General features: G+C 41.7%; 34 protein-coding genes, 1 pseudogene and 1 other annotated feature. Of the genes and pseudogenes, 2 read left to right on the top strand and 33 right to left on the bottom strand.

The genetic code is table 11. The features are described 5' to 3' along the window. Window positions 1-340 precede the first annotated feature (340 nt). The 8 genes from LJE72_RS15460 to LJE72_RS15425 all read right to left on the bottom strand — a co-directional run bounded on the left by LJE72_RS15460 (window position 341) and on the right by LJE72_RS15425 (window position 8991). Window positions 341-1852, bottom strand: a complete 1512-nt coding sequence (locus LJE72_RS15460) for an MDR family MFS transporter (protein ID WP_229248647.1) — start codon at window positions 1850-1852, stop codon at window positions 341-343. A gap of 168 nt (window positions 1853-2020) precedes the next feature. Next, entirely contained in the window at window positions 2021-4222 is a 2202-nt protein-coding gene (gene recQ / locus LJE72_RS15455) for a DNA helicase RecQ (RefSeq protein WP_229248645.1), read from the bottom strand. A gap of 105 nt (window positions 4223-4327) precedes the next feature. Continuing rightward, window positions 4328-5026 (bottom strand): protein-L-isoaspartate(D-aspartate) O-methyltransferase, encoded by a 699-nt coding sequence (locus LJE72_RS15450; protein ID WP_229248643.1) that lies wholly within the window; start codon window positions 5024-5026, stop codon window positions 4328-4330. A gap of 304 nt (window positions 5027-5330) precedes the next feature. Further along, entirely contained in the window at window positions 5331-6464 is a 1134-nt protein-coding gene (locus LJE72_RS15445) for a M20/M25/M40 family metallo-hydrolase (RefSeq protein WP_229248641.1), read from the bottom strand. A gap of 2 nt (window positions 6465-6466) precedes the next feature. Next, window positions 6467-6808, bottom strand: coding sequence for an HIT family protein (locus LJE72_RS15440; RefSeq protein ID WP_229248639.1), 342 nt, complete (start codon window positions 6806-6808; stop codon window positions 6467-6469). A gap of 150 nt (window positions 6809-6958) precedes the next feature. Next, window positions 6959-7498: a chromate transporter gene (locus LJE72_RS15435; protein ID WP_229248637.1), complete on the bottom strand. Its 540-nt coding sequence runs from the start codon at window positions 7496-7498 to the stop codon at window positions 6959-6961. Between the two features lie 93 nt (window positions 7499-7591). Further along, on the bottom strand, window positions 7592-8119 hold the full coding sequence (locus LJE72_RS15430) for a chromate transporter (protein ID WP_229248635.1): 528 nt from the start codon (window positions 8117-8119) through the stop codon (window positions 7592-7594). 197 nt (window positions 8120-8316) lie between these two features. Then, window positions 8317-8991: a GntR family transcriptional regulator gene (locus LJE72_RS15425; RefSeq protein WP_229248633.1), complete on the bottom strand. Its 675-nt coding sequence runs from the start codon at window positions 8989-8991 to the stop codon at window positions 8317-8319. Window positions 8992-9212: 221 nt separating this feature from the next. Here LJE72_RS15425 and LJE72_RS15420 point away from each other — a divergent pair, with 221 nt between their 5' ends. Continuing rightward, window positions 9213-9764 carry a manganese catalase family protein gene (locus tag LJE72_RS15420; protein ID WP_229248631.1) on the top strand — a complete coding sequence of 184 codons (552 nt, stop codon included), beginning with the start codon at window positions 9213-9215 and terminating at the stop codon, window positions 9762-9764. 181 nt (window positions 9765-9945) lie between these two features. Here LJE72_RS15420 and LJE72_RS15415 read toward each other — a convergent pair. The 8 genes and pseudogenes from LJE72_RS15415 to LJE72_RS15380 all read right to left on the bottom strand — a co-directional run. Further along, window positions 9946-10206, bottom strand: a pseudogene (locus LJE72_RS15415) (IS110 family transposase); the annotation flags it as partial. A gap of 429 nt (window positions 10207-10635) precedes the next feature. Then, window positions 10636-10848, bottom strand: coding sequence for a hypothetical protein (locus tag LJE72_RS15410; protein ID WP_229248627.1), 213 nt, complete (start codon window positions 10846-10848; stop codon window positions 10636-10638). 151 nt (window positions 10849-10999) lie between these two features. Then, window positions 11000-11314 carry a DNA-directed RNA polymerase subunit alpha C-terminal domain-containing protein gene (locus tag LJE72_RS15405; protein ID WP_229248625.1) on the bottom strand — a complete coding sequence of 105 codons (315 nt, stop codon included), beginning with the start codon at window positions 11312-11314 and terminating at the stop codon, window positions 11000-11002. 457 nt (window positions 11315-11771) lie between these two features. After that, window positions 11772-12908, bottom strand: coding sequence for a bifunctional 3-deoxy-7-phosphoheptulonate synthase/chorismate mutase (locus tag LJE72_RS15400; protein WP_229248623.1), 1137 nt, complete (start codon window positions 12906-12908; stop codon window positions 11772-11774). A gap of 196 nt (window positions 12909-13104) precedes the next feature. Further along, window positions 13105-13360: a binding site (T-box leader), on the bottom strand. 377 nt (window positions 13361-13737) lie between these two features. Continuing rightward, window positions 13738-14994 carry a DUF1015 domain-containing protein gene (locus tag LJE72_RS15395; protein WP_229248621.1) on the bottom strand — a complete coding sequence of 419 codons (1257 nt, stop codon included), beginning with the start codon at window positions 14992-14994 and terminating at the stop codon, window positions 13738-13740. A gap of 109 nt (window positions 14995-15103) precedes the next feature. After that, on the bottom strand, window positions 15104-16267 hold the full coding sequence (locus LJE72_RS15390; protein WP_229248619.1) for a phosphoglycerate dehydrogenase: 1164 nt from the start codon (window positions 16265-16267) through the stop codon (window positions 15104-15106). A 119-nt stretch (window positions 16268-16386) separates the two neighbouring features. Then, window positions 16387-17472, bottom strand: coding sequence for a 3-phosphoserine/phosphohydroxythreonine transaminase (serC, locus tag LJE72_RS15385; RefSeq protein WP_229248617.1), 1086 nt, complete (start codon window positions 17470-17472; stop codon window positions 16387-16389). 641 nt (window positions 17473-18113) lie between these two features. Then, entirely contained in the window at window positions 18114-18671 is a 558-nt protein-coding gene (locus LJE72_RS15380) for a UbiX family flavin prenyltransferase (protein WP_229248615.1), read from the bottom strand. A gap of 468 nt (window positions 18672-19139) precedes the next feature. Between LJE72_RS15380 and LJE72_RS15375 the strand changes: the two genes are divergently transcribed. Then, window positions 19140-21731, top strand: a complete 2592-nt coding sequence (locus LJE72_RS15375; protein ID WP_229248613.1) for a PEP/pyruvate-binding domain-containing protein — start codon at window positions 19140-19142, stop codon at window positions 21729-21731. A gap of 96 nt (window positions 21732-21827) precedes the next feature. On the opposite strand, the gene LJE72_RS15370 is transcribed toward LJE72_RS15375, so the two are convergent. The 17 genes from LJE72_RS15370 to LJE72_RS15290 form a co-directional block, all read right to left on the bottom strand. Next, entirely contained in the window at window positions 21828-22400 is a 573-nt protein-coding gene (locus tag LJE72_RS15370) for an ANTAR domain-containing response regulator (protein ID WP_229248612.1), read from the bottom strand. A 32-nt stretch (window positions 22401-22432) separates the two neighbouring features. Beyond that, complete coding sequence (gene glnA, locus LJE72_RS15365) at window positions 22433-23761, bottom strand: type I glutamate--ammonia ligase (RefSeq protein WP_229248611.1); 1329 nt, start codon at window positions 23759-23761, stop codon at window positions 22433-22435. Window positions 23762-24396: 635 nt separating this feature from the next. Further along, entirely contained in the window at window positions 24397-25623 is a 1227-nt protein-coding gene (gene mutY, locus LJE72_RS15360; protein WP_229248610.1) for an A/G-specific adenine glycosylase, read from the bottom strand. A gap of 48 nt (window positions 25624-25671) precedes the next feature. Next, window positions 25672-26097, bottom strand: a complete 426-nt coding sequence (locus LJE72_RS15355; RefSeq protein ID WP_229248609.1) for an EamA family transporter — start codon at window positions 26095-26097, stop codon at window positions 25672-25674. A gap of 127 nt (window positions 26098-26224) precedes the next feature. After that, on the bottom strand, window positions 26225-28609 hold the full coding sequence (locus tag LJE72_RS15350; RefSeq protein ID WP_229248654.1) for an ATP-dependent DNA helicase: 2385 nt from the start codon (window positions 28607-28609) through the stop codon (window positions 26225-26227). A gap of 15 nt (window positions 28610-28624) precedes the next feature. Continuing rightward, window positions 28625-29557, bottom strand: coding sequence for a magnesium transporter CorA family protein (locus LJE72_RS15345; RefSeq protein WP_229248608.1), 933 nt, complete (start codon window positions 29555-29557; stop codon window positions 28625-28627). A 620-nt stretch (window positions 29558-30177) separates the two neighbouring features. Then, on the bottom strand, window positions 30178-31662 hold the full coding sequence (locus LJE72_RS15340; protein ID WP_229248607.1) for a glutamate synthase subunit beta: 1485 nt from the start codon (window positions 31660-31662) through the stop codon (window positions 30178-30180). An 18-nt stretch (window positions 31663-31680) separates the two neighbouring features. Continuing rightward, complete coding sequence (gene gltB / locus LJE72_RS15335) at window positions 31681-36255, bottom strand: glutamate synthase large subunit (RefSeq protein ID WP_229248606.1); 4575 nt, start codon at window positions 36253-36255, stop codon at window positions 31681-31683. 216 nt (window positions 36256-36471) lie between these two features. Further along, complete coding sequence (locus tag LJE72_RS15330; RefSeq protein WP_229248605.1) at window positions 36472-38133, bottom strand: long-chain-fatty-acid--CoA ligase; 1662 nt, start codon at window positions 38131-38133, stop codon at window positions 36472-36474. A 204-nt stretch (window positions 38134-38337) separates the two neighbouring features. Next, window positions 38338-39993, bottom strand: a complete 1656-nt coding sequence (locus tag LJE72_RS15325) for an AMP-binding protein (RefSeq protein ID WP_229248604.1) — start codon at window positions 39991-39993, stop codon at window positions 38338-38340. Between the two features lie 398 nt (window positions 39994-40391). Continuing rightward, window positions 40392-41549, bottom strand: coding sequence for a thiolase family protein (locus LJE72_RS15320; RefSeq protein ID WP_229248603.1), 1158 nt, complete (start codon window positions 41547-41549; stop codon window positions 40392-40394). Window positions 41550-41561: 12 nt separating this feature from the next. Continuing rightward, entirely contained in the window at window positions 41562-43949 is a 2388-nt protein-coding gene (locus LJE72_RS15315) for a 3-hydroxyacyl-CoA dehydrogenase/enoyl-CoA hydratase family protein (protein ID WP_229248602.1), read from the bottom strand. 54 nt (window positions 43950-44003) lie between these two features. Then, on the bottom strand, window positions 44004-45305 hold the full coding sequence (locus LJE72_RS15310; protein ID WP_229248601.1) for a DUF362 domain-containing protein: 1302 nt from the start codon (window positions 45303-45305) through the stop codon (window positions 44004-44006). A 41-nt stretch (window positions 45306-45346) separates the two neighbouring features. After that, window positions 45347-46213 (bottom strand): 3-hydroxyacyl-CoA dehydrogenase family protein, encoded by an 867-nt coding sequence (locus LJE72_RS15305; protein WP_229248599.1) that lies wholly within the window; start codon window positions 46211-46213, stop codon window positions 45347-45349. An 89-nt stretch (window positions 46214-46302) separates the two neighbouring features. After that, entirely contained in the window at window positions 46303-48117 is a 1815-nt protein-coding gene (locus LJE72_RS15300; protein ID WP_229248598.1) for an acyl-CoA dehydrogenase, read from the bottom strand. Window positions 48118-48255: 138 nt separating this feature from the next. Then, window positions 48256-49734 (bottom strand): 4-hydroxyphenylacetate 3-hydroxylase family protein, encoded by a 1479-nt coding sequence (locus LJE72_RS15295; protein WP_229248596.1) that lies wholly within the window; start codon window positions 49732-49734, stop codon window positions 48256-48258. An 87-nt stretch (window positions 49735-49821) separates the two neighbouring features. Next, complete coding sequence (locus tag LJE72_RS15290) at window positions 49822-50601, bottom strand: enoyl-CoA hydratase/isomerase family protein (protein ID WP_229248595.1); 780 nt, start codon at window positions 50599-50601, stop codon at window positions 49822-49824. Between the last annotated feature and the right edge of the window lie 285 nt (window positions 50602-50886).

The following is a 50886-nucleotide window of genomic DNA, read 5'->3' as shown; positions in this document are numbered from 1 at the left end:
GCTGTCCTTGTTGTTTAGTTTTCAAAGACCATCATTTTCTTTGGCTGTTTAGGCCAGAACTGTATATTAGCATTTCCAACTCTCGTTGTCAATAACTAATTAAGGTAGTTGCGATTAAAAACTTTATTATTTTTCAATAATCAGCATTTAATCGTTGTGCGTCTTTGTGGCACTCGGCTATAATACCATTTTCATCATTTCTTGTCAACAAGTATTTCTTCCTTTCAACTTTATCTTTCCTGTGGCTTTACCCCCAAGAGCGACATTTAAAATACTAACACATCCCTTGTTAAAGATCAACATATTTCGACACCAGATGTAGTATTAACCAATAATTTTTTTATAATTCAAGCGTATCTCTTGTCTTATTTGGAAAAAACAATACTAATATGAAGCTTAAGACAGATACAATACAAACACCGTAAAAGACATAGTGCAACGAAACTGTCAGGCCTGACGTCATCAGATCTATGACTCCATTGGGAAGCGTCCCCCTCTTATCTGAGTCAAGTAAGACGTTAACAACGTCTACACTAAACGTCTCTCCACTCACACTCTTTAAGTAGCTAGTCAGTTTGGTATTTAAAACTCCGCCCAAAAGAGCTGCACCCATTGTATTCCCTAAAATGTTCATAAACATATTAGAGGCCGTCGCCACTCCACGCATTTGCCACTCCACACTGTCTTGAATCCCCACAATAAAGACTGTCCTGTCAAATCCCATCCCCATCCCAATTAAAAGAGAACCTACTCCGGCCCAGAGCCACCCTCTTTCAGGAGCCATTGTTATTAAAAAGATCGAACCCGCGAGGATCCAAAACCCTCCAATAATCGCAATTCGTCTGAAACCGAATTTAAACATAATCTTACCAGCTATCGATGCACCCACCACCCAGCCCATTGTCATAAAAGCAAGAACAAAACCCGAAATAATTGGAGACTTCCCCATCACACCTTGAATATAAGTAGGCAAAAATGACGAGATACCGATTATCACAATACCTGTCGTTAAAGTTGCTAAGTTGGAAACTACCAGTAAAGAATCAGTCCAGATCTCCAATGGCATAATGGGCTCTGCAGTATGCTTTTCTTGCAATATAAACAGATAAAACCCAACGACAGATGACCCCACTAAAAGCAGTACAGGGGCAGATGACCACGCCCAAACAGTTCCCGCCTGTATAAAAACAATCATCAAGGCACTGACCGAAATAAAAATAAGTCCCGAGCCGATGTAATCAATAGTATGTTGTTGCTTATGTACTGCCTCTCCAAGAAAAAACCATATTCCTGCTACAGCGAGCATACCGATTGGCACGTTTACCCAAAATATCCAAGCCCAATGAACATATTGCACAAAGAAGGCTCCGAGGGCTGGGCCAATAATTGAAGAAACTCCCCAAACACTAGAAATATAACCTTGAATGCGCGCACGTTCTGACAGGCTGAAAATATCACCGATAATCGTCGTGGCAATAGGCTGAACGGCTCCAGCACCAATACCCTGTAGCAATCGGTAAATAATCAACATATTCATTGTTTTTGCAAAGCCACAAAGGACAGAACCAATAAGGAAAATTACAATTCCAAACGTAAATACAGGTTTCCTTCCAAACAAATCCGCAAGTTTTCCATAAATCGGGATTGTAACTGCTTGAGCCAAAAGAAAGGATGAGAAAACCCAACTAAACAGGGAAAAGCCGCCGAGATCTCCAACAATACTAGGGATTGCGGTCGCCACAATCGTCCCTTCTATAGCGGCTATGAAAATTGCTAACAGAACACTGGCTAAAACAATAGCTCGATTTGTCTTTATAGATTTACGAATATAAACTTGCTCACTCTCGTGCATTACAACTAACAAACTCCTTCTACTTATTGGATTTTTAACTTCATTACAAAAATACCGCAATTAAGTCCTTCCCCCGCACACGCTTTAGCGAAGGAAGGACTCGGAAGTATAGTTAAACTCTTACCCAGTCGCCCAGAGACACTTATTGACTGCCCACTTTTTTGTTTTTTATTCTTTATTACCGATGATTTTATGCTTTTCCAAAACTGCCCGGATTGTAAACCACTCCACCTCATCAGTGAGAAGATCTTTAATGGGACGTAATCTTTCTCCACCTACTTGCTTAATTGCCTCCAAGATGTGGGTTTCTTGTTCAAATGGAATAAAATCATCCCACGGAACAGTCTGACCATCTAGGCTGCAGCGCACAAAATGATTTTGAACAGTTATAGGAGTAACCTTCCTTATTTTTGCTATATCTTCTAAAGAGTATCCTTCTTTGTACATTAGAAAAGTCTGCAAATGACTGGAAACTTTCCCGTGAGGAGAATTCTCAAGATTACTTATATCTTGGCAACCATTTTCGCTGTCCGTTTGATCATCGCGCTTCTCTTCTGGGGGATTATTTTTTAAGTCCGGCTTCTCTACACTTTCAGAATCCTTACAAAAAATCCTGATTGCCTCCAGAAATTCATCTCCGTATTTTTCTAACTTTCTCTCCCCAACCCCGCTGACACGAATCATTGATCTGTGATCGATTGGACACGCTTGGGCCATTTCTCTTAAGGTACTGTCTGCAAAAATCATGTAGGGAGGGAGGTTTTCTCGAATAGCTATTTCTCTGCGTAATGTACGCAACCGATCAAACAAGCTAACCTCTTCCGACTCCTTACGATAATGTTTTGGTGACACTTTGCGATTAACTTTTGCTTCCCCTTTTAAGACGAAAACTGCATTAGGCTGGAGTTTAACCACTGGATATTCTCCGGTTGATAATTGCAAATAGCCCTCTGCCACTAAGTAATTTATTAGATCTTTGATTTCTTGCAACGCAACTTCATGCATAATCCCATGCGTTGAAAGTTCGTCAAACCGAAGTTCCCTAATCTTCGCTTTGCGTGAACCTTTTAAAACTTCAGCCACCATGCCAATCCCAAAACGTTCCCGCATACGATAAATACAGGAAAATACTTTTTGTGCCTCCAAGGTAATATCTACAATTTCTCTCTGATCGTTACAACTGCTACAGTTACCGCATTCTTCTTGTACGTCCTCTTCTCCAAAATACTCTAGAATCGACTTCCGCAAGCACCGAGGTGTGTGACAGTAATCAACCATCCCTTGAAGCTTTTTGAGCTCATTCATTTTTCGTTCAGGCTGAAAAATGGTTTGTTCAATCAAATATCTTTGTAGCACCACATCTTGAGGAGAAAACAACAAAAGGCACTCTCCCGGTTCTCCATCGCGCCCTGCACGCCCTGCCTCTTGATAGTAGGCTTCCATATTTCTTGGCATATTATAATGAATAACATATCGAACATTGGATTTATCAATCCCCATTCCAAACGCGTTGGTAGCGACCATGACGGTTGCTTCATCGAAGAGGAAATCTTCTTGGCTTTTTAGGCGGTCTTCGTCGGTCATACCCGCATGATATTTTCCAACCCTTAAGCCGCTTTTGGTTAAAAAGCTCTGGAGATTGTCCACTTCTTTACGCGTCCCGGCATAGATAATTCCAGGTTGATCGGCATGAGCTTTAGTATATTCAAGTAAAAAGTCCTTCTTGTTCTCCCCTCGAAACGTAGAAAACATAAGATTCGGACGATCAAATCCTGTGACAAATATACTGGGTTCTCTCAATCCCAACAGTTGGACTATATCAGCTTGAACATCCTCAGTTGCCGTTGCGGTAAAAGCTCCAATTAGCGGTTTCTGGGGGAAGGATTTAAGAAAAGGCCCCAAATGCAGGTAACTGGGCCGAAAATCATGCCCCCACTGGGAAACACAATGAGCCTCGTCAATCGCTAGAAAGGAAATTCGCAAAGAGTCTAAAAGGCTTCGGAAACTATCTGACTCAAGTCGTTCAGGTGCAATATATAAGAGCTTATATTTACCACTTGCCACCCTGTCAATCCGGCTCCTAACTTCCTTGAGAGACAGAGAACTATTGATAAAGGTTGCTGGAACTCCGTACTGTTGCAATGCATCCACCTGATCTTTCATCAAGGAAATTAGTGGAGAAATCACGAGAGTTGTTCCCTTAAACAACAGGGCAGGAATTTGGTAAGCAAGTGATTTTCCTGCTCCAGTCGGCATAATAGCTAAAGTATCCGAGCCCTGAAGTAAACTATCAATCACTTTTTGCTGGCCATCTCGAAATTGAGTATACCCGAAATACCTTTGCAATACCTCCAAGGCTTTGTTTATCATAATAAGAACATCTCCTTAAGGTTGTGTGCTTTCGAAGCTGTCCTTATTATAACAAAAAAAGAGTGAAAACGGGGTCCTTCGAAGTAAGTTTCCTATATCTGAAGGCTAGCGGATCTGACTTCCTGCTTCCGCCTCCTTCCAGCCCTTTGTACCAATCAGAGGAACAAAACGAACTGCTCCCAAATCTTCTTCTATTAATTCACTTGACAGTGTCTTCTTAACACGCACCAGATGTTGATCTTCCTTTTTCCCTACCGGTATTACCAAGCGGCCACCCGGAGCTAACTGCTCGATTAAAGAATCTGGAATTTTAGGACCTCCCGCCGTTACTAAAATTGCGTCAAACGGTGCTTTTTCTGTCCATCCAAGCGTGCCGTCTCCCACGCGCACTTCAATATTTTTATAACCTTGACTGTTAAATCGTTCTTCCGCAAGATGGGCGAGCAAGTTATGACGCTCAATTGTATAAATTATCTTGGCCATTCGGGATAATAATGCTGCCGAATAACCAGAACCCGTTCCTATCTCTAAAACTTTATCTTTCGTTTTGAGTTCCAACGCTTGAGCCATGAGAGCTACAATATAGGGCTGACTAATAGTTTGCTCTGCTTCTATTTCCAAGGCGGTGTCATAATACGCAAGCTCTTGTTTATCTTCTTTTACATACTTATGTCGAGGAATAGTTAGCATACTCTGAATTACTGCCTCATCTGTGATATCGCGACCTCTGAGCTGGGTTCGAACCATCCACTCACGTTCTGCCTCACGACCGTTTAAATCATCTTTCCAATAATCTTTGCCCAAATTCTCCTCACCTTTCAATTATTTTCTTTTATTTTATCCACATTTAATTTTTTTAAATTTTTAAGTTCAAGGAAGTTAAAAAACCCACATTATTGGATAGCCCCCCATTCAATTGATTGGACGGGGGCTAATTGTTGCGACTAAGTTTTGTGATGGCCGAATAGCACTTAAAAGGAGCTCGTTGCAGGCGTCTCCTTTTAAACTCTTGGCATTCCATTCTATAAATAACAAAAAAGGAAAAAAGGCCTATCCACGTATTTTATAGGCCTTCTTTTCTCCAGTTCACGTTATAATACACGATTTATCATTCAGCTTTTTCAAGCTTCGCAACACCTTTAATAATCTCAACCAATAAATCAGCTGTCCTGTACAAATCCTCTTCCTCAATCGCTTCCTCGGTTGTATGGGGCCTTTGCATCCCAGTACCTAAAACAGCGCACGGTATCCCGTAAACATTATAATAATTGGCATCACTGCCTCCTCCGGTTGGCCCTGTAATGACTTTTAAACCGGCGGCTCGGGCTGCCTGACTAGCAATGACTACGACTTGAGACTCCTCCGAAAGCGTAAAGGGCTCATATAACCGGATCACTTCAATTTCTGCAACTGCGCCCACTTCCTCAGCACAGTGTTTAAACGCTTCATACATCTGGGACGTTTGGCATTCGAGCTTAACCAAGTCTCTGCTTCTTGATTCGCAAGCAATATTGACTTCGTCGGCCACAATATTCGTAGCTCTGCCGCCTTGAATTGTACCGATATTGGCTGTTGTTTCTTCATCTATTCTGCCTGTTGGCATACTTGAAATCGCCTTGGCAGCTACAACAATTGAACTTATTCCATCTTCCGGAGCAAAACCAGCATGAGATGCTCTGCCTTTAATCATCACGTTAAGTCGATCTTGCCCTGGGGCAGCAAGAATTATTTCTCCCGGTCCACCCACGCAATCCATAACAAATCCCAGATCAGCTTTCAAGAACGTTTTATCTAAGTTCTTAACGCCGTTGAGACCCCCTTCTTCGGCAACACTGAAAACAACCTGAATATCACCGTGTGGGATATTTTGCTCTTCTATTATTCTTAGTGCTTCCAGGATTGGCGCTATCCCTGATTTATCATCCGCTCCTAAGATCGTTGGCCCGGCTGAAGTAATTATTCCTCCCTGAAGTTGCGGCTCGATGTTTTGGCAAGGGTCCACCGTATCCATGTGGGCCGAAAACAAGACGACTGGAACCTTTGGCAGGTTACCTTTCAAATAGGCAAAAACATTGCCGCAGTTACCTTCGAATCTTTGCCCGGCATCGTCTTCTGATACTGTCATACCAATACTCTGCAGACGTTTTTTTAGTATATCAGCTATTTGGCGCTCATCCTTGGTCGGAGAATCAATTCTAATAAGTTCCAAAAACTCGGCCAACAATCTTTCTCGATTGACCATTTTTATGTATGCCACCTCACAGTACCTGCGTCTCCATTATATCGAGGGATAACATGTATATGCCAATGAAAAACTGTTTGCCCTGCAGCAGTTCCTACATTTGCTCCCACATTATAACCATCAGGATGGAACCGCTCGTCTAACAACTCTTTAACTTTTGTGAGAAGTTCTCCGACACAAGCCATCTCCTCCGCAGTCGCATCAAAGAAACTTGAAGCATGTTTTTTAGGAACAATAAGAACATGTCCTTCACTGACTGGATACTTGTCATAAAATGCCCGGGCTAGTTCATTCTCTACAAGGTTAACTCCCTCTGGCAGTGTACAAAATACGCACTCGTTCATCCGCATCCTCCTTACAGTTTTACCCCGCCAACAAATGGACTTTTATGTTGATATTGCCTGTTTTTGACTCAAAGTCAAGTAATCTTTATAAAACAATTCCTGCATTATCAATTCCAAGACACCCACTTCTTCAAGAGGGTGTTCCTTATTCTACTTTTTAGTTCTGCCATATACTGCCCAACCAAACAGCATGGATGCTACGATAATAAAGGCCGGGTGGATGTTAAGAAAATAAAGGAGCGCAACCGTTATAACTGCTATTCCCCACGTGCTGCTGGACGGGAAGGCCTTCTTCCCCATGTCATAAGCAGTCTCAGCAACAAGTACAACTACCACTGGCCGGACTGCCTTCAACATTGCTTGAAGCTCTGGAGAATCCGAATATTTCACGATCAAACTTCCTAATAAAACTACCACAATTATAGTAGGAGCTATTGTTCCAATTATAGCGGCTAGAGCTCCCAACCAACCTGCAACCTTATATCCGATATAAGCTGCCATCTTTGTGGCAATTGGCCCTGGCAAGGCATTACCGATAGCTAAAGAATCCGCAAACTCTTCGTTATCCACCCAGTGATATCGATCCACTGCTTCTGCTTTAACGAGAGGAATTAGCGAAGGGCCTCCCCCAAATCCCAGGTTTGAAGCCCGGGTAAAGCCAATAAATAGGTCCCATATTTTTCTAAGCACGAAGAGCACCCCTTTTTAACACTGTATTAATAGGAGCATATTGTTAACTTACTCTGAAATATCTCCACCTGAAATTCAGTCAAATCTAAGGGTTTAGCGAAATACCAACAATCCAAAGCCCATAGATACTAAAATAATTAACGCAGGATGCAATTTCAACCAAAATACAGAAACCACCGTAGCCAAAGCAATCCCCCATGTTATTAGGTTTGGAAATGAGCCACTACCCATGTCAAGGGCAGTTTGCGCTATTAAGACTACGACAACAGGCCGTACTCCTTTCAGCATTCCCTTCAAGACTGGAGAATTGGAGTACTTCATTAACACCCTTGCCAATAAGATGACCGCGAGTGCGGTAGGTAAGATAACCCCAATGTTCGCCACCAAGGCTCCTAACCATCCGGCTTCTTGATAACCAACATAACCTGCTAATTTTGTAGCGATTGGGCCTGGCAAAGCATTTCCAACGGCAAGCGCATCAGTGAATTCAGAGTTGGTCATCCAGTGATACCGCTCCACAACTTCAATCTTAATGAGAGGAATGACTGCCGGTCCGCCTCCAAAGCCTAGGTTACTAGCCCTGCCAAAAGCAATTAACAGATCCCATAGTTGTGATAACATAGTGCTCTCCTTTCACTTAGATTTCCCAAATCCCTTTGAGAATGCCTACCAGCCTGGTAAGCTTGAATTTCTTAAGTAAGTATATAACCTTAAGTTCAGTAATTCAATACGTTTGGTATACCAAATTACTAGTTTCTGTATACCAAATAGGAATTCGTCTTCTTGTAAAGGGAAAAAAGGCTATCACCTTAACCTTCTTAATCACAATAAGCCATTTCTAAAAAAGCTTTGCTCGAATTTTCGGCGTGTTTTTTCGCTACGGTTTCAGCTTCAGATCTGTCATGTTTGCTTAGAGCCTCAATAATCGCCTTGTGTTCTACCCATACTTCTGCAGGGCGACCAGGTTTAGAATAGGCAACTCGAGTGAATTTTGTTATGTACTCGTGCAAAGTATTAAGAAAACTGTGGATTCGTGGACTTTCAGCTGCACTATAAATTATACCGTGAAATTTATCGTTCAACTGATTAGACTTTTTTAAATTGCCCTTTTCGTGTTCATCTGAAATCTGTTTGGCCAGCGATTCCAAACGTTTCAATTCGCGAGGTTTAATCTTAGCAGCTGCAATACTGCAAATAAGTGCTTCCAATGATGTTCTAATGACAAGAATCTCTACAATATCGGCCTTAGTAAATCCGGAAACCACTACCCCTTTACGCGGAACATGGGTTACCAGTCTTTCCAAGACAAGTTTGTGAATTGCTTCTCGAACCGGAGTTCTGCTAATCCCCAATTCTTCTGCAATACTGCGTTCAACAAGTCTCTGTCCCGGTTCTAACTTTTTATCTAAAATAGCATTTCTTAAAATAGCAAACACCGAATCTCGGATATGGCCCTTGTCATCAAGCTTAATTGGTGAAAAATGATACGCCACTTTCCTTCTCCCCTTTAGAATCTTCATTATGTCCACTTTCAAAGCAATTATAATTCCTTATACTGCATAAAGGCAAGGGATGTTGGTATACCATATTCCAAAAACCAAACCAATTTCCTCAGAAACAAAAAGACGTATAATCTTCTCGAAGCGACACCTAACCGAATGATTTCCTAATCATATAATAGATGAAGGAATCTATTATATGAAGGAGGGTTAGCATGTTTAGTTATAGCAAATCTCTGTTCTATCCGGTTCAAGTGGAGACTCGAGACCCAGTGTTTGCCCAAATACTGCTTGAGCACTATGGGGGAAAGGATAGCGAATATTCCGCGGCAACCCAGTACCTAAATCATCGCTCAAATATGAATAATCGTTATCTTCGTGATCTATTGGGAATGATTGCGTCCGAAGAAATGGGGCACATGGAAATGATTGCAGTCGCAATTAACAAGTTAGGAGGGCCACCCTTAAGTTTTGTTGATTCACAAGGAATCCCTTGGAATATATGTTATGTGGATCAAACCTTAGACCCCATTGGAATGCTTCAGGCTGATGTTGAAGCTGAAGTTCGTGCACGCATCCTATATAATCATCATTTCACAATGACAAACGACCCCTGGCTTAAAAAGATGATTCATTTCTTAGGTTGCAGAGAAGATGTGCATAAACTCCTTTTCAAAAAAGCTCAGATATTGATCCGAAAAGGAGCTCAACCGGAACAATTCAATGAACTAATTATTGATTATAAAATGAGTTTGAAGGGAATGTAAATTATTTTTTTACGAAAATAACTCTAATCGATCTTAGAAAAAATATGTTGGTTAACATATACTTTAACATATACCTAAAAATCTCGATTTAAGTAGGCAATAGGATGCCCGGGATAGGGTAAAGGTTATGAAGATCAGGAAACTAAAACAACCTGGTATCCGCGTGCTTTTAGGGAATTAATCAATCTTTGTTCTTTCTGCTTTTCTTTTGCTGGGCGTTTGCCAAAATGAGCCTAAAATCGGCAACTTCAAGAATGTTCCAAACAGGTTTCCAATAAACGCCTGTACTTTCCATAGGAACATGAGAACATTTATGTCCTTCTATCCAATCCATAAGTTTGAGTAGCTCTGTTGTCACTGTTAGGAAGGTATTTACTTCTTTCTTTGGCTTTTGATCCAATGGCCTAAATAAAATACATGCAACGATTGTTTCCTGATGTACATCTAAACCTGCACAACACTCTAAAACAGCATCCTAGAAAATGTTCACCTCCTAAATAAGACGGGGGGACCCAACAACTAAATGATAATGATTTTTTTTGCACGTGCTCATGGGCACATTACTCTGTCCTCGTAGTTGTTGGAACCAGTTTGTGTAACGGGGTATGGTGTCCACCACAGAATAAACGGTTAACAGAAACCCGTCTTATATAGAAGCATCTCATACTGGGAGCCATTGGGAAATGGTAAAATATTTTCATTCTACTCTGTGAACCGAAGGCTCATGAGTGTTTGTGTAAATGGAAATTCTACGTAAAAGAAAAATTGGTCATAAATTAAAGCAAACTGTATCTGCCATGATACAGTTTGCTGATTTCTCGACCATATTTTTTACCCAACTTTCGTTGTAACCTTTACTAGCCGTTGATTATTATCGGATAATTTCCAGATCATAGGGATCATATGCAAATTCCCCAGGCAGAATATCTAAGTGTACTATAATAAAGACTCCCATCTCATCGCATTCAATTCCTACAACTGTTCCAATACAGTGACTGCATGTCTCAACACGGTCTCCAACTTGAAACCTGTATTGGTGAAGAAGGGAAGAATCCGATTGGAATTCATGATATTTCTCAATCATAATATCATACCTCCCATTTTGTATCACGATGCCTTTACTATTGTGTTTAGCCTGCACAGAAAAATTCGTTCTCGAATAATGGATAAATATCCTCTTACCGTTAGGCAGTGGTTTTATTCAAGTGATATAACTGATTCACCGTCTGATTAAATTAATAGTTCCCCTTTTTCTGCATTTTGGCCTCATAGCGTTGCAATTGCAGACGCAACTCGTATAAAGCTCCTTGTCCAAAGCGTTTTAACTGCAATAACTGACTGTCACTTTTTTCAAGCAGTTCTTCGATAGTATCTATCCCAGCAATTTTTAGAAGGTTATAGGTCCTTGAGCTTAACCCTAAAACAGATATATCGGGAGACTCAAGTAATTTAGCACAGAGAATTTCGCATTTTTTAGCATCTTCCTTCAGTCTATACGTCCTCTGACAAAGAGAACAAACGTATATAGTAATTTGTGTTTCTAGAATCATTTTGCATCCTTCCCTCTTTAAACTTTCTATGACCTTTCCTACTTTAATTAAATGAAGGAAAAGGAGTCTATTAAACATTAATCAACTTAACATAATTTAAAGTTCAATCCCCTACAATGACTGTTTAAACAGGTTGCTTTGAATCCATTCACTCCCCTCATTTATACTTCGCCTAACTCAAGTAAAGTCTAACATTGTACTATAACAATGTCTATAGATCATACGTATTGCCATAATCAATAATATTTATTTCAACCCTTGAATTGCAAATTTCTAGGTGAACTTGAAAAGTAAGTAAGAAGGCCTTTAGAAAAGTCTAATTTTCTAAAGGCCTTCTTACTTACTTTATGATTACACAAAAACTTTCTCTATTTATCAGCTTTGAAGCAAGTTTTGCCGCCTCAATAATTTCTGATAATAACAATATTTTATCCTTTTCTGAACACAAAAATATCATTTATCTAGAAACAAGTGAACAGTCTATTTCTTTTTCTCTTACTAATTTCCGTTTGATTTGGGATTGAACCGCCACTTCAAAGATTATTGGGTAGATTTTCTTTACTAATTCTGGGGGGAGCTTTAATTCATCACCCAGGCTAGTGAGCCTTTGAATAACTTCCTTTTCTCGAGTATTATCCTTCACCCTATCCAAACGTTTCTTATCCGCAACTTTGCTTACTATCTGCATTCGAGCTGCTAACCCTTCGATGATCGTTTGATCAATGTCGTCAATTTCATTACGCAGAGATTCAAGGGTCTCCTCCTTATTTTTCTGCCTGCAAGCGAAGACTCTATTCACGGCTTCAGCCACAACACCCAATTCCCCTGCCAGCTGAACAAATTGTTCAGGATGCAATGATTGAGGTCCATCACTGACCGCCTCTGCCGGATTCGGGTGCATTTCGATCAACAAACCATCCGCACCAGATGCAATTGCTGCCTTAGACAGGGACGAAATTAAATCTCTTCTGCCTGCAGCATGGCTTGGATCGACTATAACCGGCAGATGAGAAAGCTCTTTAGCGACCCCGACGGCACTGAGATCTAATGTGTTGCGTGTACTGGGTTCATACGTGCGAATTCCCCTTTCGCAAAGGATAACATGAGGATTGCCTGAGGATAAAATATATTCTGCAGCTAAAAGCCATTCTTCTATCGTAGCTGACAAACCCCTTTTAAGGATAATCGGTTTATTGATTTTACCAGCCATTTTCAGAAGCTCAAAGTTTTGCATATTCCGAGCGCCGATTTGGATAATGTCAATCTGCTCTGCTACTAACTTAAGACTTGCAACATCAATTGCTTCAGTAACGCAAAGCAAATCTTGTTCTCGAGCGGCTTGCACTAAATAATTAAGTCCCTCTCGACCCAAGCCTTGAAAACTATAGGGAGAAGTACGCGGTTTAAAAACCCCGCCTCGCAGGATTTTTCCTCCCGCCTTTTTTACTGTTTCAGCTGATTGTCTCATCTGAATACTAGACTCAACTGCACAGGGTCCGCCTATAAGGATGATTTCTTTGCCTCCTATCGTTACCCCATTAACCTCAATAGCACTGCGTTCAGCCTTTAGCCCTGCTAATTTCAAATCTTTCATAATAAATAGCCTCCTTCAAATTTTAATTAAAAAAGTCCACGGCACATCCCATCTACAGGGACGAAAGCCGTGGACTTCCGCGTTACCACCCATTTTGACCAAAATCGGTCCTCTCAACTAAAGGTACAGGTATATCAAAAACTCGTATTTGTCGAATTCCGTAAGGTCCACTTAAAATAAAAAACTTCTCATCCCTTGCAGGGACGAGAAGTTATATCTCGCGTTACCACCCAACTTAAGCCAGAAAGGCCACTCGACAAAGGTACGGGAATTAATAATCCGATACCCCCTTCCTGTTAACGGTGAAGAACCGTCCTAGCCTACTTGATTTCGTTCAGCCGGCAGCTCGGGAGGGAACTTCATCTATCACTACTCATAGAAGAGCTTACAGTCGAGACTCTTCCTCCCTGAAAGGTAATAAACAGACTACTTTTCTCCGTCTTAGCCTTTAAAGATTTAATTAAACATTATTATAACACTGCTGTCAAATTTGTCAACTATATTATAGAGTATGTGTTTTATCATATCTCCCATATCTCACCTATCTCACAAAAGAATAAAAAAGCAAACAATTACCTGGATTATGAGACAGCCTCTTTCAAGAAGAGTTTTAAACATAAAAACAGAGTCCGATAACCCGAACTCTGTTGGATGACTTATTCACGTTCTACTTAGGATTTGGACCAAGCCAATAAGGCTGTAGCGATTGTAATCAATGCCAAGTCGGTAATATAACTTGTCAATCAGTTTGAATTTGCCATGAAGTTCATCTCAAAACATAGCATAACCTGTTTTATTTAGTTTTATACATGAGTTCCTAAAGTTTTTTCTATAGTCTTTGAATGCCCAAGCCTAACTCATGAATAAACAGTCCGCTTCTTAGTTTCGGTTCAAACCAAGTCGACTTTGGCGGCATCAATTGACCGGCATCAGATACAGCAAATAATTCATTGATTGAAGTCGGAAACATCGAGAATGCAAGCTTCATATCACTGTCAACTCGTTTTTCAAGTTCTTTAAGTCCCCTTATTCCACCAACAAAATCTATTCTTTTATCAGTTCTTATGTCTTTGATATCGAGCACAGAAGTCAGTAAATGATTTTGAAGCAATGCCACATCCAGTCCATTTACGAGGTCCGTTGAACGGATCTCGTTTTTTGCCGTTAACTTATACCAAACTCCCTCTAAATACATTCCAAATGTAGCTTTTTCTATCGGTTTATAGGGTTCACGTCCTATCTCTTCAATCAGAAAAGCTTTAGATATTTTAGTCAAAAACTCTTCTTTGCCATAACCATTTAAATCTTTCACTACACGATTGTAGTCTAAAATCATTAATTGGTCGTGTGGAAAAAGTACAGAGAGGAAGAAATTAAACTCCTCTTCTCCTGTATATCCCGGATGTTCCGCTCTCCTCTTTAGTCCGACCTTTACAGCAGAAGCTGTTCTGTGATGTCCATCTGCAATATAAATGCTATTGATCTTCTTGAATTCATTATATATTGCTTCAACATCACTTGGATTATCTATCTTCCACACATGATGCCTGACTCCATCTGGAGCAACAAAACCGTACAATGGTGTATTATTTTTCACCTTATTTACCAGTTCATTGATAATCTTCTGAGACCGATAGGCTAAAAATATGGGTCCTGTTTGAGCATCACAAACATCAACATGGTTTATTCTGTCAACCTCTTTGTCCTCTCTCGTTTTCTCATGCTTTTTTATTACATTATCCAAGTAGTCATCAATGGCTGCACATCCCACAATACCGGTCTGGGAACGGCCATCTATCGTTAGTTCATAGGCATAATAGCAGTTTTGACCTTCCTTAATGAATATACCTTCCTCCATCATGTCCCGAAGAGTATCTCTCGCTTTCTCGTAGACCATAACATCATAAGGATTAAAGTCCATATCAAACTGAGTTTCTGCTCTATCAATTTTTAAAAAAGATAAAGGCTCTTTTAATACTTCTTCTAAAGCTTCTCGCCGATTATAAACATCATAAGGAAGTGCTGCTACTTTGCTTGCAACATCTGCCCTGGGTCTTAGCGAATCAAAGGGTCTTATAGTAGCCATTGCTCTTCCTCCACTGCTATAAAGTTCTTTCCAACAGCAAGTTTCCTGTCCATCGTTCCTGTATATTCAAGGGGACAAATATATCTTGGTCCCCTTGACCCATTCTAGCCTACTTAATGATTCTAACTTTTAATACCCCGTCAATTTCTCTGATTTTTTTTGCTAATTCAGGGGTCGAAGGGGATTCAATATCGAGCACAGTATAAGCATACTTTCCTTTGCTTTTATTAATCATGTCGGGAATATTAATATTTTCTTTAGCAAACGTTGATGTGAATTGGCTGAGCATGTTCGGAATATTTCTATGATTAATGGCAATACGTCCGGCTTGATTACATACGCCCATGTCGCAAGTGGGATAATTAACAGAGTTTTTGATATTCCCATTTTCAAGATAGTCCATTAATTGCTTTACTGCCATAATTGCACAATTATCTTCTGATTCACTGGTTGAAGCGCCTAAATGAGGAACGGTAATGACCCCTTCAACTCCGCATACCTTGGGATTAGGAAAATCCGTCACATATCTGCCGACTTTTCCAGACTTTAAAGCTTCAACAATATCCTCATCAATGACTAAAGAATCCCTTGAAAAATTTAATATTTTAACCCCGTCCCTCATCATCTCAAAAGTTTCTTTGTTAAACATTCCTTTGGTTGAATCCGTTAAAGGTACATGAACCGTAATAAAATCACATTCTCTATAGATTTCTTCTAAAGACTTGGCCTGCTTGATAAATTTCGAAAGCTTCCAGGCCGCATCGACAGAAATAAACGGGTCAAATCCATAGACCTCCATATCCAGCTTATTCAAGGCATTAGCAACTAAAACCCCAATCGCTCCAAGTCCTATAACCCCTAGTTTTTTACCTTTTATTTCGGTCCCTGCAAACTTTGATTTATTTTTCTCAACGAGTTTAGCAACCTCTGGATCTTCTTTACAGGAATTGACCCAGTTAACTCCTCCAAAAATGTCACGTGAAGCGATAATCAGTGTGGCAATGACAATTTCTTTAACTCCATTGGCATTAGCACCCGGAGTATTGAAGACTACAACTCCATTTTCTGCACATTTTTCCAGGGGAATATTGTTGACACCGGCACCAGCTCTTGCAATAGCGTCTAACGAATGGGGTAACTCTAACTCATGGACACTTGTACTCCTTACCAGTACTGCATTGGCATCATTAAATTGATCAACCATTTCATAATGCTTAGTAAATAGGTTTAAGCCCACATTAGCAACAGGATTCAAACAATTAATTTTAAACATAATTAGACCACCTCTAATATTTATTTACCCGATGTCCCGAAATCTTTTGGCATTTTAAAACGTGATATTGTCCAGTGGAGTTCCCCCATGCGTCAGGCGTCAGGCGTCATCAGATGTAATCATATTTTGTTCTCAGCTTCAAATTTCTTCATGAATTCGACCAACAACTCAACGCCTATAGTTGGCATCGCATTGTATATACTTGCTCTCATACCGCCAACAGTTCTATGTCCCTTTAAACTTTCAAATCCAGATGCTTTAGCTTCCTTAATAAAGTTAGCATCCATTTCATCAGAGCCTGTGACAAAAGGTACATTCATTAAAGAGCGATCCTTCTTAACAACCGTACCTCGAAAAAGCTTACTGGAATCAAGGTAATCATATAGAATTGAAGCCTTTTCCAAATTAATTTTCTTCATCGCCTCAAGTCCGCCAAGATTCTGAACCCACTTAAATACCTTACCGCAAATATAGATTCCATAGGCCGGAGGGGTATTATAAAGGGATTTGTTATCTGCATGCACCTTATACCGCAGCATTGTGGGGGTTCCTGGCAAAACATCCTCCGTGATTAAATCTTCGCGAATGATGAGGACCACTACTCCTGCAGGTCCAATATTTTTCTGAACACCAGCAAAAATAAGACCATAGTTTGTTACATCAACCGGTTCAGATAATATATCAGAGGACATGTCAGCGACTATGATTTTATCTCCTGTTTCAGGTAATTGACTATATTTCGTTCCATAGATCGTATTGTTATGACAGATATACACATAATCCGCATCGTCAGATATCTTTAAGTCTTTTAAATCCGGTATATATGAAAACATCTTATCTTCAGATGAGGCAATAACATTGATCTTCCCAAATAGTTTTCCTTCAGCGATCGCTTTTTTTGCCCATTGTCCCGTATTAATGTGATCAGCCACTCTATTTTTCATTAAATTCATGGGAATCATGGCAAACTGTTGGGATGCTCCTCCTTGAAGAAATAAAACCTTGTAATTATCCGGAATGTTCATTAAATCCCTTAATGTTTTTTCCGCATCAGTAATAATTTCTTCGAAAGCTTTTGAACGATGACTCATCTCCATTACCGACATTCCTGTGCCATTATAATCTAACATCTCCCCTGCTGCCTCTTTAAGCACTTCTTCCGGTAATACAGCCGGACCTGCAGCAAAGTTATAAACTCTTGACATTCAAATTCCTCCCTTTTTTCTATGTATTTAAATCCATCACAAAGAATCTGGTAACTCCTAATTCCCTGGAATCAGGACTAGGTCCATTAATAGTAATTACTTATAGAATATTCCTCCTTTTAAAAATTATAAATAAAATGGTTTATATTGGTTATTGAGGAAAAAACAAAACCCACCCCAACATTGGGGCGGGAATTCCGCGGTGCCACCCAAGTTTTAACCGATTATAGATACATGAAAACAAACGCTTAAAAATATAAAAACCCCTTGTCCCAAATAGGGACGAGAGGTTATTCCCGCGTTGCCACCCATGTTGCCGAATCGGCCAACTTATGTCCGCTTTATCGGGCGGAACCCGTCACAATTCTTCATTGGCCACTCCGGGATGGAATCCTTCAACTCAGCAGACTGACTTACACCAACCGTCAGTTCTCTAAACTCTATGAGTCGGGGAGTTCCCTTCATCGTGTTAAGTGTGTTTTTGATTATTTAGATTCTAATCGATTCCTCCTATCTTGTCAAGTCCTTCTTTTTTATTTTTCTTTTTTATTTGCTATTTTTGCTCTTCCTCTTTTCGTGTCCTGTCATATTTCATAAGAGCTTTTTAAAAAATTATCCATGGCTTTCTTAATCTCTTCTAGTTACCCCTGCCATCGCTTAGCTCTATCAAAGTCAATTCCAAGTTGGTCCAGTATCTTCATGACATGATGATTGATCATGTCTTCGATACTCTGCGGATGATTATAAAAAGCTGGCATAGGCGGAACCATTCTAACTCCAATCCTTGATAACTTCAGCATATTTTCAATATGGATAGCGCTTAGAGGAGTCTCTCTAGGACTCAGTATTAGCTTTCTTCCTTCCTTGATCATGACACCTGCTGTTCGAGAAATCAGATTATCATCATATCCATTGGCAATCGAACTTAATGTTTTCATACTGCAAGGCACAATAACCATTCCATCTGTAATGAAGGAACCACTCGAGATTTTTGCCCCTAAGTTCTTATTATCGTAGACAACTGTGGCTAAACTTTCTACCTCTTCCAAGGAATACTTGGTTTCTATTTTTAAATTTTCTTTGGCCCAGTCACTCATAATAAGATGAGTATTCACCTTATCTCTGTCTTTCAAGGCCCTTAATAAATTAATTGCGTAAATTATTCCCGTTGCCCCTGAAACCCCAACTATTATTTCCATCCCGTCACCTCCAAGAATGATTCTTTAATTTCATCTTACCAATTTTCATGAGAATGACTTATTCCTGATCCGATTGTAATAACAAAATTGCTGTAGTTCCATAAAGGCTACGTATAGTTTGTCAATCTTAATAAGTGCTATACTTCTCTATACCTGTAATAATCCCCTGCATTAAGCTGAGATGAAGTTCTCGAAGTGTTTCTGATTGTCTTAAATTTCCCATTATTGTGATGCATATTTATTTTTTGTTTTACTAGCATTTAACTCTTGCATTAAAGTTCATTCTTGAGATACTATTATAAATACAGCAACAATATAGCAACGACTATGGTTCTCGCCTTAGGGCGATCATAAGTAAAGCAATGGCGCTTTGAAATCACTCGAACAAACGAGTATTTCTAATGCGCCATTTTTTATTTGCACCTGTTAAAATGTCCCAGCTCATTAATTACAAGGGAGGTATTTGACATGGAAAGACCTCAAACTGTAACTACTGGCTTTACTTCTTTGGATAACGTCATTCAACATCTGAGAATGGGGGATAATGTTGTTTTTCAAGTTAGAAACCTTGAAATATATAAGAGGTTCGTCACTGCATTTATCCAAGCGAATATTTCATCAAAAAAGATAATCTATGTTCGCTTTACACAACATGATCCGCTCATAACCAATGACAGTATTGAGGTTTTCCCAGTCAATGCCGATAACGGATTTGAAGAGTTTTGTTCCCAAATCCATGAGAAGATTACTCTTGAAGGACGAGATGTATTTTATATTTTCGACTGCTTATCTGAGCTTCTAGATCGTTGGGCTACTGATTCAATGATTGGGAATTTCTTTAAGGTTACTTGTCCCTATCTTTATGAGCTAAATACTATTGCATATTTTGCAACTTTTAAAAATCATAACTCTTTCCATACCACAGCCGTCATTCGTGATACCACTCAGGTCTTATTTGATATTTTTCAAGTTGACGCTAAAACCTATGTGTATCCTCTGAAAGTCTGGAATCGTTACACGCCGACATTATTCCTGCCACATCTTGTTCATGGAGACCGATTTATACCTGTAACCAGCAGTGGGGATGTTGCTGCGCTCTATTCACAACTCGGCGAAAATGATGAAAACCCTGAAAGAGATCTTGATTATTGGGACCGTCTATTTATAAGGGCCGGAGAACTCTGCTCCTCCCCATTAACTAAAAATCAAACAACAGAGCACATTAATCAATTATCTAAAATATTCTTGACCCGCGATAAGAGGTTTCTCGAATTGATTTCGGTGCATTTTTCCCTTCAAGATATATTGTCCATAAAATCACGTTTAATTGGTTCTGGATCTATCGGTGGTAAAGCCGTCGGGATGCTTCTGGCAAGAAAAATTCTAATTCAAGCATCTGAAACATGGAGCAGCAAACTAGAACCCCATGATTCATTTTATATTGGCTCAGATGTTTACTACTCTTATCTGGTTGATAACGATTTATGGAAACTTAAAATGGAACAACGACGAGCCCCCCAAGAAGGTCTGGGAACAGCCTTAAACCTCAGAGAGAAAATCCTCCAAGGACAGTTTAATGAGGCAATAAAGCACAAATTTCTAAGGATGCTGGAATATTTCGGTCAATCCCCAATTATTGTGCGCTCCAGCAGTCTTTTGGAAGATAGTTTTGGAAATGCCTTTCCGGGGAAATACGAAAGTATCTTTTGTATCAATCAAGGCACTCTGGATGAACGCTATCAACGCTTCACTGAGGCTGTTCGGGAAGTCTTTGCCAGTACACTAAGTGAAGAGGCCTTAGCTTATAGGGATAAGCACAATCTTAGCAATTCAGATGAGCAAATGGCCCTCCTCGTCCAAAGGGTGTCCGGATCAAATAAGCAGGACTACTTTTTCCCGGATATCGCAGGGGTAGGATTTTCTTACAACACGTACGTTTGGGACTCTCAGATAAATCCAAACGCTGGTATGATACGACTTGTGGCCGGGCTGGGAACTAGGGCTGTGAATCGCCTTGAAGGAGATTATGCCAGAATTGCCGCTTTAGATCGGCCCCAATGTTTCCCTTATGACGGACTGCGGAGTTTTAAGGCCTATTCACAGCAGAAAATTGATGTACTAAACATCCGTCGTAATCGGCAAGAATGTCTTTCAATTCAAGAACTGATGGATCAACCGATCGACTTGCATCAAACAATGATCGCCGAACGAGATCATGAAACTGAACAAAAAATCCAACAACTCGGGCTGAAACGCAAAGAATCCTGGGTTTTTAGTTTTAATCCCTTTTTTTTAAACACCGATTTCCCATTATCCTTTTCTAAACTTCTCAAAACCCTCGAATCCGCCTATCGTCATCCGGTGGATATTGAGTTCACAGTGAACTTCAATAGCAATGGCAACTATCAGATTAATCTCTTACAATGCAGACCCTTACAGGTTCAGGAGGGGTTTAAAAAACGTATAGAATTCCCTAAAGCACTTCCTTTAAACCAAGTTCTTTTCAAAAGCAAAGGTTGCTTTATGGGTGGCAACATATATACAAATATCCATAAAGTAATCATTGTCGATCCACATGCTTATAACCTGCTAAGCCAATCTGACAAATACGAGGTTGCCAGAATCGTTGGCAGGCTTAATCAGCAAATCAATAAAGAGATAACGACTGTTCTGCTCCTAGGTCCCGGAAGGTGGGGATCGCGTATCCCTTCATTGGGAGTTCCCGTTGCTTTTGCAGAATTCAATCATGTTTCTATTTTAGGCGAGATCGGCTACCATAACACTGGATTCCTCCCAGACGTATCGTTTGGAACTCATTTTTTTCAAGATATGATTGAAAGTGAGATTTTTTATCTAGCCCTCTTTCCGGAAAAAAACGAAACAATTTATCAGTTAAATCTGCTAAAAACCTTCGCTGAAACTACAGTGGATATGATTCCAGAAAAATCAAATTTGAGAAATGTGATAAAGGTCTATAATATTGCCCCCGGGAAACCCGGATTACAATTAATTTCTGATATTTCAACACAAGAGATTCAATGTTTTTTCACTGACACTTAATAATCAGCAGAGTACGGGGTCCCACTTACAAGAAGTGGGAGTCTTACACTTGGATAAAGAGGGATACCTGGCTCAAAAAAACCAGGTATCCCTCTTTTATTCGTACTTCTTTATAATCTCTTCCGCTACCAGAACCTGAGGAAGACGCAAGTCCATGGCTTTTTTCTGGATAAGGCGAAAGGCTTGCGGCTCGCTCAAATTTAGTTTTTCCACAAGCATCCACTTCGCCTGTTCAACAATTTTTCGCTCATCCATCCGCTTCTTTAAACTATCCCGCTCAGTTATTAACTCGGCCATCGAATTTCGTACTGACAGGGCGAATCGAACAGTTTGCAACAATGTTAAGCGATTAATGGGCTTAGGCAGAATCAGTGCATTAATTTTCTCAAGACTGCATTGCATATCCAGCAGATGCTCCGGCCTTGCAATTACTACTATTCCTGCAGATGTTTTCTCGTGAACATCAAAGACCAAATCTGTACCATGTTCATCGGGCAGCGGAGTACTTATAATTACTATATCTAATACGGTGTTAAAGAAATTCCTACGCGCTTCATTGGCTGAATGAGCGCAGCTAACCGGATAAAAACCTTCTTTTATGAGCATCGTTTGCATGCTGCTCGCCATTTCAGCTTTTCCACAAACGATTAAAACACTCCCTGCGCTCACTACAATCACCCCTTTGAGCAGGGATACGATAGTTAATAAGATTTTAGATACTTATCAATCTCCCATGCATGAATGGAGTCATCATAGGATTTCCATTCCAAAGCCTTTGCAACTAAGTATTTATTAAACGTATGCACACCAAGTGTAGATTGAATTAAAGGGTCTTTCTTCATCTCTTCAAGAGCGAACAAGAGATTTGAGGGTAACCGCTCAAGCTTAAGTTCTTTCTCCTGTTCAGGCGTCAAATTGTAAATATTAACGTTAACTGGATCAACCAGCGGCATACGATTGTTTAAACCGTCAAGCCCTGCCTCCAGTACTAACGCTAAGGTTAAATAAGGATTGCAGGTAGGATCAGGACTTCTGAGTTCGAGTCTTGTCCCCTCCCCCCTTGGCGCAGGAACCCTTAGTAAAGGACTTCTGTTCATATGAGACCAGGCGATATGCACCGGAGCTTCAAAGCCCGCTTTTAACCGTTTATAGGAGTTCACAAGAGGATTGGCGATAGCTGTAATTCCTTTGATATGACTCAACAGCCCTGCAGCAAAATACTTTGCCGTTTCAGATATATCGGTGGTGCCTGGGCCCCCGCTAAAGAGGTTGGAACCATTTTGGGTCAATGACATATTGATGTGCATACCCGAACCATTGACGCCGGGAAGCGGTTTAGGCATAAAAGTAGCATGCAGACCATTTCGTTGAGCAATGATCTTGACTACCATTTTAAAAGTCATAATATTATCTGCCGCAGTTAGAGCATCCGTGTATCTGAAATCAATTTCATGTTGCCCCGCCGCTGTCTCATGATGCGATGCTTCGATTTCAAACCCCATTTCCTCTAAGACCATGCAAATCTCCCGACGAGTGTTTTCCCCCTGGTCAATGGGTGCCAGATCACAATAACTAGCCGAGTCATGGGTAATCGTGGTTGGCTGACCTTCATCATTGTTGTAAAACATAAAGAACTCACATTCCGGACCAATTTGGAAGGTATAACCTAAGTCTTGCACTTTCTTTAAGGTTCGTTTGAGAATATAGCGGGGATCTCCTTCAAACTGAGAACCGTCATGATTTTTAATATCACATATGATTCTTGCAACCTTGCCCTGTTGCGGCCTCCAAGGAATGACTGAGAAGGTACCCGGATCTGGGAAAAGAAACATATCAGACGATTCAATACCGGAGAATCCCGCCACGGCTGAGCCGTCAAACATGACTCCGTTTTCGAAAGCTGAGGCAAGCTGTTTATCTGTGATCGCAATGTTCTTCATGTTACCGGCAATATCCGTAAACTGCAGACGAATAAATCGAACATCATTTTCCTTTACAAATTTTAGACAGTCTTCTTTTGAAAAATGCAATTGAGGTGCTCTCCTTTCTCAAAGTGAAAAATATGAACTAAATCGCCATTATTGACTTATTATATCCCATATAAATCTTGTTTGCAGTCATCGTTCATAATCCCTTACCAACCACAATAAAGATTGCCGGCAGGTCTTTTATTATATGGAAATTAACTTAGAAAATGGTCCATCTAAAATTTGCTCATAATCCCGCCAAAATATCCTGCATAATCTTTACATAGCGATTAAGCTATTACTGTGAGAAGGGACCTTAACCAGAAAGTATATAACGTAAAGTCATACTTTCAGACTAGTATAAAAAAGACGCTCCTAAGAACTGCACTCAAATTAAGTACAAAATTTCTTGTGAGCGCCTTTGCTCTATTCATTAACTAGGTTATACACTTAAAGTAACATAGAGACTACCTCACATTCAACTGTTTTAGTCCATGTATACAATATATATTTTTTACTTGGTAATTTGACAAATTAATCTTATAAAAACGAAATTAGTGTTTATTCCATCATCTTTTTATATTAGATTTCTTGCAATCTCATATTGATTTACACCAAGGATCGAGACATTAGTCGGCAATCTGGAGGATCATCATCGTCCAAAGTTTCAGGTGTACCGTTTAAAGATAATCCTAACTTCAATCGTCAAACAACTTTTCAACGATGGCAGTAAAAGCCACCGGAAGAGGGAGTAATCCCAGCTCATTGGTGGAAACCCACCGTTGCTTATCAAGCTCGTTTACTTCCTTAGGTTCTGCCCAATACTTCTCATCTATTTCTCTCAGGGAGGAGGCGTTCGTCGGTTCTGCCCGTAAGGTTGGAGACAGATCAATAATTGACCAGATTATTTTCCAACGCCGATGGCTAAAGGTATACCAAACTGGACCATTAAACTTTATCCCTTTATCGAATTGGTCTTTCACTTGAGCATCAAATGCTCTATCAGGCACCGCTTGTTTGAAAAATTCAAAGCAATCATCCATATTAATCACAGGCAAACTGTCTTTCAAGCTATGAATATCCCCTAGACTCAATTCCACACCAGGAAACTCCCATAGATCAGCCAATAACCCCTTGGAAGGGCGTTTTTGAATATATAAACAGTTGCCTTTACGCAGAACAAAAGTCAAGCGAGTAACCTCTTGGCGCTGAGCCTTAAGCTTTTTTACAGGGTAGCGCAGGAAGTCGCCTTGCAAATACCCCTTGCAAACTTCGGCTAAAGGGCATCCTTTACAGTCCGGCTTCGTGGGGGAACAAACCATCGCGCCTAGTTCCATCAAAGCCTGATTGAAATCCCCAGGCTTTTGAGCTGATTGCCATGCCATAAGATGATCTTTAAAGTGGCGATAACTTCGAACTGTCTCTACCGGCTCCGACCAAGCTAAGAGACGTGATACTACCCGCTTTACATTTCCATCTATAGCCGCTACTCTTTGCCCAAAGGCAATACTGGCTATAGCTCCTGCAGTATAGTCGCCGATCCCCGGAATTTTCAGAAGTTCATCATAATCTCTCGGCATTTTCCCACCCAGTTTTTGAATCAGATAGTTAGCCCCTTCCCACATACGACGGGCTCTTGAATAGTAGCCAAGTCCGCTCCACATCGTTAATACATCCTCAAGGCTTGCCGTTCCAAGTCTTTCAACGCTGGGAAAGCGTTTTAAAAATCGTTCATAATATGGAATAACCGTCTTCACCTGAGTTTGTTGGAGCATGACTTCAGACACCCAAATTGCATATGGGTCTCCGGTCTTCCGCCATGGCAAGTCCCTTTGCTCCTCTATGTACCAAGTTAATAATCGTGCAGATAAACTCAAACCCTGATCCTCCGCTATACCATTTGAGATATCATCTAATAAATCCATCTTATGTCGTCTCCTATAGTTGCTTAAAATTGTTCAATTTAATAACTATTACTTGTTGATTAATACCAACCCTACCATGCAAAATACCACCCCAATAATTTGGTTAACTGCAAAACCCTCTTTGTAAAACAGTATTCCTATGGGAATAAGCATAATAGCAAGAATAATATTTGCTACCAAAGACCCGACGCTTAAATTCCACCCAGCCCTGTACGCAAGCAAATAACCTAGTTCAAGTCCTATTATCGCTACACCCAAGGCAAAGCTAGTCCAATTTAGCTCATGAAAGGATTGAAAAAAACCCTTATCCGTTTTATAAAAAGGAAAGGCTATTAGAGTTAAAACAGCTGCAGTCAAATAGGTAACCAACAAAGCCGAAAAGGGGTTGGCACTGTGAGGGGTAGACTTTTGACACACATTATAAATAATATTTGATGTGACTATAAGCACAATAGGAAAAAAATACATTATCATTATCAAAAACCTCATTTATTGTATATTTGTACTCGTCTATTAAACCACAAAAACAAGCGTTAAACCTAGTAACATTTCGCTTGTTTTAGCGACATTCAAATTCCTCCAAGAAACCTATTGAACAAATTCAATCTGAGATCCAGAAGTTTTTAATAACAGGCAGCATACTGTCTAGTGACCCAGGATTGCACACCTTTTTCCATTCATCAGGAAACAATTTTCTATAGGATGCTTTTGAGAAGCGTTCATCTATTAGTAAGACAATCCCTCTGTCTTTTTCTGTGCGAATTACCCTGCCCACTGCCTGTAAGACTTTGTTCATCCCAGGGTAAAGATACGCAAATTCGAAGCCTTGATGGCTTGCTGTTTCATAGTATGTGCGAAGAATTTCTCGCTCCATGCAAACCTGTGGCAAGCCAACTCCTACTACTATCGCTCCTGAGAGCCTGTCCCCAATCAGGTCGATACCTTCACCGAAGATCCCGCCCATTAAAACAAAACCCACTAGGGTTTGCTCGGGGTTATGTGAAAATCTTATTAAAAAAGCCTCTCGTTCCTCTTCAGTCAAACCGGAACTTTGGCAGATTACGTCCACTTGAGGGTTTTGTGCCTTATATCTTAGATAAACTTCATTCATATAATGATACGAAGGAAAATAGGCTAAATAGTTCCCTTTTTTGTATAGAACCGCCGCCGAGATCGCTTCTGCAACTTGCTCGTAAGTCGAGGCCCGTTGCTTATACTTAGTAGATATACGATCATTTATCAGCAGACAAAGATTCTCTGGGGGAAAAGGAGACGTTAGTTTAAGTTTGTAAGACGTTTGGTCTCCGCCTAAAACGTTCATAAAGTATTCCATCGGACTCAGTGTCGCCGAAAAAAGCACAGCGGAGCGACCTCTTTCCAGTGCTTCCTTTAGGCGCATAGAAGGATCAAGGCAGAACAACTTAATTTTAAAATCATCCCTTGTTAAATACTTATAAGTAACATATCGCTCATTATAACTCTCTGCTGTTCTGGTAAAACTTAACGCCTGAAAATAGTGTTCAACCAGTTGTTCCCGCCAAGAAAACAGTTGCTCGTTCGTTTTCAGGAAATATTCAGCCGCTTTAACAAAGTTCCTTAATGCTTGAATCAGTTTGGTTGGGGATTCCTTTTCAACATTCTCCCCATTTTCACCAGCTTCTGTGCAACCTTTTTTTTCTTTAACTAAAGCAGAATTAACTTTTGTCAAACTTTTAGTCAGCCTCAAGTCGTCTTCTTTTGTTAATCTCTTTAAACAAAGCCAAGATTCCTTCCCCAGCTCCGCTGAAAACATATCCCTTGCTCTGTCTACTAAATTATGTGCTTCATCCACCAAAAAGGTGTACTCTCCTCCTTCTAGAAAAAAGCGCCTTAAATAGACGCGTGGATCAAACACATAATTATAATCGCAAATCACCACATCTGCCCAATTTGCCATTTCTAAGGAGAACTCAAAAGGACAAATAACGTGCTTGCGAGCATATAGCTCGATTATTTGTCGTGTCCAAGCTTGCTCCTTAAATAAGTCCTCCACAGCTACTCTCACCCGATCATAATATCCTCGTGCAAACGGACAGTCCTCGGGCAAGCATGACGCTTCGGGAAGAAAACACAGTTTGCTTTTAGCCGTTAACGTTAGACGTTTAATATTTAATCCTTGTGACTGTAAATCTGTCAGGGCTTTTTCGGCAACCGTGCGAGTAATAGTTTTCGCTGTAAGATAGAAAATCTGCACATTAAACCCTTCAGCCATAGCCTTTAGGGCAGGAAACAGTGTGCCAATAGTCTTTCCAATACCTGTAGGGGCTTGGGCAAACAACTTCTGACTTTGTTTAATCGTCTGATAAACGGCTACTGCTAATTCTCGCTGACCTGGTCTATAGGTTCCAAAGGGAAATTGCATTGTCCGAATGCTGTCGTCTCTCTTCATCGCCCATTCTTGCAATTGACATGCCCAAGTCAAATACTGATCGACCAGACTAAAGAAGAACTCTGTTAGTTCTGTCCGAGAAAAACTTCTCAAGAATTTCTTGGTTTGGACTGTATCAAGCTGTACATAAGTAAGTTGTGTCTCCATTGTTTCTAAGCCTTCTTGCATGACATACATAAATGCATAACATTGAGCTTGAGCCCAATGCAAATCACTGAATGATTCATCGATCAAATCTAAGTCCAAGGAAGTAGTTTTGATCTCATCAATACAAGCACCGGATTCCTTCATTATAATACCGTCGGCACGACCTTTAATTTCTAAGCAGAGGTTTTCGCTTATGCTCTTGGGCACCCGACCGTCTTGGGTTTCCTGATTAGGATAAAGGTAACTGAGCGTAACTTCAGGTACATAGTCTGTTCCACTAATTTTTTGGATATATTGATGGGCCTTGATTCCTTCCAATGCCCTTGAAGCACCTATGGATCCCGGTTGCAAGTTTCCGCGTCTGAGTACAAATTCAACCAAATTACGCACTGAAATTTTAATTATCACAATTGATTAGATCCTTCCTCAGAACATTTTTCTTTTCGCTAAAAAAATAATACCGCCAAAGCAGAGGACGACAGACATGCCAACGATAATCACAAAGCCATAGTCAGATGTCTGAAACGGAATTCTTACATTCATTCCGAAAAAGCTGGCCAGCATAGTAGGCAGGGCTAAAACAATCGTAATGGAGGCCAAAAACTTCATCACCATGTTTAAGTTATTCGAAATAATCGAAGCAAAAGCATCCATCATGCTGCTCGAAATGTTGCTATAGGTTTCCGCCATCTCTACTGCTTGTTTATTTTCTATAATGACATCTTCCAGCAAATCCTGATCCTCTTCATAGATTTTCAAACCTCTTGTCCTTAGCATTTTTTCCATAACTTTTTCATTGGACTTCAAGGAAGTCGTAAAATATAAAAGACTTTTTTGAAGATTGAGCAAACGAATTAATTCCTTATTCTTCATCGATTTGTGAAGAGTTAACTCAATTTCGTTAGTCTTCTTTTCAATCTCTCTTAGTAAGGTTAGATATAAGGTCGCACTTTTATAGAGGATTTGAAACAAAAACCGGGTCTTTTTATGAGTATTCATTCCGCGGATTTTCCCGGTCGTAAAGTCCTTAAGAACTTCAACATCCTGCAGACACACTGTCACAAAATGATCGTCTGTCAATATGATTCCAAGAGGAATTGTATCGTAAATGACCGTCGCATTTTGAATAATTGGCACATTAATAATAACTAAGATTTGGTTATTCTCCGACTCAATCCGGGGCCGCTCTTCATCGTCTAATGCATCCCTGATAAAATGATCATTCTCGATTTTTATCGCCTTAGTGACAAGAGCTATTTCGTCTTCCGTCGGATTTATCATATTTATCCAAGAGCCTTTTTCTTCTGGTTTGTCAGTTTTTACGATATTATTTCCGATAGTATTATAGACTGCTAACATTTTTTCCGCCTCCCACTTTGGATCTTCCAAACCAGTCTTTTCCCTTTTAAAAAGGACGAGAATCGCTCTTTTATTAATACCCTAATTTCTTTGATCAATCACACTTTATAGGTTACCATTAACTAAGTTTGTTTACAATTTTCTCAATAATTCTATTGCAAAGCAAGGAGGCAGATTTTTATCACTTTTGGGCCTTGGGTCCTGATCAAAGTATTTGATCAAGGAGTAGCTACTTTTGCCGTTCTTAGCTTTCTTATCGCCGGATCGGGAATTGTCTTTAAGCCTTTTATTGGTTATTTAATTGACAGTGTGGGGGAAAGATTTGTTCTGGCTGGAGAAGCTGTGTCTTTAATTTTTATCTGTCTGGGTTATGCCTTTACTCAAGGAATATTTGAAAATTTGGGTATGCACAAAATTGCTCTATACACTATTTTTGTGAATTATTTGTAATCCCCTTATATATTGGAGGACTGTCCACCACTTCAAAGGTGTACAGTCCTCTATTTTGGGATAACGCACCACCAGTTTAAAAAAATCTCAAGTTTCGTTACGGCCCCTCTAGGAATTGATAAAAGGACCCGCATCACCAACCAAACGGTGTTGCGGGCCTTAATATTAACTTACTTAATGACACTTTTACCCATCAGATATTTATCGACTTCCCTTGCGGCAAGCTTTCCCTCTTGGAGAGCCCAGACTATGAGACTCTGACCTCTTCTCATATCGCCTGCGGTGAATACCTTATCCACATTGGTTTGAAAAACCTCATATTCTGCTTTCACATTGCTGCGAGGGTCTCTATCAAGCTTAAGCTCATTCGCTATCATATCTTCCGGACCTAGAAATCCCATGGCCAGAAGCACAAGGTCAGCTTTCCAGACTTTGTCGCTCCCTTGAACTTCTTGAGGCACCATTCTTCCAGAAGCATCCCTGACCCAGGAGATTTCTACGGTGTGAACTTCCGTGACCTCACCGTTTTCATTTCCCACAATCTTTTTAGTGGATATAAGGTAGTTTCTAGGATCCTTTCCATACAGGCTTATAGCTTCTTCCTGACCGTAGTCCACATTTAGCATCTTCGGCCATTCAGGCCAAGGATTATGCTCTTCTATTCTCTTAGCGGGCGGTTCAGGCAAGATTTCAAACTGAAAGACGCTCTCACAGCCATGCCGTATAGAGGTGGCTACACAGTCCGTTCCAGTATCCCCTCCCCCGATGATGATGACATTTTTGCCTTTGGCGCTAATGAAATTGCCATCCTGAAGATTTGAATCCAGAAGGCTTTTGGTATTTGCCGTTAGAAAATCTACGGCAAAGTGAATACCCTTAAGTTCTTTTCCTTCTACATCAAGCCCTCGTGGCTTGGTTGCACCGCCGCACAGCACAACCGCATCATACTGGTCAACCAATTCCTGCGCAGGGATGTCTTTACCTACTTCTGCGTTAAGCACGAATTGGATTCTGGATTCCTTGAGCAGCGCAAATCGTCTTTCCACGATGCGTTTTTCAAGCTTCATGTTGGGAATCCCGTACATCATTAAACCGCCGACTCTGTCTCTTCTCTCAAAGACTGTTATCTCATGTCCCACAGCATTTAAATAGTAGGCAGCAGATAACCCTGAAGGACCTGAGCCCACAATAGCAATTTTCTTTCCTGTAGCCTTACTTTTCCTGGGCTTTACCCACCCTTCAGCAAATGCTTTCTCGATGATTTCATATTCAAGACTGTTTATAGTAACCGACTCCATGATATAGCCTTCAGTACAGGCACCTTCACACGGTGCAGGGCACACTCTGGACGTAAATTCCGGGAAAGGGCTGGTTCTGGACAGCCTTTTGTATGCTTCTTCCCACTGACCCCTATAAATAAGCTCATTCCACTCCGGAATAAGATTGTGCAGAGGGCAACCCGCTGCCATACCCTTTAACAACACACCCCCGTGACAGAAAGGGACTCCACAGTTCATACAACGCGCACCCTGAGTCTTAATTACTTCAGGATCCCGCGGCAGCCTTATCTCATTCCAGTCTTTAATTCTTTCTTCTGGAGATCGTTTCTTCGGTTTGATTCTTTTATACTCTAAAAACCCAGTCGCTTTTCCCATTTCAGTCCCACCTCATCCTTAAGTCCTTGAAACATCTTTAAAGTTCTCTTCGAATGCAACCATTAAAGCCTCTTCACCGCTTAAGCCCGTCTTATGAGCCTTATCAATGTTCTCCAGCATACGTTTGTAATCTTTAGGGATGACCTTAGTGAATCTCGGTGAATAGCTTTTCCAGCTCTCAAGAACTTTTCTGCCCTGAGGACTGCCGGTATTCTCGACATGTTTTTGAATCATTTCCTGGATTTCGTTCATTTCTTCTTCTGATTCAATTTTCTCCAGTGTTACCATCGACTTGTTGCAGTATTTTTCATCAAAGTCCAGAATGTAGGCTACTCCGCCTGACATTCCAGCGGCAAAGTTTCTTCCGGTTTTACCCAGGATAACCACTTTACCTCCTGTCATATATTCGCAGCCATGGTCACCCACACCTTCGACGACTGCCTTTACCCCACTGTTCCTTACACAGAATCTTTCTCCTGCTATCCCATTAATATAGGCTTCCCCTGAAGTTGCTCCATAGAAAGCAACGTTTCCGATCAGGATATTTTTCTCAGGCTCAAAGTCAGAATTTTTAGGAGGATAAACCACAATTTTAGCACCTGAAAGACCTTTTCCTAAATAATCGTTTGAATCTCCTTCTAGTTCCAGAGACAGTCCTTTAGGCGTAAATGCCCCAAAACTTTGTCCGGCCGATCCTACAAAGGTAAGCTTGATTGTATCTTCAGGAAGTCCTGCTTCGCCGTATCTCTTAGAAATTTCGCTTCCGATGATTGTACCAACAACTCGGTCAACATTATTGATCTTGAGTTTAGCTCGGATTGATTTTTGATTCTCGAGTGCAGGCTTACAGATCCTAAGCAGTTTTTTAATATCCATTGATTGTTCCAGCATATGGTTCTGAGGCTGGGTGTTGAAGCGGCTGACATCAGCACCAGCATACGGTTGATAAAGAATCTGGGATAGATCTAAGTGTGCCGCCTTCCAGTGCTTCACATTCTCTTTAGGTTTTAGTCTATCCGAACGACCAACCATTTCATTAATTGTCCGAAAACCAAGTTTAGCCATAATTTCACGCATTTCTTGAGCGACAAATCTCATGAAGTTCTCAACATGCTCTGGCTTACCTGTAAAGTTTTTCCTTAAATTTTTATCTTGAGTGGCTATCCCTACAGGGCAAGTGTTAAGATTGCAAACCCTCATCATGACACAGCCCAAGGCAATTAGCGGTGTAGTCGCAAATCCAAATTCCTCAGCTCCCAGCATCGCAGCAATGACAACATCCCTACCGGAGAGCAACTTGCCATCTGTTTCAACGACCACCCTGTCTCTCAGCTTGTTTAATACCAAAGTTTGATGAGTCTCGGCAAGCCCAAGCTCCCAAGGAAGTCCTGTATTTCTGATACTCGTTCTAGGGGAAGCGCCAGTTCCTCCGTCATATCCGCTGATGAGGATGACGTCTGCTTTTCCTTTAGCCACCCCTGCAGCGATTGTCCCTACCCCAACTTCGGAAACTAGTTTAACGTTAATTCGAGCATCCTTGTTGGCATTTTTGAGGTCATAAATCAGTTCAGCCAAATCCTCAATCGAATAGATATCATGATGCGGCGGGGGGGAAATAAGATCTACGCCTGGGGTAGAATGCCTTACCTTGGCAATACTCGGATAAACTTTTCGTCCCGGAAGCTGACCACCTTCGCCAGGCTTTGCTCCCTGAGCCATTTTTATTTGGATCTCCTGGGCATTCACCAAATAGTTGCTGGTAACGCCGAAACGTCCTGAGGCAACCTGTTTAATGGCACTGTTTTTCGTGTCTCCATTGGCCATTACATTAAATCGTTCGCTGTCCTCTCCGCCTTCACCCGAGTTGCTTTTACCACCCAGCCTGTTCATGGCGATGGCCAGGCACTCGTGAGCCTCCTTGCTAATAGATCCGTAGGACATAGCTCCGGTCTTAAACCTTCTGACGATTGACTCAACCGATTCCACTTCTTCAATAGGAATAGTGTCGCCTGCATTAACCTTAAAATCAAGAATATTTCTTAAGGTGTAGATTTCGTTTTCATTAATCTTTTTGGAGTATTCCTTATAGAGAGGATAGTCTTCCTCCCTGCATGCTCTCTGAAGCATGTAGATAGTTTCAGAATTGTAGAGATGGCTTTCCCCATCATCCTTACATTGGAAGTACCCACCTATTTCAAGAGAGTCAGTGTAGAGTGAATTCTCATCATAGGCGCTTTCATGCCGCATTTGATTTTCTTGTTCGATTTCTTCAAGTCCTATTCCTTCTAGCCTGGATGGTGTCATCGTGAAATACTTATCAATAAGCTCCTTCTTCAGGCCTACTGCCTCAAAAATTTGGGCTCCATGGTAACTCCTCATAGTAGAAATGCCCATTTTAGTGAGAACTTTAAGAACCCCTTTTACCGAAGCTTTAATAAAGTTCTTTTTAGCCTCTGCGTAACTCATTCCGTCTAATATACCTTTTTCAGCAAGGTCTTGAATTGTTTCATAGGCCAAATATGGATTGATTGCAGTAACTCCATAACCAATCAGAGTACAAAAATGGTGTACTTCTCTCGGCTCACCAGATTCCAGCACAATTCCCAGATTCGTCCGAATTTCTCTTCTAATCAAATGGTGATGAAGTCCTGAGGATGCTAAAAGCGCGGGGATTGCTGCCAACTTCTCATCGACGCCCCGATCTGAGAGGATAATGATATTTGCACCTTCACTTATCGCCTTGTCGGCTTCTCTGAAAACCCTATCTAAAGCACGCTCCATAGATTTTACCCCTTCTGAGACTTTATAAAGTATTGAAAGGGTCGCGGCTTTGAGCCTGCCATTATTTAGTTGCTTAATGGTTTCAAGCTGTTCATTAGTTAGTATCGGGTGCTCAAGAGAAAGGCTAGCGGAGTTTCTTTGATCAGGCTCGAGAAGATTTCCGGTATCCCCAAGCAACATACTGCTTGAAGTGACTATTTCTTCTCTTATTCCATCAATAGGAGGATTGGTAACCTGAGCAAAGAGTTGTTTAAAGTAAAGGTACAGCATCTGAGGTTTCTCAGATAAGACAGCCAGCGGCGAATCCATACCCATGGCTCCTATAGGATCGACTCCCTGTGTTGCCATAGGCTGAATAGTCATAGTAATGTCCTCAAATGTATAGCCAAAGGCTTTCTGCTGCTTAATAAGATCTTCCCGTATTTTCTCTTCCTTCGCTTTCTCAACAGAAAGATTGCTAAGTTTAACGATATGGCGATTGTTCCATTCTTCATAAGGATGCTCCATCGATACACTTTGCTTTACTTCATCATCTGAGATGATTCTCTGCGCTTGGGTATCGATAAGCAGCATTTTGCCCGGTTCCAGCCTGCCTTTATATTTTACATTTTCAGGTTTGATCTCAATTACCCCGACCTCTGAAGCCAAGACAACTTTATCATCTTTTGTGACATAATACCTGGAAGGTCTGAGTCCATTTCTGTCCAGTACTCCACCGATGATCACGCCGTCAGTAAAACCCATGGCAGCGGGACCATCCCAAGGCTCCATCAAAAAGTCATGAAATTGGTAGAAGTCCTTTTTTTCCTTAGACATCTGCTCATTCTTTTCCCAAGGTTCAGGGATCATCATCATTACGGAGTGAGGAAGCGACCTTCCGGTAAGGTGAAGAAATTCCAGGCTGTTGTCGAACATCGCTGAATCACTGCCTGACTCATCTACTATAGGGTAGACTTTGGAGAGTTCATCAAACAGAGGGGAGGTGATACATTTTTGTCTGGCCTTCATCCAGTTTACATTACCTCTAATTGTATTTATCTCCCCATTGTGTACGATATATCTGTTAGGATGTGCTCTCTCCCAACTTGGAAAGGTGTTGGTGCTGAACCTTGAATGGACCATCGCGAGTGCTGATATAAAATCAAGGTCGGAAAGATCGAGATAGAAATTTCTTAGTTGCTCTGCCGTAAGCATGCCTTTATAAACAATAGTTTTAGAGGAAAGGCTAGCAATATAGAATGTCCCACCCTTATTTTCACACATTGGGGCAATGACTTTTTCGGCTTTCTTTCTGATGATATAAAGCTTTCTTTCAAAGTCCATTTCATTGGATATACTAGCATCCTTTTCAATAAAAACCTGAATGAATCTGGGCATTACAGCCTTAGCGCCTTCGCCGACTGTCGTCATATCGATAGGAACTTCCCTCCACCCAAAGATCTTCTGGCCTTCCTCCTGAACGATTTTTTCAAAGGTTTCCATCTGAGTTTTTCTAAAATCCTCATACTTATGTGCAAAAATCATCCCTACGCCATAGCTGCCTTTTTCCGGCAAATCAAAACCTAAGACATCACATTCCCTTTTGAAGAAATCGTGAGGTATCTGAATTAGTATTCCTGCACCGTCGCCTGTATTTTCATCCGCTCCGCTTGCCCCTCTGTGACTTAAGTTTTCTAAGACAGTTAACGCTTCATCTATAATGTCATGAGACTTCTCACCCTTGATATTCACAACGAATCCCATACCACATGCATCATGTTCTAATGTTGGATCGTAAAGTCCCTGTTTCTTTGGTAAACCATAACTTTGCATATTACTCACCCTTCGTTGCGAATTTAAATGTTCTGAAAAAAAAAGCGCTCTTAAAAGAATGTACTCTAAATCTAGATACAAACTTTCTCAAGCGTCTTTGCTCTCATTATATATAAATTTTCCTTTAATTTAACTTAACATAAGAACACCAATGATTCAACTGTTTTAGCTAGATTAAACGATAATTCAATCAAATAATATAGTATACATTCCAAATTATTCAGATCTTTCCGATGTTTGGCTGGCAGCAGCTTGCATTTTCGCCTTCTCCTCTTCAACTAGCTGACGACGCAAAACTTTACCTACGATCGTCCTAGGTAATTCATTTCTAAACTCAACAAGACGTGGGACTTTAAAAGCGGCTAACTTTTTCCGGCAATAATCAATAAATTCTTGCTCAGTTGCTTCGATATTAGCTTGCAAGACAATAAATGCTTTAACCGTCTCGCCTCGATAGGCGTCAGGCACTCCTGCCACAACTACTTCTTTAACTTTAGGATGTTTATATAAAACTTCTTCAATATCACGGGGATATACGTTGAACCCCCCTGCAATAATCATATCTTTCTTACGGTCGATAATATAACAGAAACCCTCTTCATCCATTCTTGCCATATCACCAGTATGCAACCAGCCATTACGCAAGGTTTCAGCCGTCTCCTGCGGTTTTTCCCAGTATCCTTTCATTACTTGCGGACCACGAATACATAATTCTCCTATTTCCCCTATGGGGAGTTCCTTGTCACCCGTTTCCAGATCAGTGATTATATAATCCGTGTCGGGAAGAGGTAATCCAATGGAGCCAGCTCGCGTAGGGCGATCAAGGGGATTGCAATGGGTTATTGGGGATGCTTCGGAAAGCCCGTATCCTTCCACCAGATTTCCCTTACCATGCGTCACCACACCAAACTTCTGAGCAACCTCTAAGGGCAAAGGAGCGGAACCACTCGTGCAAACTTTTATTTCAGCTAGGCTCTCATGGTATTCCGCAATGCGGGGGTGAATATTCAAGGCCATAAACATAGTTGGTGCCCCGGGAAACAAAGTAGGCTTGTAGGCACGAATCGTTTCCAATACCTGATCGGGGTCAAACCGAGGCAATATTATCTGAGTAGCGGCTACTGCCACTGCATAATTAACGCAGTCCGTCATACCATATACATGAAATACTGGCAAGATCGTGAGAATTCGTTCATCTCCATACTTCATGTCAATTGACCATTCAATAACTTGTTGGGTATTAGCGCTAAGATTATTGTGAGTGAGCATAACCCCTTTAGAGATACCCGTTGTACCACCCGTATATTGCAAAACCGCCAAATCTTCTGCAGGGTCAATGGCTACTCCAGGAAGAGCCGGCTCACATTTGATTAGATCATCGTATGAATACATGTCCGGGGCTGCTTTGACCGGTGCCATAAAATTAAAAACTATGACTCTTTGCAGGGGGGTCTCCTGGAGTACGTTCTTTACACGAGGATACATCATTTCAAACACAATGATCGTGGTTGCCCCTGAATCATTCATCTGATGGGCAATTTCTGGTTCAACGTACATAGGGTTTGTCTGGACGACGATCACACCCAATTTGAGCAAAGCAAAGAAAGCGACTTCCCATTGAGGACAATTAGGACCCATCAGCCCCACACGTTCCCCTTTTGTAACACCCAGATCAGCTAAAGCAGTGGCAAAGCGGTCGACCTGATCACCGAATTGTCTATAAGTAACGGCATGACCTGCAAAAATCATGGCAGGAGTATCCGGCATTTTGGAGACTGTCTCGTCAAACATCTGACCTAGTGACTTATTGGGATAATCAATATGGTACCTTACATTGGCAGGATAGCTTTTTAACCATACTCTCTCGTTTTCCGTCATCCCTTTTCCTCCTCTTACTTTTAGTTATTTAATCATAGGCATAAAACAGCGAAAACAGATCTTTTCTTATATCTTCGCCTTATGACCTATAAAACTAATTCTTAAATCTTCTCACCTTCTCTTCTTTGCATCACTCTTCTTTGCATTATTCTTAACCACCTAACACAGGTAAGACTTGTCGATCAACTTTTACATTTCTAATCTCTAGTTCTGTTTTTCTTTTAACAGCCTTCGTAACACTTTTCCTGCTCCGGTGGCTGGTAAGGACTCCCGAAATTCCACATAGCGCGGGGCCTTGTACGGAGCCATTCTTTGTTTAGCCCAGTCCATAATGTTCTGCTCCGTAATATGAGTGCTTTGACCCAATTTGAGAACGACATGGGCTTTTACTACTTCCCCTTTTTGGGCATCGGGTACACCTGTAACTGCTGCCTGGGCTATCCCTTCATGCCGCATCAGCATGGCTTCCACTTCCTCTGGGAACACACTGTACCCGCTTACCTTAATCATCTCTTTGAATCGTCCGCAGAAGATTAAATAATTTTCTGCATCCAGCTGCCCCATATCTCCAGTGTATATCCATCCCTCACGCAGAGTCTGAGCACTTTCTTCAGGTTTATTCCAATAGCCTTTGAAAGCACCTGGAGTGGAGATAACTATTTCTCCCATTTCTCCAACTGGCTTTTCCTTGCCGGTTTCCTGATCAACAATGCGTATCTTTGTTTCATAGGTAGGAATACCTTGAGTTCCCCACTTAACAGCATTCGAAGGCATAAAGGTGTCCGCGGTGTGAGTCTCACTTAGACCGTAGGCCCCCTCACAAATCTGGCAGCCTCCCGTGAACTTAGCCCAAGCCTCAGCAATCTCCTGGGTCAGGTTAATCCCAAAACTGGTACCTCTAGTTGTTCTTAAGGAGGAAATATCATATTGTCCAGCATTTGGCTCCTGCATAACTGCGACATTCATAGGAACAACGCTATACCACCACGTACATTTATACCGATCAATTGCTTGCAAAATGGTGAGCGGATCAAACCGATACAAAAGCACCATGCTCGCGTTAGCATAAATTGGGCAATTAAGCCCCAATAACATCCCAGCGATGTGGTAAAGCGGTACCACAGTAAGAAAAATATCCTCCTCCAATATTCGGTTGCTTTGGGTTGCAGCCGCGGTTTTAAAGAGAGCATTCCCGTAAGAAAGCATAGCCCCCTTTGGTTTACCCGTCGTGCCGGAAGTGTAAACCATTAGACTAATATCATCCATGTTAACGTCCACAGCAGGTACTGAGCCTTTCACATCGTTTATAACCGAAAGCATGTCTTGAGCATCCGATATGATCGGCTTAGGTTTGCAAACCTCGGCTGGGACATTCAACCAAGGTTTATCCGGAAGAAAATCCCCATAATTGGTTAGAATAATCTGCTCGATCTTAGTTTTAGATTGTACCTTAGCAACAACACCGTACAAACTGTCCGCCGCTACAATGACCTTAGCTTCCATGTCAATTAACTGGTACTCCAGTTCCCACTCCTTAAACAATGGACTGCAAGGACTGACAACCGCCCCGATTTTCTGGATGCCATAATGAGCAATAAAATACTGTGGACAATTGGAGAGAAAAAGTGCTACACGCTCACCCCTCTTGACTCCAGAACTCGATAAAAAGGACGCAAACCGCTCGCTAAGATCATCTAACTCCCCATAGGAAATCTCACGCCCATACCATATAATCGCAATCCTCTCCGGATTTAGACGAGCATTATCCCTCAAATACTCGTGTAAAGGCCTCTGCCCCTTAAAATAAGTCAAGTTCGGATCTAAATTACCAGGCCAATCTTCGCGTACATGTTCATCCATAGCCTGCCTCCTCAAATTTCTTTTGTTAAACTTGACAATCCATAAATTGTGTCACTCGCTGAGACTCCCTTTCTATATGAAAATAAAACAACAGTTTACTCATTAATATGAATTTTCTGATAATTTATTTTAAAATTTTTTACACCTTCCTAAATCTATTTTAAATTTTCCTCCTTCCTACCCCAGTCGACCAGAAAGAAAGGGGACAATTGCATAGTGAACCCATACGTGGGAGTTCACGTTAAAGCGAGCTCCGATGCTGAAGGGCCAATTTCGCCCAGGTTCACATCTCGCGCCTCCCAGAGGTTGGCGAAATTCCTTCAGCATCCAGCGAGCCAGGGAACGGGAACGTGGGTGAACGGGCAATTTCCTCTGACTTTCACAACGACCCCAAATCCCTATACTATCTCGTAAACGCCAGCAGCCCCCATCCCCCCCCCAATGCACATAGTCACCATACCATACTTCAACTTCCGCTTGGTCATCTCACTTAAAAGTGTAGCTGTAAGCTTAGCGCCCGTACACCCAAGTGGATGTCCAAAGGCAATAGCCCCACCATTAACGTTCACCTTTGCAGGATCAATCTCCAGCGTCTTTAAAATCGCCAAGGACTGAGAGGCAAAAGCTTCATTTAACTCAAATAAATCGATTTGGTCAAGAGTCAAACCTACCTGCTTAAGAACTTTAGGAATAGCCTTGATCGGCCCAATCCCCATAAGTTCCGGTTCCACCCCGGCCACAGCAAATCCGCGCCAAACTGCTAAAGGTTTCAACCCTAAAGCCTTGACCTTTTGCTCCGACATCATAAGAGTCATTGCTGCACCATCACTGGTCTGAGAGGAGTTTCCCGCCGTAACAGAGCCGCCATTTTTAAAAACAGGTCTCAATTTACTTAACGATTCGAGCGTAGTCTCCGGACGAATCCCTTCATCTTTGCTAAACCATTTTTCACCCGGTTTTCCCCAAGTCGGCAAAGGAATTGGCACTATCTCATCATCAAAGCGTCCATTGTTCTGAGCTTCCCAGGCCTTCTTATGGCTTGCTGCTGCAAATTCATCTTGTTGTTCTCGAGTTATTTCATATTTAGCAGCTACATTTTCAGCAGTTATCCCCATTGAAATATAAACCTCAGGTTTATTCACGATCATGTAAGGATTGGGGGCAGGTTTGTTGCCAACCATTGGGACCATTGACATGTTTTCAATTCCACCGCCAATCATAACGTCGGCTTCACCCAAGCGAATTCGATCCGCTGCCATGGAAATCGCTTGCAGTCCGGATGAACAAAAGCGATTAACTGTTACTCCGCAAACATCAATCGGGAGACCCGCACGCATAGCAATAATTCTAGCCCCATTCATTCCTTGCTCTGCTTCAGGGAAGGAACAACCGATAACACAATCCTCGATATCTTTTGTATCAAGAACAGGTACATTTTTAAGAATGTCCTGGATAACATAAGCGCCCAAATCATCCGGTCTCACTTGGACCAAAGACCCTTTTCCTGACTTTCCAACAGCCGTCCGCTTGGCTTGGATTATATAAGCTTCTTGCATTCTTTTTCCCCCCTAATTCCGTAATGGCTTCCCTTTAGCAAGCATGTGGCGAATGCGATCCTGGGTCTTTGCTTCGCCAAGCAAGCTCATAAAGGCTTCTCGTTCAAGATCTAAGAGATATTGCTCATCAGCCAGCATCCCTGCAGGCCGATCTCCACCGGTCATAGCGTAGGCCAGCTTATTGCCCAAATACCGATCATAATCAGATATATAATTCCCTTGGCGCATTCCATATAAAGCCAACTCCAAAGTTGCACGAACACCTGGACCTGCAAGTTTAACTTTAGTTGGCAGATTAGGCCTAAAATTACGTGCCAAATCAATGACTCGGGCCTTAGCGTCCAAAATGACGTGTTCAGAATTCATGCTGTAACGATCATGATCCCGCAAAAAGCCAAGCTGACGGGCTTTTTCAGCACTCGTCGAAACTTGGGCCATGGCAATCGCTTCAAACCGCTTCCCAAAGAAATAATCCGGTGAAACTTGTATACCCGGAAGAACTCCTTCCATCGCCCTTACTGCCATTTCTTTAGTTCCGCCGCCGCCAGGAATCAAGCCTACCCCCACTTCAACAAGTCCCATGTAAGTTTCTGAAGAGGCCTGAATAGCGTGGGTATGCAAGCAAATTTCTGCACCCCCGCCGAGGGTCATCCCGAAAGGAGCTGCAACCACAGGTTTTTTGGCATATTTGAGAGCCATTGTTTCATTTTGTAAAGCACGTATCATCAGGTCGATCTGATCCCAATTCTGTTCTTCAGCTTCCAAGAGAATGAGCATAAGATTTGCACCCACGCAGAAATTCTTACCTTGATTTCCGATAACCATTCCCAGATGGTTATCTTCTACTTCTTGCAACGATTTTTGGATCATAGTGACGATATCTTCACCAATAGAGTTGTTAGGTGAGTGAAATTCTAAGCAAGCCACACCGTCTCCGAGATCTATCAAGCTTGCTCCATTATTTCCCAATATAACCTTACCTGCTTTATGCGCTTGCTTAAATGAAAAGGAGTAAGGACTCAAGGTTTTTTCATGGTATGTTCCGGTATCGTAATAAGCCGTCTGTCCATCTTCTGTCTTCTGATAGAAAGTCGTATATCCTTTAGAAAGCAGTTCCTCCACAAGTGGGGGAATCCTACCACCTTCGGCAAGGATACGGTCCGCAGTTGCCTTGACTCCCAAGGCATCCCACAACTCAAAGGGACCCAGTTCCCAGTTGTATCCCCAACGCATTGCTTGATCGATTGCTGTGATGTCGTCTGCAATATCTTTAACGATCGTAGCAGCATATAGTAAGGATGCCTTCAAAACATTCCAAGAAAACTCTGAGCCAATATCATCACCGTTTACTAAGGTGCGAAGTTTTTCCGGCAAACCTTTTGCCTGTTTTGCCTTTTCTAAAGAAGCAAATTTCACAGGCTTCTGTGGGCCATATGTCATGGTTGGAATGTCTAGGACTTCAATGACTTTGCCTTTAGGGCCTTTAGACTTTTTGTAAAAGCCTTGTTTGGTTTTATCACCCAACCAACCATTTTTCAGCATGGTTTGGATAAACTCTGGCAATATAAAATCATCTTTTTCTGCCGGTACACCTTCGGCAACGTTATTGTTGGAATGGATAAAAGTATCCAATCCGACGAGGTCTATCGTTCGAAACGATGCACTCTTCGGACGACCCATAACAGGTCCGGTCAAAGCATCAACTTCCTCTACAGTCAGACCTGTTCGAAGCATTTCCTTAAGTATTACTGGAGAGCCGACGGCACCAATCCGATTGGCAATAAAATTAGGAGTATCTTTGGCCATGACAACTCCTTTACCCAAGACCCGCTCTCCGAATTCGCTTAGGAATGTGATGACCTCTGGATCGGTATTAGGCCCAGAAATTATTTCCAAGAGTTTCATATAGCGAGGGGGGTTAAAAAAGTGCGTTCCCAGGAAATATCTAGTAAATTCTTCTGGAAGCCCCTCCACCATAGCTTTCAAAGAAATACCCGACGTATTTGAGCTGACAATTGTCCCCGGACGGACATTGGCAGCGATCTTTTTAAAAAGGTCTACTTTGATATCGAGGCGCTCTACTACAACCTCAATTACCCAGTCTACTTCACTTAAACGCCCCAAATCATCACTTAAATTTCCTGCCTCAATTCGTTCCGCAAACTCCGGGACTAAATAGGGAGTGGGATTCATTTTTACCAATTTACTCTTATTAGCTTCAGCAATGCTATTTCGAACCTTACGGTCCTCTAGGGTCAATCCGGCTGCTTCCTCTTTTGCTGAGAGCTTGGAAGGGACAATATCCAACAACAGGCTCGGGATTCCGGCATTGGCCAAATGGGCTGCGATGGTACTTCCCATCACGCCTGACCCCAATACCGCTACTTTATGAATCTGCATTTATATCCTCCTCTCATTTCTTCGCTGATGGCATCTGGGCGCAACAATTAAAATCTATTCTATCGACCAATCCTTTAACCTGAAACCCTCTTCTTCCTTGTAGCGACCAACTAAGTAATCAAGGAATCGTAAATACTCCTTATAGTTACACTTAATTCCCTCTTCGGCTAACGCCGCTACGAACTTTTCCAGATCGGGCGGACATCCCCATATTGGGATTGCCTTTTTGATATTGGGATTATTCTTATTCAAGTGACAAGCACATTTTCCAAAGAGGACGGTCTTGTCAAAACCCTCGGCAGCTAGTCTCTGCTTGCCACTGACGACCTCTACATTTGGAAAGGGCTCTCCCTTAAAGGCTGAAGAGAAAAGAATTAACATGGGATTGTACACAACAGAACAGCCCGTACATAGACTACTGTCATACTTTCGGATTGCAAGTCCCGTAATTCCCCGCTTTTCGAACCCTGCCGGACCAGTATCTGCTTCCGACCATTCCCAATCATAGTCAACAAATTCCTGAAGATCTGTAACCTTTTCCCCTTTGACCTCGTAATCTGCCAAATCCATGCTGTATCCGTGACGCTTAGCATAATTAGTTAGATGTTCCACCTCCTTCGCTTGATAGCCTAAGATGGCTGACCCCACAAGGTCGCAGGCAAAAGAATCACGCGACGCTATCAGTACATCCTTGCGAAATGCTCTTCCAGTAGGTCCCGGACCTTTCTCCAAGGTATAAAGGCCATCGATAATGGTCAACGCCACTGGTAACTTTTCAATAATACGGGGGAACATTTGGCTCAGCTCCTTATCCCCCACACCATGACAAGCCTGTTTGGATTTTTTATTCAAGCACCCTTTGAGGTTCTTAATGCCTAAGGACACTTTAGCCTGATTATGAGTTTTTAAGACCGGAACATTGATAATTTTGTCTGCTTCCAGGGCTTGTTTGGCAAGATCAATTTGAAAGCCATCTCCATAATCTATTGAGCTAAACTCTCCTTGGTTAAAATCCACAAGCTTAACTCCGTAACGCTCCTGTAATTTCTTATATCCTAAAGTTTCATAAACGACATTTATATCAGGTATCAGGGATTGTAGAGCGCCTTCGCCAATTGTCAAATCACTAAAGCCGTGTTCAGCTAAGATGCGTACCAAGGCATCCATCACTAAACTGGTAGTAATGACACCATAAGGCGGAAATGGTAATTTATATTCCCAACATACGACGTTTGGTTTAATTAGGATTTTGTCATTTGTCCCAAGTCCTGCAAATCCATCACATAGGCTTAAGCACTTCTGAAGAGATTCATAAACATCCGTTACTCTAACTAGAGATACCGCTTCCTTAAGCATTGAAACTACCCTCCCTTTTTAAGCAATTGGATTATTAGTCATTATTCATAGGAATAAAAACCTTTCTTGGTTTTCCTACCCCATTCTCCCTTGGCAAATTTCTCCACAATTAATGGGGAAGGCTTATCTTTGGGGTCGCCAGTTTCTTGATAATGTTCCATCGTGACATAATAAGCCAGATCTATACCTGTAAGATCTATTAAACGGAAGGGCCCGATAGGATGCCCTAAAGCATTAGTTACTGCCAAGTCAATTTCTTCAGGAGTGGCTATCCCCATCTCTGCAAGAAACTGGGCTTCATGATGAAGAGCGACGAGGATGCGATTAACTAAGAAGCCGTAAATCTCCTTCTTCAGCCAAACACCGTTTTTGCCCATTTTTTCGCATAGTTCCATGGTTATTTGGGCAGTTTCTGTGGACGTATGCGGTCCTTGAACAACCTCAACTAGTTTCATGATCAGGGCAGGATTAAAAAAATGCATATTGCAGACTTTATCAGGACGATTCGTAGCATCGGCAATTTTTGAACTGACAATAAAGGAACTATTGGTGGCTAAAATCGCGTGAGGAGGAGCTATTTTATCCAGGTTGGCAAAGAGATCGCGTTTTACGTTAATCTTTTCGACAGCAGCCTCGATGACAAAATCTGCATCTCCAATGGCCTCTTCAAGGGATTGAGTAAATGAAATATTCGCCAAAGCGAGGTCGACCTGTTGTTGAGTTAATTTTCCTTTGGCAACTCTTTCCGGGAAATATGTGCGGGCAAATTCCTCAGCCTTGCCCAGCATTTCTGGATTAATATCTGTACAACTAACCTTATAGCCGGCCAAAGCAGCGCTCAAGGCAATTTGATGCCCCATGATACCTGCTCCAACGACTCCAATCTTCTTTACGTCCTCAATTTTCATTTTTATATCCATTCCTTTCACTCGCTCAAGGCACAAAACGTAATGAAATAACTTCATGCCAAGCATAAGAGAACCGACTTAACGAAACCTTAGAAAGCTCCTTCTGGAATATCAATGGCGGAAGTATCCCCTTCCTTAATAACCTTCACTGTTGCCATTACATCAGGCACAATATTTAGTAGATAAAACTTGGCAGTCTGGATTTTCCCGTTATAGAAATCTTTGTCATCATCTCCTTGTTTCAGTTTTTCCAGGGCAACTATAGCTTGTTGAATTAGTAAATAGCCCCCATATAGTTCAGCTGTAATGCGCAAAATTCTTGTACTGTATAAAGGAACGAGTCGGATATTTTCTTTAAAGTAACCTAAAACCGTGCCCAGAAGTTCCTGATAGGCTAATAATGCTTTACCGAGAACCTTAAACTCATGGGCAAAAGTGTCGTGATTCTGGTTCGCCTGGACAAATGTTGCAATCTCCATTAGCCATTCTTTAAAAATATTCCCTTTATCCAGATTCCATTTACGACCGACTAAGTCCATTGACTGTATGAAATTGGTCCCCTCCCAGATAGAGTAAATCTTGACGTCCCTGGCTTGACGCGCCACTGGGTATTCCTCGGTAAACCCATATCCGCCAAAAACTTGAATGGCTTCCGTAATCATTAACCACCCTTGGTCAGAGCAATACGCTTTTACTAGAGGAGTGATAACTTCTATGGAACGTTTGGCTTTATTCACATCGGCAGGATCATCCCCAAATACGATTAAATCCTGATAATAGTAGCCCTTAAAGATCATAGCTCTCATTGCCTCTAGGGTCGCTTTTTGGGTAAGAAGCATACGCCTTATATCCTCATGCTGAATAATGGGAACCCTGTCCCCTTTGGGATTGTGAATAGGTCGACCCTGAATACGTTCTCTAGCATAGTGAACTGCATTATTATAGGCTACTGTTGCTACTGCAAGGGCACTGTGCCCTGTATCCAAGCGTGAACCGTTGATCATCATAAACATTTGGGCCATACCCTGTCCAAACCCTTTTTCATCCGGTGCGCTTCCTAACAGGATACCGCGGCATTGCCCTTCATCTCCGAAACTAAGCACTGCTGTAGACGAACCCTTGAGACCCATTTTATGTTCAATCCCAACCGTAGCAACATCATTGGCTTCTCCCAAACTGCCGTCTTCATTAACCCAGATCTTTGGCACAATGAATAAAGACAAACCTTTGGTTCCGGGAGCGGCGCCAGCCACTCGAGCCAGTACCAGATGAATGATGTTATCTGTAAGATCGTGATCCCCTCCGGTGATGAAACACTTAGTGCCTTTCACCTTATAAATTAAGGGGTTTTCTGTAGCATAAGCCTTGGTTGTCATATCCCCAACATCAGAACCGCCGCCTGGTTCAGTTAGGCACATAGTTCCTTCCCAAACTCCCTCGAACATTTTCGGAGTAAAAAGAGCGACCTGTTCCGGAGACCCGAAGGCTTTGATTACAGATGCTATCCCCCCGCACAACCCAACATAGGGAGACAAAGATGGGTTTGCACCAATAATAAACTCGCGTACAGCTTGGTTAAGGATCTCCGGAAGGGCACCTTCTCCATCTACATCACTGTTGCTGGCCCCCCACCCATTTTCTTGAATGAATTTGAAAGCTTTATGAAAAGAGGGCGGAACTGTAACCTTTCCATCTTTAAAGATCGCTCCGATTGTGTCACCGTCATCATTCGTGGGAGCGACAACGTCTCTGCATACTTTTAAGGACTGATCAAGAATTCCATCAACATCCTCTATGCTTAAATAGTCCTGAAAGCGTTTTAAGCTAAGAATTTTTCTTCCGTCCAGCCACTCTTTTAGAATAAACTTGTGGTCACGATTGCTAAAAATATAGTTACTTGCCATGGATAATCATCCTCTCTCCTAAGACTATAAAAGTCATAGCGACTTAAATACTACAGATCTGGTCATGTCAAGGTAATAATCGAGCCAATTTCTTATCTTCATTTAAGTCATCCGAACTATCCTGTGATTTATTCTTCTCTATTTTTTCTTAGACCTAGGTGACATCCCGGCAATAGCGCGGACAATGTCTTTTTTAGACTCTAAGTCGTACTGGGAAGTTATGGCAATCTGCTCCATAATCGGTGATCCCCCGCCATGGTAGGCACCGTATTGTGTTGGTCCCGAGAAACTGGAAAGACCAAAATCAGCAAAGTTCAACCAGAACTTGATTTGATCCTCAATGGGAATCTTCGGGTTTCGGTTAAGATACTTTTCCAGCAAATGTTTAGTTTCTGGATTTACAAGGTCCTTTTCATAAGGAAACGTTGCAGGCATACCCCCTGCTATGTTGCAGAGAATCTCTTGCTCATGGAAGACGGCTTCCCCGGTTAGACACCTTCCAACGTTGGCATAGATTGAGTTTGGGATATAGCTGCCCGGGCCATACTTCATGACTCCTACTCCTGGGATGTAAACTTCTGGCTTGCCAAAATCAGATGCCGTATAACCTGCTGCATATCCCAATTCACCGGTCATGATCAGCTTGGACAGCATCTCACGCACATGCGGGGTGCTCTCAATTCCATTTATTTCAGCCGCCAAACCGCTCAGACCAATGACATAATCAAGCATGGCTGGCTTGCATCCAGAATATGAATGGCGGTGGAAAAGAGCAAACAATAGGGCGGCGATCCCTCCATGCTGAGTTTCTCCGCATAGGAATACGCGTTCCCAGGGAATGAAACAGTCTTCGAATATGATATATGAATCCGTATAACCATATTCAATTCCTCTTTGATAATGATCACGCTTGCGAGTATTGTGAATATGGACAACCTGCTTTATGCCTTCATAATCCGAAGGGACAGCAAAGGCCAAGGCATAAGCCTCTTCCCCTTTTTTAAGGGCCCGGTTAGGCACTATCAATATTTCATCGGATATCGAAGCTTCAGAAATATGGACTTTGGAACCACGGACGATAATGCCGTCACTTCGCTCTTCTACAACGTGGACATACATGTCAGGATCATCTTGTTCGGCTGGCCGCTTCAGACGTTCACCCTTGACATCGGTTTGAGCGCAGCTTGCTACAAGATCTTCTCTTTGAAACCGCTCCAGCCACTTAAGCCAGTTGTCATGATAGGTAGTTTTAGCCTTAGGGGACTTCTGAGCTTCAAAAGAAACGGCATTGATAGCGTTGGCAGCATCTATCCCCATACACCGTTGAATGCACTGACCAACCTTATTACACATAAATCGAGTCATGTCTTGCTTTTTATGTAGATCTTCTACACTCTGATGAATGTGGTTAAAGCGATTAATGATTTCTCCTGTAATGTGGGACGTCGCTGTACAAAGATCCTTGCTGGCGGGATCCCAGGCCGCGTCAAAGGTCAAGCCCATGACATTGATAGTCCCTTCTTGACGCTCATCCAGCCTATCCATTTTCTGTCCATTGCAATAGAGGTTGTTGTTCATTTTGCCTAATCTCTCAATATACTGAGCTCTTGTTCTCATAGTCAAACCCCTTTCAATTCATAGTTTAATCATCCAATCCGTCGATGCTTACCCTCGTTTGTCTGATATTCTTACATGATCTTAACCCTAACGCCCCTGAAATCTTGCAGGTCTTTTTTCCAAAAAGGCTTTCATGCCTTCTTTTTGATCCTCAGTCGCAAAAAGAAGACTGAAACATTTATGTTCGTGCTGCAAAGCTGACTCCAAGTCCATTTTAAGCCCTTCATTCACGCATGATTTAGCCAGACGTAAAGCAACAGCACCTCGTTCAGCAAAGCGTTTTGCCATTTTCTTAGCCTCAGTGAATAACTGATCTGCAGGCACTACTTTATTGACAATACCCATGCTCAAGGCCTCATCTGCCTTAATAAAATCCCCGCCAAATATTAGTTCTTTCGCCTTGCCAGCACCGATTAGACGAGGTAAACGCTGTGTTCCGCCGCCCCCTGGCAAAATACCCAGCTTTATTTCGGGTAAGCCAAACAGAGCATTGTCGGCAGCGATTCGTACATCCGCAACTAATGTAAGTTCACACCCGCCACCTAAAGCATAACCAGCAACCGCCGCGATGACTGGCTTAGGCATATTTTCAATTAAGTGAAATGCTCGATGCGAGGGGTTATCGCTTGTTGTCACATCCACAGCGGATGCAGAAGCCATCTGACCGATATCCGCTCCTGCGGCAAATACCTTATCCCCACCTGTGATGATCATGACACGCACAGACGGATCAGCAGCTATCGTTGAAGCAGCTTCAGCCAACTCGTAAAAGACCTGATTGTTTAGAGCATTGAGTACCATGGGGCGATTAAGAGTAAGTACTGCGATTCCCTCTTCTATTTCCACAATTATCGTTTCATAAGCCATTTGAACACCCCCTAATTTTGTTCGTTAATCATATCAGTTTTAAATTTTCCGAATATTTACTTACCACTCATCTTTGCAAAAAGCATGCCTAATTAGAAATTGCGGTGATGACAAAGTAGGCGTAACAGCTGGAAGGTAGAGATAATTTCTAAAAAAACTTCCAACAGGCAGATCCGCCCGTTGGAAGTTACTTAATCCGTATGGAATTAGATACAAAGCTCGATTCCTCAACTATAATTTAGTGCGTAAAACGCACATGCGCCTAAACCCCTTTTACCTTAGCTG

It is taken from the genome of Desulfosporosinus shakirovi, from assembly GCF_020595055.1.
In the GTDB taxonomy this organism is placed as follows: Bacteria; Bacillota; Desulfitobacteriia; order Desulfitobacteriales; family Desulfitobacteriaceae; genus Desulfosporosinus; species Desulfosporosinus shakirovi.
The sequence above is the reverse complement of the archived record's forward strand: the minus strand, read 5'-3'. Positions and strand labels throughout refer to the sequence as shown.

Excerpts from the sequence above, each read along its gene's own strand:
- LJE72_RS15460 (WP_229248647.1), bottom strand. The coding sequence starts at position 1,852 with ATGCACGAGAGTGAGCAAGTTTATATTCGTAAATCTATAAAGACAAAT.
- recQ (WP_229248645.1), bottom strand. The coding sequence starts at position 4,222 with ATGATAAACAAAGCCTTGGAGGTATTGCAAAGGTATTTCGGGTATACT.
- LJE72_RS15445 (WP_229248641.1), bottom strand. The coding sequence starts at position 6,464 with ATGGTCAATCGAGAAAGATTGTTGGCCGAGTTTTTGGAACTTATTAGA.
- LJE72_RS15440 (WP_229248639.1), bottom strand. The coding sequence starts at position 6,808 with ATGAACGAGTGCGTATTTTGTACACTGCCAGAGGGAGTTAACCTTGTA.
- LJE72_RS15430 (WP_229248635.1), bottom strand. The coding sequence starts at position 8,119 with ATGTTATCACAACTATGGGATCTGTTAATTGCTTTTGGCAGGGCTAGT.
- LJE72_RS15420 (WP_229248631.1), top strand. The coding sequence starts at position 9,213 with ATGTTTAGTTATAGCAAATCTCTGTTCTATCCGGTTCAAGTGGAGACT.
- LJE72_RS15410 (WP_229248627.1), bottom strand. The coding sequence starts at position 10,848 with ATGATTGAGAAATATCATGAATTCCAATCGGATTCTTCCCTTCTTCAC.
- LJE72_RS15405 (WP_229248625.1), bottom strand. The coding sequence starts at position 11,314 with ATGATTCTAGAAACACAAATTACTATATACGTTTGTTCTCTTTGTCAG.
- LJE72_RS15400 (WP_229248623.1), bottom strand. The coding sequence starts at position 12,908 with ATGAAAGATTTGAAATTAGCAGGGCTAAAGGCTGAACGCAGTGCTATT.
- LJE72_RS15395 (WP_229248621.1), bottom strand. The coding sequence starts at position 14,994 with ATGGCTACTATAAGACCCTTTGATTCGCTAAGACCCAGGGCAGATGTT.
- LJE72_RS15390 (WP_229248619.1), bottom strand. The coding sequence starts at position 16,267 with ATGTTTAAAATTAATTGTTTGAATCCTGTTGCTAATGTGGGCTTAAAC.
- serC (WP_229248617.1), bottom strand. The coding sequence starts at position 17,472 with ATGTCAAGAGTTTATAACTTTGCTGCAGGTCCGGCTGTATTACCGGAA.
- LJE72_RS15380 (WP_229248615.1), bottom strand. The coding sequence starts at position 18,671 with ATGGAAATAATAGTTGGGGTTTCAGGGGCAACGGGAATAATTTACGCA.
- LJE72_RS15375 (WP_229248613.1), top strand. The coding sequence starts at position 19,140 with ATGGAAAGACCTCAAACTGTAACTACTGGCTTTACTTCTTTGGATAAC.
- mutY (WP_229248610.1), bottom strand. The coding sequence starts at position 25,623 with ATGGATTTATTAGATGATATCTCAAATGGTATAGCGGAGGATCAGGGT.
- LJE72_RS15355 (WP_229248609.1), bottom strand. The coding sequence starts at position 26,097 with ATGATAATGTATTTTTTTCCTATTGTGCTTATAGTCACATCAAATATT.
- LJE72_RS15345 (WP_229248608.1), bottom strand. The coding sequence starts at position 29,557 with ATGTTAGCAGTCTATAATACTATCGGAAATAATATCGTAAAAACTGAC.
- LJE72_RS15340 (WP_229248607.1), bottom strand. The coding sequence starts at position 31,662 with ATGGGAAAAGCGACTGGGTTTTTAGAGTATAAAAGAATCAAACCGAAG.
- gltB (WP_229248606.1), bottom strand. The coding sequence starts at position 36,255 with ATGCAAAGTTATGGTTTACCAAAGAAACAGGGACTTTACGATCCAACA.
- LJE72_RS15330 (WP_229248605.1), bottom strand. The coding sequence starts at position 38,133 with ATGACGGAAAACGAGAGAGTATGGTTAAAAAGCTATCCTGCCAATGTA.
- LJE72_RS15325 (WP_229248604.1), bottom strand. The coding sequence starts at position 39,993 with ATGGATGAACATGTACGCGAAGATTGGCCTGGTAATTTAGATCCGAAC.
- LJE72_RS15320 (WP_229248603.1), bottom strand. The coding sequence starts at position 41,549 with ATGCAAGAAGCTTATATAATCCAAGCCAAGCGGACGGCTGTTGGAAAG.
- LJE72_RS15315 (WP_229248602.1), bottom strand. The coding sequence starts at position 43,949 with ATGCAGATTCATAAAGTAGCGGTATTGGGGTCAGGCGTGATGGGAAGT.
- LJE72_RS15310 (WP_229248601.1), bottom strand. The coding sequence starts at position 45,305 with ATGCTTAAGGAAGCGGTATCTCTAGTTAGAGTAACGGATGTTTATGAA.
- LJE72_RS15305 (WP_229248599.1), bottom strand. The coding sequence starts at position 46,213 with ATGAAAATTGAGGACGTAAAGAAGATTGGAGTCGTTGGAGCAGGTATC.
- LJE72_RS15300 (WP_229248598.1), bottom strand. The coding sequence starts at position 48,117 with ATGGCAAGTAACTATATTTTTAGCAATCGTGACCACAAGTTTATTCTA.
- LJE72_RS15295 (WP_229248596.1), bottom strand. The coding sequence starts at position 49,734 with ATGAGAACAAGAGCTCAGTATATTGAGAGATTAGGCAAAATGAACAAC.
- LJE72_RS15290 (WP_229248595.1), bottom strand. The coding sequence starts at position 50,601 with ATGGCTTATGAAACGATAATTGTGGAAATAGAAGAGGGAATCGCAGTA.